The following is a 57,671-nucleotide window of genomic DNA, read 5'->3' on the forward strand; positions in this document are numbered from 1 at the left end:
GGCGGAACAGCACTATAAAAAATTTATGCAATGGCTAGCGCCGCTGCATATACACATTGCTTGGTTGACCGGCAGCCAAAGCAAAAAAGAGCGCGCACAAGCGCTGGATAGCATCGCCAGTGGCCAAGCGCAGCTGGTGATTGGCACACATGCCTTGTTTCAAGAGGCCGTCGTATTTAAACGTCTGGGCCTGGCCATTATTGATGAGCAGCACCGCTTTGGCGTGCAGCAGCGCTTGGCTTTGCGCCAAAAAGGCCAGCCTGAGCCACACCAGTTAATGATGTCAGCCACACCTATTCCACGCACACTATCGATGAGCTACTACGCAGACTTAGATGTATCGGTGATTGATGAGTTGCCACCGGGCCGTACACCCATTGTCACCAAGCTAGTCTCTGATCAACGGCGAGACGAAATTTTACAGCGCGTGCGTGATGCCTGCCAATCAGGACATCAGGCGTATTGGGTATGCCCGCTGATTGAAGAATCAGAAGCGCTACAATTGCAAACCGCTAACGATACCTATGCTTACATGCAGGCGCAATTTCCTGAACTGAACATAGGCTTGGTGCATGGCCGCATGAAATCCGCAGAAAAACAGGCGGTCATGGAAGCCTTTAGCCAACACCAAACCCAGCTATTGGTTGCAACGACGGTGATTGAGGTGGGCGTGGATGTACCCAACGCAAGCCTGATGGTGATAGAGCATGCAGAGCGTTTTGGACTCAGTCAATTGCATCAGTTGCGCGGTCGGGTAGGGCGCGGCGCTGCCAAAAGTACCTGTATCTTGCTGTATCAGGCTAAGTTATCAGAGGCTGCGCGTGAACGTTTAAAAGTCATGTATGAGTATACGGATGGCTTTTTGATTGCACAGGCCGATTTACAATTGCGTGGGCCGGGTGAGTTTTTAGGTACGCGCCAAAGTGGTGTGCCCATGTTAAAAATCGCCGATATTAACCGTGATGAAGATTTATTGATGGCGGCTAAAGCAACTGCAGAGCAATTATTAGTACAGGCGCCGCAAGCGGTAGACGCACATTTGGCGCGGTGGATGTACCAAGTTGATGAGCTGGTGAAAGTATGACGGGCTGTGTATTAAACCATCACCACAATACAATGTGATAAACGGCTATGCCATAATCTGCAGCTTGAATAAGCAGTCACTTTGAAAATAATCTTAACTTGAAAATATACCCGCATACCGTGAATCAAAGGCAACGTTGGTTACATAAACCGTTTGCTTGCCGTCGGGATCATGCCTGGCTGATCAATCACGATTCGCTGACTGCGCGCTTACAGCAACGCTATGTGCAGTTTTCCGTACAAACGCAGTCCATGCGTTTGGCGCGCGCCATGCAAGATGAAATTCAGTTGCTTGGGCTCAAGCCGCATCAATTGGCGACTGTGCGTGAGGTCAGATTAATCGGCAATCAGCAGGCAGTGGTGTTTGCACATAGCGTGATTCCGAGAAAAGCGTTGAGAGGGCAATGGCATCGACTTGCTCGCCTAGGTAATCAGCCTTTGGGCGCGCTATTGTTTGCCAATCCGCAAGTAAAACGCACGCCGTTACGTTATAAAAAGCTGACACAGCAACATCAGCTATACCAAAAAGCGGTGGCGCACCTTAATCATGCGCCCACTTACCTTTGGGCAAGGCGCTCTGTATTTTACTTAAATTGCGCTAGCATCCATCGTGCTAGTATCTTAGTCACAGAGGTTTTTTTACCGCAACTTTATGAATAAACAAACACTGATGTTGAAATTGGATGCTTATGAGCGCTTGATGCGCTTAGATAAGCCAATTGGTATTTTATTGTTATTGTGGCCCACGCTATGGGCATTACTCATAGCGGGGCGTGGCTATCCAACTCTTTCTATCGTACTTATTTTTGTGACAGGGACTGTGCTGATGCGCAGTGCCGGCTGTGTTTTAAATGACATGGCTGATCGCCGCTACGATGGATTGGTGGAGCGTACCAAATTGCGTCCATTAGCCACGCAAGAGGTGAGTGTAAAAGAAGCGGCTTGGCTGGCACTAGGGCTGTGTCTAATCGCCTTTATGCTCGTGTGTTTTCTAAATCGGCAAACCGTGTTGCTTTCTGTCGCCGCTTTATTTTTAGCCGCTACCTATCCACTCACCAAGCGTTTTTTGGCGATTCCACAAGCGTACCTTGGCGTTGCTTTTGGCTTTGGTATTCCCATGGCGTTTGCAGCCATAAATGATTATGTGCCGCCACTGGCCTGGCAACTGCTGCTTGCTAATGTATTTTGGGCGATTGCCTACGATACAGCGTATGCCATGGTGGATCGTGAAGATGATCTAAAGATTGGCATTCGTTCTTCCGCGATATTTTTTGGGCGCTACGATGTGCTGGCGATCATGGTTTGCTTTGCGGCCATGCAAGGCATATTGATTTATGTCGGCATGTTTATGCGGTTCGGGCTGTTCTACTACGCAGGTTTACTGCTGGCGTTATTACTGATGATGCATCAATACTGGCTCATTAAAAAACGCCTTAAGGCAGATTGCTTTAAGGCGTTTTTGTGGAATAGCTGGATAGGTGGGGCAATTACGTTGGGCTTGTGGTTAGACTTGGTCTTCTACAAAGCCTCACACCTACTATTTTAGTTGCGTGCAAGATCCAATAATTCAAATTCGAAGTGCTCTTCGTTTGCAATTTCCACATTGTCTTTGCTTGTTTCTAGCGCAAGTTGTTTGAATGCTTCTGAGGTTTCGATTTCAGGTAAGTTAATGGTCATGGTTTTTTCCTTTTTCTGTCTACGTGATGTTTTTTCTTCATGCAGTGAAATAACCTCTGCAAGTTTGACTTCTTCTTCTGCAATTTCGCGCAATAGCACAAGCTCTTCAAATACAGGTTTATCAAAGCCAGCACGTGGCTCTAAGCGTGTGTTGTAAATCAGTTCATCTAAGAACACCAAGGCTTTTTCTGTGCCCCAGAGTTTTTGCAACTCTTTAGAAATGCGCTCAAAAGACTCTAGGCTGTTACTGTCAGCAAGCGGTCTTGAAAAGTCTTCAAGCTGCACGTTAAAGTGTTTTTTGCATTCGGTAGCGGCTACTTCAAACTCTTTTTGCATGCCTTCTTTGGCCAGTAAATCTAATAAGAATAACCAGGTGGAAGCTGAGTCTTTCGGGGTTTCGATTAAATGGTTTTGCAGCAACTCAATGGCTAAATGGATGCGGCCGTGTGAAATCAATAACTCGGCATCTTCGGTAATGTGCGTTTCTTCCTGAATGATTTCAGGCATAGCTTGGCTTGGATAAGTGCTATTAAAAAGCGGCGCATTACCCATGTCAGATAGTTCTTCTTGCGGTTTGGTAGAAGCGACAGAAGTTTGTGGCTCAAATGATTCATCTAAGCCAAATGTAAGATTGCTTTCGGCGGCATGCTGCTCGGCTTGCAAGCTTACCCATAAGGCTTGTTCATTTTCTGCGCGCGCAACAGCATTTCTTCTTCTTAACCAGTCTACAAAAAAGTAGCCAGTGGCCAATAAGCCGCCGCCTAAACAAAAGGAAAGCATGCGCAATACATCATTTTGTTGTTTAAGTGTAGTGAGCTCAGCTTGTGTGTTGGTGTTGGCTTGTTTAAGGCTGGCGTTTTGTGCGTACAAGCTATTTAATTGCTTGTCTAAATGCGCCAAGCGGTTGTTCATCACGGTGACTTCATCGGCAAATTCTGCTTGTTCAGAATATGCCTGTGGGTTGGTTTCACGGCTGGTGTTGATACGTTTATCAAATGCCAATTTCATAGGCACATTGGCAAGTTCCCTAAAGTTGACATCGCCACTGGAAATAGACAATCTTGGTTTTGATTCCACAGGTGCAGCAACGCTGGATTTAGGGGTGTTGTAAACAACCTGTGCATTGTGTGCTGCGTTGTTGCTAGTGCTTACTACAGCAGCAGAGTCTGGGTTTGATGCTTTTACTTGTTTTGTGGCTGAGGCTTGACGTTTGCTTTTGCGTGCTGTTTTGACAGTAGCTGCGTTTGTGCTCAATGTACTTGCTGTTTCAGTTTCGGCCTCACTAAAGCTGCTTTGTTCGGCGTTGTGGCTTATGGTCATTTCGCCATTGGTGTCGGTGTCTACATTAGAGATAGTGCTGGCCGGATCAATCAATAATTGATATTGGCGTGTAAATATAGCATCGCAGTGGCCTACCACAGTCAATGAAGCAATCGGTTCCAATACCGCTTTGTTAGAGGTCAAAGACAGAATGCCAGTTTCATCGGAGGTACGATTGAGCTTGAAATTGACGTTGCTGATGGCATTGGTGTCGTCGCTCGCAATTGAAAAGCAGCGCTCATCCATTTTTTTGTCTAGCCCGCTCACCTTAATATTAGCTAGTAAGGGCTGGCCTAAATAAGACTTCACTTGAATATCGCTCAGGCCAATCGCTTTAGAATGCAACGAGTAACCGGTGCCCATCAAGGCAATGGCGATAATGATTGCTTTTCTAAGTTTTAAATTGTTATCCATATCCACCTCTTCATCACAATTGATGAAAACTTCGTCATCATTGTCTGTAGTATAATGTACTCAACTAAGTTGATAATTTTATTAAATATTAAAAATCAATAACTTACGTATTTCTCTGCGTCGTTGTTAACTGCTTTTGATTATATATAAGCAATCGGCATGCCAATATGTGTAATGTGTGTGGTAGACGGCAAAAAAATACTTTCTTAAAATAAGCAACTCGGCGTTGACAAGCGTTAAGGCAAAAGCATATAATCCGCCCTCTTGAATTTATAAGCTATGATTTGGTAGTTATAAAAAATGAAAACATTTTCAGCAAAAACACATGAAGTACAACGTGATTGGTTTGTCATCGACGGCACCGATTTAGTATTGGGTCGTTTGGCGAGTGCTATTGCACACCGTTTACGTGGTAAACATAAAACAATTTACACGCCGCACGTAGATACAGGTGACTACATTGTTGTCATCAATGCGGACAAAATCAAAGTGACAGGCGCAAAAGCGACTGATAAAGAATATCATCGTCACTCTGGTTACCCAGGTGGTATCAGCACCACTACTTTCTCTAAAATGCAAGACCGTTTCCCAGGCCGCGCATTAGAAAAAGCAGTAAAAGGCATGTTGCCAAAAGGCCCATTGGGTTATGCCATGATCAAAAAAATGAAAGTTTATGCTGGCGACAAGCATGAACATGCTGCGCAACAACCGCAAGCATTGACTATCTAAGGATTGCAAAATGATTGGTAAATATAACTACGGTACAGGTCGTCGCAAAAGTTCAGTGGCACGTGTATTCTTAAAATCTGGCAAAGGCAACATCATTGTGAATGATAAGCCTGTAGATGAATATTTCTCACGCGTGACTTCACGTATGATTTTGCGTCAACCATTAGAGTTGACGAACAACACAGCTAGCTTTGATATCATGGTGAATGTGGTTGGCGGCGGTGAGTCTGGTCAAGCCGGTGCAGTGCGTCATGGTATTACTCGCGCTTTGATCGATTACGATGCTGCATTGAAAAGCGCATTGTCACACGCAGGTTTCGTAACACGTGATGCACGTGAAGTAGAACGTAAAAAAGTGGGCTTACGCAAAGCGCGTCGTCGTAAACAATTCTCTAAACGTTAATTGCTTACTACGCTTCATTGAGCGTCTAAGTACAAAAAAAGGTCGCGCTAGCGGCCTTTTTCATTTAAGGTTTCATTTTTAGGGCAAGCACTTATTCATGACACAACAAGTTAAAGTCGGCATTGTAGGTGGCACAGGGTATACCGGTGTGGAGCTTTTGCGTTTGCTAGCAGTGCATCCGCATGTTGAGCTCACGGTGATTACCTCACGTGGCGATGCAGGAACATTGGTAGCGGATATGTTTCCAAATCTGCGGGGATATGTAGATTTGGCGTTTAGCGATCCGGCTACTGCCAATCTGGCTGCCTGTGATGTGGTGTTTTTTGCAACGCCACATGGTGTTGCTATGAGCCAAGCGCAAGCTTTGGTGGCTGCTGGTGTCAAAGTGATTGATTTGGCGGCAGACTTTAGATTGCAAGACACTGCCGTGTTTGAGCGGTGGTACAAAATGCCGCATAGCTGCCCAGAGATTTTACAGAATGCCGTCTATGGTTTACCAGAGCTGTTCCGCACACAGATTAAGCAAGCACAAGTCATCGGTAATCCAGGCTGTTATCCGACCACGGTATTGTTAGGCTTAGCGCCTTTGCTAGAAAAAGGACTGATTGATTTCTCAGCCCCCATCATTGCAGATGCTAAATCGGGCGTATCCGGTGCAGGCCGTAAGGCCGAAGTTGCAACGCTGTTCTCTGAGTCTAGTGACAATATGAAGGCGTATGGTGTTGCTGGACATCGCCATCACCCGGAAATCGAGGCGCAATTAACGCAGTTGGCACATCAGTCACTGCAATTTATTTTTGTGCCACATTTGATTCCAATGATACGGGGCATGTTGTCGACGTTGTATGTCAAGCTATCGGTCGCCGCACAAGACGTGGATTTGCAAAGATTGTATGAAACACGTTATGCGGATGAGTATTTTGTGGATGTGTTGCCAGCTGGGAAACTTCCGGAAACACGTTCGGTCAGAGGAGCAAACCATTTGCGCATTGCCTTGCAGCGTCAGAGTGCAGACTATCTCACATTGGTAGTAGTACAAGATAACTTGGTGAAAGGCGCAGCCGGCCAAGCTGTGCAAAATATGAACATTATGATGGGGCTGGATGAGAAAACAGGCTTACAGGTATTGCCCTTACTCCCCTAATACACTGGTATGAAACCGATACGACGTAAATTTCGCAGTAACTTTGGCTTAACCGCTAAGCAAGTAGCAGTGCGTTCACGTCGTCCCTGGTATTTTCAGTGGCTGTCTGCGTTTATATTCATGTGTTTAGGGGTCGGTTTGGCATTTTGGGCGCTGCACGATAGCGAAAGAGAAACGATTCGTGTACGTTTACAGCAAACAACACTTGAAAATAAAGACCTGCAGACCAAACTAATAGGGGCGCAGCGTGAGTTACAGGTGGAGCTTGCGACAAATAATAACCTTGCAAAAGAGCTAGCAACCGTTCAAGATGAGAACTTGAAGGTCAAAGAAGAGTTGGTGTTTTATAAAAACATGCTGAGTAGAAGAACTGGCAAATAACCAACGTCATGCAGTTTCAATACCGTAGCGTTTTGTAAGGATTGGCAATGTTTTTCAAAAAAAGTAATAAGATTGATAGCAGAATCGATACATTAATCGGCGCGGATACGCGTGTAGAAGGCAATATTTATTTTAGCGGTGGCCTGCGTATTGATGGCGCAGTGTACGGCAATGTAGCAGAGCCAGTGGATTCGCCCAGCACCTTGATTTTAAGTGAACATGGGCGTGTAGAAGGCGCGGTTGCTGCAGCAAAAATTGTATTAAATGGTAAGGTGGTCGGCCCGGTCAAAGCTGGACAATTTATAGAATTGCAGTCGAAGGCACGTATTACGGGTGATTTGCATTACAAATCACTGGAAATGCATACCGGCGCAGTGATTGAAGGTCGCTTGATTTACATTGGTGAAGAGTCCGTAGACTCCGCGGTGTAGCTGGCGGCGCAAGAAATAAAATTTAAGTATTAAATCGTCGAACGTTTGCATGGGGCGGTCGTCGAACACATTATTGTAAGCAACTCAGGCACGAAAAAGGAGCGCACATGAATACAGTTGCAGAATTATCTACAGAGAGTTTGGCCAACATTGAGATGCCAGCACCATTGGTGTTTACCGACAATGCGGCAAAAAAAGTAAAAGAACTGATTGAAGAAGAAGGTACGCCAGATTTGAAGCTGCGCGTATTTGTCAGTGGCGGTGGTTGCTCAGGCTTCCAGTACGGTTTCACTTTTGAAGAGGAAGTGAACGAAGATGATACGCAGGTGCAAAAAGACGCGGTCACCTTACTGATTGACCCAATGAGCTTACAGTATCTTATGGGTGCGGAAATTGATTACCAAGATAGTTTGCAAGGTTCACAGTTTGTGATTCGTAACCCGAATGCACAAACGACCTGCGGCTGTGGGTCCTCATTTTCAGTGTAAGGTATGCAGTTGCACACAACTAAAGCCAAGCATATTGCTTGGCTTTTTTATTGGCTGTGATGAGTGGTATAGAGCATATGAAAAAACTAGTGTTGGTGATTTTTTTGGTCTTGTTGGCATGTGCGGAAAAGCATCCGCCGCAACCTGCAATAGCGCAGGGGGCAACGGTATTGATTCTGGGTGATAGCTTGAGCTATGGCACAGGGGCAAAGCCAGAAGAGGCTTATCCTGAACTATTGGAAAAAGCCACTGGCTGGCATATTGTAAATGCGGGTATTCCTGGCGATACCACCAGTGGCGGCTTACAACGCTTGCCTAACCTGCTGGAGGAGCATCAGCCTAAACTGCTCTTGATTGAATTAGGGGGAAATGATTTATTGCGTCAGGTGCCGACTAAGCAAGTAGAGGAAAACTTGAAATCTATCATCGCACAGGCCAAAACACAGGGTGTGCAAATTGCGTTGGTGGCGATTCCCGAAATCAGTCCGTTGATGGCGGCGGTGGGCAATTTGTCAGACCATCCGCTCTATGCGCGTGTGGCGGAAGAAACCAAGGTGCCTTTAATCACGGATATCTTTTCAGATGTACTGTCCAGGCATGATCTCAAGGCAGATCAGATACATCCGAATGCACAAGGCTATGTGGAGGTGGCTAAGACGATGCAAGAAGCATTAAAGGCGCTTGGATTTGTCCAAGCGCCTTAATTAAGTGAATGGGAAGTTGATTGGCTAGCGTTTGTTAATGGGCACAAACTCACGTCTGTGGTCGCCGGTATATAGCTGTCTTGGCCGACCGATTTTGTGTTCCGGGTCTGCGTTCATCTCGCTCCATTGCGCAATCCAGCCTGCGGTACGCGCTAAGGCAAAAATGGCGGTGAACATGCTATTAGGAATGCCCATTGCACGCATGACGATGCCGCTGTAAAAATCTACGTTTGGATACAGTTTGCGTGAAACGAAGTAATCATCCTCCAGCGCAATACGTTCCAACTCCATCGCCAGTTTAAACATTGGGTCATCATGCAGACCTAATTCGTTTAGCACCTCATGGCAGGTTTTGCGCATGATGGCTGCGCGCGGATCCATATTGCGATAGACGCGATGGCCAAAGCCCATCAGACGGAAGCTGTCGGTTTTATCTTTTGCACGTTTGATAAACTCACCAATACGGCTAACATCACCCATCTCCTCTAGCATTTTAAGCGTGGCTTCGTTAGCGCCGCCGTGGGCTGGCCCCCACAGTGATGCAATGCCTGCGGAGATGCTGGCAAACGGGTTGGCACCGCTAGAGCCTACCAAGCGCACTGTGCTGGTGGAAGCGTTTTGCTCGTGGTCGGCATGTAAGATCAGGATTTTCTCAAATGCCTTAGCCAATACTGGGTTGGGCTCGTATTCTTCACACGGCGTTGCAAACATCATATGCATAAAGTTTTCTGCATAATTGAGTTTGTTTTTTGGGTACATAAACGGTTGACCCAAGTTGTACTTATAACTCCAAGCAGCAATCGTCGGTACCTTGGCCAATAAACGGTAGGCTGAAATTTCGCGATGCTGCGGGTTATATACATCCATTGCATCAAAATAGAACGCTGACATCGAACCGACCACGCCGATCATGACTGCCATAGGGTGTGCGTCGCGTCTGAACCCGCGGAACACATTGCTTAGCTGGTCGTGCAGCATGGTGTGCGTGCCAATCAGTTTGGTGAACTCTTCCCTTTGTGCCGCATTGGGTAACTCACCATGCATCAGCAGATACGAGACTTCTAGAAAATCACAGTGCTCAGCCAATTGCTCAATCGGGTAACCGCGGTAGTAGAGCAGGCCTTGCTCGCCATCAATAAACGTAATATTGGATTGGCAGGCTGCTGTAGACATAAAGCCAGGGTCGTAGGTAAATACGCCATGCTTGCCTAGCGAGCGAATATCAATGACGTCATTGCCCAAAGTGCCAGACAGCACGGGCAATTCAATCGGGCTGCTTTGGTTGTCAAATGTGATGGTTGCTTTGGTAGGTTTTGTTGCCATAAGTGACTCTTTATTAACGTTTATGATCAATTATACGCAATCGAAAGCTGAAATGTTGATAGAACCGGGCACAAATGCCATTGCATGGCAAAAACTGGCAAATTTATTGCACAATTAAAGTGCGCACTGTTGGTGCATAAGCTCAGGCTGGGTAAATTGCACCCAGTACTCTCGGGCCTTTGGCGCCGGTCACGCTAGGCAAGTTACCGGCTTGACCAGTCATGGTTTGTTGCGCTAACCATGCAAAGGCGGCGGCTTCAACCCAATCCACGCCAACATGGAGTGTATCTGTTGTATGCACTGGTGTGTGTTTGAACAAGCCACGTAATGTGTCGACCAGCAAAGTGTTGCGTGCACCACCACCGCACAGATAAATTTCCTCGGTTTGGCTGCAGTGGTCTTGAATCGCTTGGTAAATCGTATGTGCGGTGAACGCAAGCAGGGTGCGTGCAACGTCTTGAGGTGCGTACTGCTCATTGCCCAATTGCGTAGCTAGCCACGCATCGTTGAATAAATCGCGACCGGTGCTTTTTGGTGGCGGTGCTGAAAAGTAAGGGTCGTTCAATAAGGCAGACAGAAGGGCAGGAAGTACTGCACCAGATGCGGCCCAAGCACCATCCGCATCATAATTTTTCTGTAGGTGTTGTTTAATCCAAGTATCCATAAGCATATTGCCTGGGCCAGAATCAAAGCCCAATATTTGGGAGTCTTTGGCATTTGCTTTGGGCAGATACGTAATATTGGCAATGCCCCCAATATTCACCAGTGCCCGACTGTAATCAGCATGGCTAAAAATGGCTTGGTGGAACGCGGGCACCAATGGTGCACCTTGACCGCCCGCCGCAATGTCGCGGCTTCTAAAATCCGCAACCACTGTAATATGGGTGAGCTCCGCCAATAATGCGGCATTGCCGATTTGTAATGTAAATCCCATCTTGCCATCTATCACCGGGCGATGACGGATAGTTTGCCCATGACAACCGATGGCGGCAATTTGATTCGGCAGAAGTTGCTGCTCAGTGAGCAACGCATTCACTGCTTGGGCGTACAAGGTAGCCAAGTCATTGGCCACCATTTGGCTGTACTCTAGCTCGTTATGGTTTGGGGTATGTAATGTTAGTAATGCCGATTTGATCTGTTCTGGATAAGCCAAAAAATGCGTGGCTAAGACCTTGAATTGCTGTGGCCGTGTATCGACTAGACAGACATCTATGCCATCTAGGCTAGTGCCAGACATAATGCCAATATATAGATTAGATGCGTTCATAGGACTCAATTAATGCGTTAGCTGGGGCGACGGATAAGCTGCCAGTTGCGCGCGCTGTTTTAATAATGCCAGTTTGGCCATTAATTGTATGCTCTGTGCGTGAAAAGCGGTTTTAAAATTTCCATCCATCGGCGCGCTGGTCGGCAAGGTAATTTTCATTGGGTCGCGATGGCTGCCATTCACCAAAAACTCATAATGCAAATGTGGGCCAGTAGCCATACCTGTCATGCCTACGTAGCCAATAATATCACCTTGATTTACGGCATCCCCTTTGCGAATGGCGTCTGAAAAGCGCGATAAATGGCCATATACTGTACTCACGCCATTGGGGTGGCTCAGAACCACTACATTGCCATAACCGCCTTTTCTACCCATAAAAGCCACTACGCCATCACCTGCTGCTTTAACGCGGGTGCCGGTTGGCGCGGCCATGTCAACGCCTTGGTGCGCGCGGATGCGTTGTAATATTGGATGGTAACGCCCTGCGCTGAATGAGGAGCTGATGCGCGTATATTCTAACGGGGAGCGTAAAAATGTTTTGTGCAGGCTTTTGCCTTCCGGTGTGTAATAAGCGTATTTGCCGGAGGCGTCACCGTAATGAATGGCTTGATAGGTCTGGCCATTGTTGACAAACTCCACTGCCAACACGTTGCCGGTTTTCATCATTTCGCTGGCATTGTAAAACGCTTCGTAAATCACATGAAAGCGGTCACCCGGACGCAGGTCCTGATAAAAGTCGATTTCTGAAGAAAGAATATCTGCAATTTGAATGGCAATCTGATCGGGAATACCTGCGTCGTCCGTCGCGCCAAATAAAGTGTCTCGAATCACCGCAGATTTTAATACCTGTTGGCTTTCCAGCAACAGTTTTTTAGTGGCAATCACATAGCCGGTGTTGGTCAGGCCAGCGACCAAGATATTTTCCTCATCTAATTCATACTCTAGATAGAGCAATTTCCCCAGTATGTTCGACTTGATTTCCACAATGTGCCCGGGTAGCAGTTGTGTATTCAACGCATGTGCATCTGGGCTGAGTAACAGAAATTTAATGGCCTCATCATCGCGGATATTCATGCGTCTAAGCAATGTTTGCAGCGTGTCATCTTGCCGCACTTGCTCTAATTGCCAGAACGACTCATTGGTATCCAACGTTGGGCTGGGCAAAGGCAGGCTTACTTCTTCTGTAATGGTTTTGAGCGTAAGGAGTTGTGTTTCTGCTTGAGGGGCTGCATTGAAGGCCATACATAAAACAATGGCTAACACTGCGCTGATTGCAATCAGCCATTGAAACTTGGTTTTGTGGCGTGAAAATTTGCGTTTAGAAAACATAATGTTTGCGTTAAAATGTGGGCGATGCTTTGTGCAATATGCATTGAATCAACAGATAAACACGTCAAATGATTAGGCGTAGAAAAGCATACTAACAGAAAAAAATGATTATTAAAAAATCAAGGTATGCAAGCTCACATCAACCTGAATATATCGGAATCCGCAGTGAATACAGACATAAACCAAACCTTAGCGATCATCAAACGTGGTGCTGATGAGTTGCTGATTGAGCAAGAGCTGATCGAAAAGTTAAAGGCTGGTAAACCGCTCAGGGTAAAGGCTGGCTTTGATCCCACTGCACCGGATTTGCATTTGGGTCACACGGTATTATTGAACAAACTCAGACAGTTTCAAGATCTAGGGCATCAGGTGTTGTTCCTGATTGGCGATTTTACCGGCATGATTGGTGACCCGACTGGCAAAAGTGCAACGCGTCCACCGCTCACTAAAGAGCAGGTGGCGGAAAACGCACAATCTTATGCTGAGCAAGTATTCAAGATTTTAGATAAAGACAAAACAGAAATCGTATTTAACTCGGCTTGGCTAAATGATCTGGGCGCGGCGGGTATGTTGAAGTTGGCGGCCAGTCTCACCGTCGCACGCATGCTAGAGCGTGATGATTTCAGTAAGCGTTTTAAAAGCAATCAGCCGATTGCTATCCATGAGTTTATGTATCCTTTATTGCAAGGCTACGATTCAGTCGCGCTGAAAGCGGATGTAGAATTGGGTGGTACCGATCAGAAATTTAACTTGCTGATGGGGCGTGAGCTGCAGAAACAAGCAGGTCTTAGCCAGCAGTGTGTGTTGACCATGCCATTGTTAGAAGGCTTGGATGGCGTGAATAAGATGTCCAAGTCACTAGGTAACTATATTGGTGTGGCCGAGGCGCCTGAAATCATCTTTGCCAAACTCATGTCGGTTTCTGATGTCTTGATGTGGCGTTATATAGAATTGCTGTCGTTTGAATCGTTAGAGACAATTGCGCAATGGAAAGCGCAAGTGGCCGCTGGCGAAAATCCACGCAATATTAAAGTACGTTTTGCGCAGGAAATTGTCACGCGTTTTCATAGTCGAGCGGATGCTGAAAAAGCGTTGGAAGATTTTCAAACACGCGCAAAAGGAGGGGTTCCCGATGAAGTGCCGGAGGTGCGTGTTGATCTGGATGGTGCCAGCGTGGGGATTGCGCAATTGCTAAAAATGGCAGGGTTGGTAGAGAGTACCAGCGAGGCGATACGTGCGATTCAGCAGGGCGGTGTCAAATTAGATAGTGAGAAGGTCACAGATAAAAACTTGCAGATTCAAAAAAACACAACAGTCATTGCGCAGGTAGGTAAGCGTAAGTTTGCAAAAATCGAACTACGTTAATGTGTTAGCTTCATGTACAGTATGACTGGTCATCAGTCATACAATGTAATCAAACGATAGGCATACAGTTTTGCTTTAAGGAAAAGAGATGAGACGTAAAATCGTAGTGGCCAATCGCAAAATGAATGGCAGCTTACCGTCCAATCAAGCTTTTTTAGAAACACTGTTGACCGAAACCCGCGACTTTCAACGCGCAGATTATGTGGTGTGTATGCCACATCCTTATTTATTCCAAGCACAGTCAATGCTTCAAGATAGCCATATCCAGTGGGGTGGCCAAAATATGAGCCGCTACTTATCTGGTGCCTACACCGGCTCAGTTTCACCCACCATGCTGACCGAATTCGGATGTACTTACGTCATTATCGGACACTCGGAGCGCCGCCAACGTGGGCATGATACTGATTTATCTACAGGCGAACGTTTTGAAGCTGCGGTGCAGTGCGGCCTAACCCCTATCTTTTGTATGGGTGAGACTTTAGAAGAATACGAGGATGGCACTACGGACATTGTCACCATTCGCCAGCTCAATGCAGTCATTCATGAAATCGGTATCCAAGGGCTAGCTGGCGGTGTGTTGGCGTATGAACCGGTATGGGCCATCGGCACTGGGCGTGCAGCCACGCCGGAACACGCGCAAAATGTATTGGGTTTCCTGCGCGGGCATATCGAAATTCTCAATCCGGAAATCGCGCAAAACATACGCATACTATATGGCGGTAGTGTGAACAGTACCAATGCCGCAAAATTATTCGCCATGCCAGACATAGATGGCGCCTTGGTGGGCGGGGCTTCACTCAATACCGAAGAGTTTGTTGGCATTTGCCTAGCAGCCGATAGCGCATCCTCTGCTATCTAACTATCTGTAAAGCATGTTCTTCATCTTGTTTACAGACGCACTAATTAGACCTCTATTAATTTAGATATCTGTCAGCTCTATATTCAATTTGTAATTAAATTGTAAAAACTTCGATTAGTGCTTGACCAAAAATCTAGCCTCTGTAAAATGCGCGCCTTCGCTAGCAAAATACCGCAGTGAAGCGCAGCAGGTGGTTGGAAAATGTATCGTATTTATATTAATTTAAAAAAATTCAAAATTAGTATTGACGATAATTAAAAGCCCTGTAGAATGCGCGGCTCGTTAGCAAAACATCGCAGCGATAAGTAGTAAATTGTGTTGCAAGAAATACCGTTTATATTAATTTAAAATTGTTTGAAAATTAGTATTGACGCCGCTGAAAAGCTCTGTATAATGCGCACCTCGTTAACGCAAAGCGCTAACGAGAAGCTGAAAAGCAAACTGTTCTTTAACAAACTGAATGACTGATAAGTGTGGGTGTTTGTGGTGATGGGTTAAGAGACTTCGGTTTCTTAGAGACTCAGAATATAAACGCTTACACTTAAATTTAAGACAAGTATGTACAGGTTACTTTAAGTAGTAACACATACCTTGAAATGAATTTGAGAAATAAAGCAAAGCGAAATAACCACCTCGAAAGAGGTAAACAAGTAATAGTCAGAAATTAAACTGAAGAGTTTGATCCTGGCTCAGATTGAACGCTGGCGGAATGCTTTACACATGCAAGTCGAACGGCAGCACGGACTTCGGTCTGGTGGCGAGTGGCGAACGGGTGAGTAATATATCGGAACGTATCCAATAATGGGGGATAACTAGTCGAAAGATTAGCTAATACCGCATACGCCCTGAGGGGGAAAGCTGGGGATCTTCGGACCTAGCGTTAATGGAGCGGCCGATATCTGATTAGCTAGTAGGTGAGGTAAAGGCTCACCTAGGCTTCGATCAGTAGCTGGTCTGAGAGGACGACCAGCCACACTGGAACTGAGACACGGTCCAGACTCCTACGGGAGGCAGCAGTGGGGAATTTTGGACAATGGGCGCAAGCCTGATCCAGCCATTCCGCGTGAGTGAAGAAGGCCTTCGGGTTGTAAAGCTCTTTCGCAAGGGAAGAAAACTTAGTCTCTAACATAGGCTGAGGCTGACGGTACCTTGATAAGAAGCACCGGCTAACTACGTGCCAGCAGCCGCGGTAATACGTAGGGTGCGAGCGTTAATCGGAATTACTGGGCGTAAAGCGTGCGCAGGCGGCCTGATAAGTCAGATGTGAAATCCCCGAGCTCAACTTGGGAACTGCGTTTGAAACTATCAAGCTAGAATATGTCAGAGGGGGGTAGAATTCCACGTGTAGCAGTGAAATGCGTAGAGATGTGGAGGAATACCAATGGCGAAGGCAGCCCCCTGGGATAATATTGACGCTCATGCACGAAAGCGTGGGGAGCAAACAGGATTAGATACCCTGGTAGTCCACGCCCTAAACGATGTCTACTAGTTGTTGGTGGAGTAAAATCCATGAGTAACGCAGCTAACGCGTGAAGTAGACCGCCTGGGGAGTACGGTCGCAAGATTAAAACTCAAAGGAATTGACGGGGGCCCGCACAAGCGGTGGATTATGTGGATTAATTCGATGCAACGCGAAAAACCTTACCTGGCCTTGACATGCCACTAACGAAGCAGAGATGCATTAGGTGCTCGAAAGAGAAAGTGGACACAGGTGCTGCATGGCTGTCGTCAGCTCGTGTCGTGAGATGTTGGGTTAAGTCCCGCAACGAGCGCAACCCTTGCCAATAATTGCCATCATTTAGTTGGGCACTTTATTGGGACTGCCGGTGACAAACCGGAGGAAGGTGGGGATGACGTCAAGTCCTCATGGCCCTTATGGCCAGGGCTTCACACGTAATACAATGGTCGGTACAGAGAGTTGCCAACCCGCGAGGGGGAGCCAATCTCAGAAAGCCGATCGTAGTCCGGATTGCAGGCTGCAACTCGCCTGCATGAAGTCGGAATCGCTAGTAATCGCGGATCAGCATGTCGCGGTGAATACGTTCCCGGGCCTTGTACACACCGCCCGTCACACCATGGGAGTGGGTTTTACCAGAAGTAGGTAGTCTAACCGCAAGGGGGACGCTTACCACGGTAGTATTCATGACTGGGGTGAAGTCGTAACAAGGTAGCCGTATCGGAAGGTGCGGCTGGATCACCTCCTTTCTAGAGCAAAACCTTTTGCTGCAAGCATTCACTCTTATCAGTCATTCAACAGTAGTACAACAAAGATTGGCCACAGGTAATATTAGAAACTACCTTATTGGGTCTGTAGCTCAGCTGGTTAGAGCACCGTCTTGATAAGGCGGGGGTCGTTGGTTCGAGCCCAACCAGACCCACCAGATTCACCTCGTAATATATGGGGGATTAGCTCAGCTGGGAGAGCACCTGCTTTGCAAGCAGGGGGTCGTCGGTTCGATCCCGTCATCCTCCACCAAGCTTTGTTGAGTAGAAATTAGAAGCAAGTATTGCTTAAGGATTGATTTAAACAATACTTGCTTCTAGTTTTTAACTAGACTGTTCTTTAACAAAATGGAAGAAGTAAAGAGAATGCACATTGTGTGATGACAATGTTGTATTCAAATGGGCAATATTATTTTTTAACCGGAGTAATATTGACTGATTGCAAAATCGAACATTTTGCTTGGCATGAGTTTCTGGAATGAAAGTTCTTGAAATAAATGTAAGTGAAATAAAAACCATCTTAATTTGTACAACCTTGCAGATTAAGAAAAGTTGCTTTAGAAAAACTATAACGCATGTCTCATGCATGATGAAATCTGGATTTAAAAAGGGTTTAGGTTTTAACGTTATAGGATCAAGTGAATAAGTGCATATGGTGGATGCCTTGGCGATTACAGGCGATGAAGGACGTGATAGCCTGCGTAAAGGTTCGGGGAGCTGGCAAATAAGCTTTGATCCGGACATATCCGAATGGGGAAACCCACCCGCAAGGGTAACCGCTCCTGAATATATAGGGAGATGGTGGCGAACCGAGTGAACTGAAACATCTAAGTAGCTCGAGGAAAAGAAATCAACCGAGATTCCGTAAGTAGTGGCGAGCGAACATGGAACAGCCTGTTATTTTTAGCACATGCGATAGTAGAACGGAATGGAAAGTCCGGCCATAGAGGGTGATAGCCCCTTATACGAAATCCCGTGTGTGGAACTAGGGTAACGACAAGTAGGGCGGGGCACGAGAAACCTTGTCTGAACATGGGGGGACCATCCTCCAAGGCTAAATACTCGTAATCGACCGATAGTGAACCAGTACCGTGAGGGAAAGGCGAAAAGAACCCCGGGAGGGGAGTGAAATAGATCCTGAAACCGTATGCATACAAACAGTGGGAGCCTCGTAAGGGGTGACTGCGTACCTTTTGTATAATGGGTCAGCGACTTACATTCAGTAGCAAGCTTAACCGATAGGGGAGGCGTAGCGAAAGCGAGTCCGAATAGGGCGTCTAGTTGCTGGGTGTAGACCCGAAACCAAGTGATCTATCCATGGCCAGGATGAAGGTGCCGTAACAGGTACTGGAGGTCCGAACCCACAAATGTTGAAAAATTTGGGGATGAGCTGTGGATAGGGGTGAAAGGCTAAACAAACTTGGAAATAGCTGGTTCTCTCCGAAAACTATTTAGGTAGTGCCTCGTATATCATTCTCGGGGGTAGAGCACTGTTATGGCTAGGGGGTTCATAAGAACTTACCAAACCATTGCAAACTCCGAATACTGAGAAATGCAATTACGGGAGACAGACCATGGGTGCTAACGTCCGTGGTCAAGAGGGAAACAACCCAGACCGACAGCTAAGGTCCCAAATGACGTGCTAAGTGGAAAACGAAGTGGGAAGGCATAGACAGCCAGGATGTTGGCTTAGAAGCAGCCATCATTTAAAGAAAGCGTAATAGCTCACTGGTCGAGTCGTCCTGCGCGGAAGATGTAACGGGGCTAAGCACGTAACCGAAGCTTCGGATACTAGTTTACTAGTATGGTAGGAGAGCGTTCTGTAGGCCTGCGAAGGTGTTCTGTGAGGAATGCTGGAGGTATCAGAAGTGCGAATGCTGACATGAGTAGCGATAAAGGGAGTGAAAAGCTCCCTCGCCGAAAGCCCAAGGTTTCCTGCGCAACGTTCATCGGCGCAGGGTGAGTCGGCCCCTAAGGTGAGGCAGAGATGCGTAGCTGATGGGAAACAGGTTAATATTCCTGTACCTCTATACAATGCGATGTGGGGACGGAGAAGGTTAGGTCAGCCGGGTGTTGGATGTCCCGGTTCAAGCGTGTAGACAGATTCTTTAGGCAAATCCGGAGAGTCAATGTCAAGGCGTGATAACGAGTCTACTTGTAGACGAAGTGATTGATACCATGCTTCCAAGAAAAGCCACTAAGCTTCAGTTGTATAAGACCGTACCGCAAACCGACACAGGTGGGCAGGATGAGAATTCTAAGGCGCTTGAGAGAACCCGGGAGAAGGAACTCGGCAAATTAGCACCGTAACTTCGGGAGAAGGTGCGCCTCGGTAATGTGTAGAGATTTACTCTCGAAGCATGATGAGGTTGCAGTGAAAAGGTGGCTGCGACTGTTTAATAAAAACACAGCACTCTGCAAACACGAAAGTGGACGTATAGGGTGTGACGCCTGCCCGGTGCTGGAAGATTAAATGATGGGGTGCAAGCTCTTGATTGAAGTCCCAGTAAACGGCGGCCGTAACTATAACGGTCCTAAGGTAGCGAAATTCCTTGTCGGGTAAGTTCCGACCCGCACGAATGGCGTAACGATGGCCACACTGTCTCCTCTCGGGACTCAGCGAAGTTGAAATGTTTGTGAAGATGCAATCTACCCGCGGCTAGACGGAAAGACCCCATGAACCTTTACTGTAGCTTTACATTGGACTTTGACAAGATTTGTGTAGGATAGGTGGGAGACGTTGAAGCGGAGTCGCTAGATTTCGTGGAGTCAACCTTGAAATACCACCCTGATGTTGTTGAGGTTCTAACCTAGGTCCATAATCTGGACTGGGGACCGTGTATGGTGGGCAGTTTGACTGGGGCGGTCTCCTCCCAAAGAGTAACGGAGGAGTGCGAAGGTAACCTAGGTACGGTCGGAAATCGTACTGATAGTGCAATGGCATAAGGTTGCTTGACTGCGAGACGGACAGGTCGAGCAGGTGCGAAAGCAGGTCATAGTGATCCGGTGGTTCTGTATGGAAGGGCCATCGCTCAACGGATAAAAGGTACTCTGGGGATAACAGGCTGATTCCTCCCAAGAGTTCATATCGACGGGGGAGTTTGGCACCTCGATGTCGGCTCATCACATCCTGGGGCTGTAGCCGGTCCCAAGGGTATGGCTGTTCGCCATTTAAAGTGGTACGTGAGCTGGGTTTAAAACGTCGTGAGACAGTTTGGTCCCTATCTGCCGTGGGCGCTGCAAGTTTGAGGGGACCTGCTCCTAGTACGAGAGGACCGGAGTGGACACACCGCTGGTGGACCAGTTATCATGCCAATGGTATCGCTGGGTAGCTAAGTGTGGAAGAGATAAACGCTGAAAGCATCTAAGCGTGAAACTCGCCTCAAGATGAGACTTGCCGGGGGTTTAACCCCCCTAAAGGGTCGTTCGAGACCAGGACGTTGATAGGTCAGGTGTGGAAGCGCAGTAATGCGTTAAGCTAACTGATACTAATTGCCCGTGAGGCTTGATCCTATAACCTTAAGACTTGACCAAAAAGTTAAGATTAACGGTTTGTTTTAAAGCACGATATGTAATCACCCCATTTAAATTCTTTACTTCTTCCAATTTGTTAAAGACGCCTCATGAAAATGAGACGGCAACACAGCATTTCTGCTGATGAAAACTCGTAAGAGTCAAAACATCAGTGATACCAGTTATGCTTGGCGGCCATAGCGGTTTGGAACCACCCCTTCCCATCTCGAACAGGGCCGTGAAACGAACCAGCGCCAATGATAGTATGCTCTTCGCATGCGAAAGTAGGTCACCGCCAAGCTATTTATATTGAGTTACTTAAGCTATATTAGCTTTAAGTAACTCTCAATAAAGCCCTCTTGTGAGGGCTTTATTCGTTTTAGCTACCGTTAATACATGCGATGGAAAGCATTCCAATTGCTTGAATTAATTGGTATAATATGGCAATAATTTGAATGGGCTTTGTGCCCATTTTTTGTTTCTGCTCGTTGCGTAGTAGTACAAATGACAGCTGGAGTAATGATTGATGCAAGACTTGCAAACTTTGATTGAGAAAACAGTGAATCAACTTGGCTTTGATTTGGTTGATTTGGAAATGTCAAACAGAGGTAAATTGCTGCGGGTGTTCATTGATAAGTTGAACCCAAAAGACAATAAAGACAGTGTGAATATTGACGATTGTGTACTGGTCAGTAATCAGTTGGGCAATGTACTTACCGTTGAGCATGATATTGATTACGATAGGCTGGAAATTTCTTCTGCAGGACTAGACCGTGTGTTGAAGAAGTTAAACGATTTTGTACGATTTACAGGCGAGCGTGTGCAAATTAAGTTGCGCATGGGCGTCAAGGATATGGGGCCTAAAGCCACGGATACGACCTTGCCACGCAAAACATTTTTGGGCATTTTGCGCGGTACGGAAGATGAGTCTGTGCTGTTGGAGTTTGAGGGGCACGTTTACAAATTGGCTTTAAGTAATGTTGATAAAGCCAGATTAAGTCCGGTGTTTGATTAAGTAAGCTTTTGCTTTGAAGCATTTAAGTATAATTTGAGTTGGAGATTGCAATGAGTCGTGAAATTTTATTATTAGTAGACGCCTTAGCTCACGAGAAAAATGTGAGTAAAGAGGTGATTTTTACTGCTTTGGAACTCGCATTAGCCTCTGCAACGAAAAAAAATCACGAAGAGAACGCGGATATTTGTGTGACCATCGATCGTGAAACTGGCGATTATGAGACCTTTAGACGTTGGCAATATGTCGAGTACGACTTATTAGAGAATTCAGCCTATCAATTTGATGAGGAAGATGAGCGCGCAAAAGATCGCAATATTGGCGATTACGTGCAGGTACCGTTAGAGTCGATTTCATTTGGACGCATTGGCGCACAAGCCGCTAAGCAAGTGATTTTACAAAAAGTGCGTGAAGCAGAACGTGAGCAAATTCTGCAAGACTTCTTAGGCCGTGGCGAGAATCTAGTCACGGGCGTTATCAAACGTATGGAAAAAGGTAATGCCATTATCGAAGTAGGCCGTATTGAATGTTTGTTGCCACGTGAATCGATGATTCCAAAAGAGAATTTACGTGTGGGTGATCGTGTGAGAGCTTATTTGTCACGTGTTGATCGTGGTGGTCGTGGTCCACAACTGGTGTTGTCTCGCGTTGCGCCTGAGTTTTTAAAGCGTCTATTTGAATTGGAAGTGCCAGAGATTGAAGAAGGCTTGCTGGAAATTCGTTCAGCCGCGCGTGACCCTGGATTGCGTTCAAAAATTGCAGTAAAAACCAATGACCAACGTTTAGACCCTGTAGGTACTTGTGTTGGGATGCGTGGATCACGTGTGCAAGCGGTGACTTCTGAGTTGGCGGGTGAACGTGTAGACATCGTCCTGTGGAGTATGGATCCAGCACAGTTTGTCATCAACTCTTTGGCGCCAGCTGAAGTGTCCTCTATTGTGGTGGACGAAGATGTGCACAGTATGGATGTGGTGGTGGATGAAGAGCAATTAGCAGTTGCGATTGGCCGAAATGGTCAAAACGTGCGCTTGGCCTCTGAATTAACCGGCTGGACGTTGAATATTCTGACCGAAGAAGCTGCGGCTAAGAAAAATCAAGACGAATACGCCAGTGTCAGTACCTTGTTTATTGAAAAACTGGATGTGGATGAAGAGGTGGCCGATATTTTAGTGCAAGAAGGCTTTAGTACACTGGAAGAGATTGCCTATGTTCCATTGGCTGAGATGGCAGAAATTGATGCGTTTGATGAAGACACCATCAATGAATTGCGTTCACGTGCACGTGCAGCCTTATTGACAGAAGCAATTGCCAAAGAAGAAAAAGTGGAAGAAGCCGCAGAAGACTTATTGGCGATGGAAGGCATGGACGACAAAACGGCGCACTTGCTTGCCTCAAAAGGCGTAGCCACGATGGATGACTTAGCTGAACTCGCAGTGGATGAATTGGTTGAATTGACCGGTATGGAAGAAACCCGTGCAAAAGAACTCATCATGACAGCGCGTGCGCCTTGGTTTAAGTAATCAGGTTTAAATAATCGGCATTGCAATCAAGCATTTGATCGAATAGTAAGTGAAAAAGAATAGTTAAGAGACTGGAGCAGTAAATGGCACAATCAACCGTTGCACAATTCGCCGCAGAGTTAGGGCTGCCAACGACTCTATTATTGGAGCAGCTTAAAAGTGCGGGCGTGAATAAAACAACAGTAGAAGATCGCTTGGATGAGGCGGACAAAACTGCATTGTTGGAATATTTGCGCAAAGAACACGGTGCTGCGCAGACGCCAAAAAGTAAAATCACGCTTACACGTAAACAAAATACAGAAATTAAAAAAACAGATAGCTCTGGCCGTGCGCGCACCATTCAGGTGGAGGTACGTAAAAAACGCGTGTTAGAGCGCCGTGAAGACGAGGATGAATTGCCAGCGATGGAAGCTGAGATGCAGACTGAAGTGGTCGAAGTGCCAGCAGAAATCACGCCAGTGGTGGAAGTGGTTGCAGAGCCCGAGGTCATTGTACCTGTAGTGCAAGAGGCGCCTGTAGTAGAGCCTGTGGCTGCGGTGGTAGAGCCAGCACCAGTAAAAGTAGAGCCGGTTTCGACCACAATCAAAAAACAAGTGCTTTCTCCGGAGCAAATTGCAATCCGCGAGCAAGAGGCAAAACGTCACGCAACTTTACTCGCGTTGCAAGCCGAAGATACGCGTAAAAAACAAGAGTTGGTCCAGCGCCGCGCCGATGAAGAGGCGAAGCGATTGGCCGAAGCTGAAGCAGCGAAAGCAAAAGCAGCCAAATTAAGCGAAGGTACGCTGCATAAACCAGTTGCAAAAGAAGGCGCTAAACCTGAAGCAAAAGAAGCTAAAAAAGGTAAGGGCGGCAACAACAAAGATTGGAATGATGCAGAGAGCAAGAAGCGTGGCTTGAAAACGCGTGGTGATGTGAGTGCGAATCAGGGTTGGCGTACACCTAAGAGCAAGCATAAATCACACAAAGATGATGATCAGCATGCATTTAATGCGCCAACCGAGCCTATTATCCATGAAGTATTAGTGCCAGAAACCATTTCAGTGGCAGATTTAGCGCACAAAATGGCAGTGAAAGCGGCTGAGGTAATTAAAGCCCTTATGAAGATGGGCATGATGGTCACGATCAACCAAGTACTGGACCAAGAAACGGCCATTATCGTCGTCGAAGAAATGGGTCACAAAGCACAAGCAGCGGCCGCCAACGACCCCGAAACATTCTTAGAAGAGGATGATTCAACTGAAGCGGTATTGGAAGAGCGTCCGCCAGTGGTCACTGTGATGGGTCACGTCGACCATGGTAAAACATCATTGCTGGATTATATTCGCCGTAGCCGTGTCGCTTCTGGCGAGGCCGGCGGGATTACCCAGCATATTGGCGCGTACCATGTGGAAACGCCACGTGGCATGGTCACTTTCTTGGATACGCCAGGCCATGAAGCCTTTACGGCAATGCGTGCTCGTGGTGCCAAAGCCACGGATATTGTGATTTTGGTGGTGTCTGCTGATGATGGCGTGATGCCGCAAACGATTGAAGCGATTCACCATGCCAAAGCCGGTAATGTGCCGATTGTGGTTGCGATTAATAAGGTGGATAAACCGGAAGCACAGCCAGAGCGCGTGAAGATGGAATTGGTCAATCACGAAGTTGTGCCAGAAGAGTTTGGTGGCGAAGTGATGTTCCGTGAAGTGTCTGCCAAAACAGGTAAGGGTATTGATGAATTGCTAGAAGCTGTGTTGCTACAGGCTGAGGTGTTGGAACTAAAAGCATCCAAAAATACACCGGCCAAAGGTTTGGTGATTGAAGGTCGCTTAGATAAAGGGCGTGGTTCTGTCACTACCGTATTGGTGCAATCAGGTATTTTACGCCGCGGCGATATGTTATTGGCTGGTAGTTCTTACGGCCGTGTACGTGCGATGTTAGACGAGACAGGTAACGAGATTAAAGAAGCAGGCCCATCGATTCCAGTCGAAATCTTGGGTTTGTCTGATGTGCCTAGCGCCGGCGAAGAGGTTATTGTATTGAACGATGAGCGTAAAGCACGCGAGATTGCGCTATTCCGTCAAGGTAAATTCCGCGATGTGAAATTGGCCAAACAGCAGGCGGCCAAGCTTGAAAATATGTTTGAGCAAATGACCGAAGGTGAAGTACAAACGCTGAATATTATTATCAAATCGGATGTACAAGGTTCTTTCGAGGCCTTGTCTACTAGCTTGCAAAAACTCTCTACAAGCGAAGTGCGTGTGAATATCATTCACTCGGGCGTCGGTGCAATTAGCGAGTCCGATGTGAATTTGGCAGCTGCATCTAGTGCTGTATTGATTGGCTTTAACGTCCGTGCCGATGCTGGCGCACGTAAGTTGGTCGAAAATCTTGGTGTGGACGTACGTTATTACAACATTATTTACGAAGCAGTCGATGAAGTGAAAGCTGCTTTAGGTGGTATGTTGGCGCCAGAGCAAAAAGAACAAATGATTGGTACGGTAGAGATTCGTGAGGTATTCCGCATTTCTAAAGTGGGTTCTATTGCTGGTTGTTATGTGCAAGATGGTCTGGTGAAACGTAATTCTAAAGTACGTGTATTGCGCAATAACGTGATTATTCATACTGGCGAACTGGACTCTCTCAAACGCTTTAAAGATGACGTTAAAGAAGTGAAAAATAACTTCGAGTGCGGTTTATCACTGAAAAATTTCAATGACATTGAAGTCGGCGATATCTTGGAAATTTACGAAGTCGTTGAAGTGGCGCGTACACTTTAGGATACGAATCAACAATGGCAAAAGAATTTTCAAGAGCAACCCGCGTTGCAGAACAAATGCAGCGCGAGTTGGCCGATTTGCTTCAATTTGAAGTAAAAGATCCGCGCGTTGGCATGGTGACAATCACGCAAGTGGAGGTCACTGGTGATATGGCCCATGCCAAGATTTTTTACAGTGCCGCAAAAGCGAGTGATAGTACTCAAAAAGGCCTTGAAAAATCAGCAGGGTTTCTACGTACGCAATTAGCCAAACGCATGCTGTTGCGCACAGTGCCACAATTACATTTTGTGTACGATGCCTCTATCGACAACGGCATGAAAATGGCACAACTCATTAATGAAGCAATTGCTTCGGACAATAAATCCCACTCTTAGCGCGTGCAAGTATCACCCTCTACACCTAAAAAAGCGCAAGTCAAACGCATCAAGCGCCTTGTGGATGGTGTGCTCTTATTGGATAAGCCGCTCGGCTTTTCTTCCAACCAAGCCTTACAAAAAGTGAAATGGCTGTTTCAAGCAGCAAAAGCCGGTCATACCGGCACGTTAGACCCATTGGCAACGGGCGTTTTGCCTATTTGCTTAGGTGAGGCGACTAAGTTTGCACAATACCTGACAGATGCCGATAAAACTTATGTTGCAAATGTGCAATTTGGTGCAACCACGACCACTGGCGATGCGGAAGGCGAAGTGCTATCCACACAGCCCGTCACCTTTAATCGTGCACAACTAGAGAATGCATTAAAGCAGTTTGAGGGCGAGGTTAGTCAAGTGCCTCCCATGTATTCCGCGTTAAAGCACGAAGGCAAAGCACTCTATGCCTATGCGCGCGAAGGCCTTGAAATCGAACGTCAGGCGCGCACCGTCTATATTCGTCAGATAACATTAAATAGCTATACAGAAGGCGGTAGCATTGCAGAGCTCAGCGTTACTTGTAGCAAGGGTACTTATATTCGTACCTTGGCAGAGGATATAGGAAACGTATTGGGCTGTGGTGCACATTTAATCGGCTTACGTCGCACCGCAACAGCAAGTTATGATATCCACCAAACGATTAGTCTAGAGACGCTGGAAAGTATGACGCAAGTGCAACGCGATCAGCTGCTATTGCCAGTGGATTCTGCCATTGAAAGCATTCCTAAAGTTGTGCTGAATGCAGAGGCTGCATACTACCTATTGCAAGGTCAACCGATTTGGCAATCTGGCAAAATTCCAGATGGTGATTTACGTTTGTATGATGCGCAACATCATTTTTTGGGTTTGGGTTTTTTGCAGAGTGACGGCAAGATTGCGCCCAAGCGGCTGTTACAAACCAAGCAAGTACTTGCCAGTCAATAACACCAATAAAAACAGACATTTAATTCAATAATTGCTTGTGAAGCTAGGCAAATACATATAAAATGCGCGGTTCATCGTAAATGAATGCTTTCGCGGGGCGATGATTGAAAAAACCTGCTTCTGCATTGACGCTAACTAAAGGAAAAAAGATGGCAATTACAGCACAAGATACAGCAAAAATCGTTAAAGAATATCAACGCGCACCAAACGATACAGCAAGCCCAGAAGTACAAGTGGCTTTGTTAACAAGCCGCATTACATATTTAACAGAACATTTTAAATCTAACAAAAAAGACAATCACTCACGTCGTGGTTTGTTGGCATTGGTAAGCCAACGTCGTCGCCTGTTAGACTACTTAAAAAGCAGAGATGTAAGCCGCTATCAAACATTGATTGAGCGCTTAAGCCTCCGTAAGTAATTGTTATAGAAGTGCCTATTATTTTAAATTTTGGTTCACTTTTATAATTGATAAAAGCCGATTGCATTGTGATATGCATCGGCTTTTTTTATGGCAAACGTTCCTATCGTGTATGCCATGGGTAAAAATATCACAAAGAGTAATAACATAAAACGTAATAAAAAGTAGTGCTTGCTATTGGGTAGTGAATAGTAAGTTATTGAGATGAAAAGGAAAAATAATGTTTAATATTGTGAAAAAAAGTATTCAATACGGTGCGCATACGCTCACCCTTGAAACAGGTGAAATCTCACGTCAAGCCGATGCGGCTGTGTTGGTGAGCTATGGTGATACCGTAGTATTGGTAGCAGTAACAAGTAAGCGTGAAGTAAAAGAAGGTCAAGATTTTTTCCCATTGACTGTAGATTACATGGAAAAAACCTATGCCGCAGGCAAAATCCCAGGTGGCTTTTTCAAACGTGAAGGCCGTCCTTCAGAAAAAGAAACACTGACGAGCCGTTTAATCGATCGTCCATTGCGTCCGTTGTTTCCAGAAGCGTTCTATAACGAAGTGCAAGTCGTGGCAACTGTGTTGTCATCTGACCCAGAAATTGATGCAGATATTCCAGCCATTATCGGTGCCTCAGCTGCCATGTCTATTTCTGGCATTCCATTCTTTGGTCCTTTAGGTGCTGCACGCGTTGGTTATATTAATGATGCCTATGTGCTTAACCCAACCGCTGCGCAGTTGAAAGAAACTAAATTAGATTTAGTGGTCGCTGCAACTGAAACGGCTGTGATGATGGTGGAATCTGAAGCGCAAGAGTTATCAGAAGAAGTGATGTTGGGTGCAGTGGTCTATGGTCACGAGCAAATGCAAGCTGTAATCAAAGTGATTAACGAGCTGACTGCAGAAGCGGGTAAAGATGCTTGGGACTGGGTTGCACCAGAGCCAGATACTGCCTTGATTGAAAAAGTTGCACAATTGGCTGCTGCTGATGTGAACGCTGCGTTCCAAATCAAAGCAAAAGGTGAGCGCTCTGCTAAATTAGACGAAATTAAAAACCGTGTAATGGCTGAGTTAATTACTGAAAACACATCGACGACTGAAGCCAATAAAATTAAAGGCGAGTTCTTTAATCTAGAAGCCAAAACAGTACGTAGCCAAATTTTAAATGGCGAGCCACGTATTGATGGCCGTGATACACGTACTGTGCGTCCAATCAGTATTCGTACTGGCGTATTGCCACGTACACACGGTTCAGCATTGTTTACCCGTGGTGAAACGCAAGCATTGGTGGTGGCGACATTGGGTACAGGCCGCGATGAGCAAGTAATTGACGCGTTGCAAGGTGAGTACACAGACCGCTTTATGTTGCACTACAACATGCCTCCGTATGCTACTGGTGAGACAGGTCGCGTTGGTACACCAAAACGTCGTGAAATCGGCCATGGCCGCTTAGCTAAACGTGCATTGATTGCTGCGTTGCCAGCCAAAGAAGATTTTGATTACACCATGCGTGTGGTGTCTGAGATTACAGAATCTAACGGTTCTAGCTCTATGGCGTCAGTATGTGGCGGCTGTTTGGCATTAATGGACGCTGGTGTGCCGATGAAAGCGCACGTGGCAGGTATTGCGATGGGCTTAATTAAAGAAGGCAATCGCGTTGCTGTGTTGACTGATATTTTGGGTGATGAAGATCACTTAGGCGATATGGACTTTAAAGTGGCGGGTACCGAAAATGGTGTCACGGCATTGCAAATGGACATCAAAATCACCGGCATTACTGCACAAATTATGCAAGTGGCTTTAGCGCAAGCGAAAGAAGGTCGTGCGCATATTCTAGGTTTAATGAAACAAGCTGTGTCTGGTGCAAACACTGAGATGTCTGCATTTGCGCCACGTATTATTACCATGAAAATCAATCCGGACAAAATCCGTGACGTGATTGGTAAAGGCGGTTCAGTCATTCAAGCGCTGACTAAAGAAACCGGCACCAGCATTGATATTGAAGAAGATGGCACAATCAAGATTGCTTGTACAAGTGCTGAGCAAGGCGAAGAAGCACAACGCCGTATTGCACAAATCACTGCTGAGGTAGAAGTGGGTCAAATCTATGAAGGTCCTGTGGTCAAAATCTTAGATTTTGGTGCAGTGGTGTCGCTATTGCCAGGTAAAGATGGCTTGGTGCATATCTCACAAATCGCGCATGAACGTGTAAAAGCGGTAGGTGATTTTGTGAAAGAGGGCGATGTCGTTAAAGTGAAAGTAGTGGAAATCGATGACAAAGGTAAAGTGCGTTTAAGCATGAAAGCCTTGATTGATGCGCCAGCAAAAGAAGAAGCACCTGCTCAAGAGTAATCTTGAATATAAAAAAGCCCGCGCAAGCGGGCTTTTTTTATTAGGGTTACTTTGACTTCTGACTTATATCGTTACACGACTTAGCCCTTGTAGACAACAAGTTGTAAATAGTGTGCTTTTAGTGCCAACATAACCTGAAGCTTAGTCTTTGCCGAAAAAAGTAGCGATTTGCTTAGGTTATTTTTAGCTACAACATAACATGCTGCGCATGTTGGTCTTCACTGAAAGCAAGTTGCCAATTACTTGGCTACTTGCTTTTCACGCATTTCGTCTAGGGTTTTGCAATCAATGCACAATGTTGCAGTTGGACGTGCTTCTAAGCGTTTTAAGCCAATCTCTACACCGCAACCTTCGCAGTAACCATATTCATCCGCATCAATATTGCGCAGGGTCTCATCAATTTTTTTGATTAGTTTGCGCTCACGATCACGGTTACGTAACTCTAATGCCATGTCCGATTCTTGGCTTGCGCGATCATTCGGATCTGCAAACATGGTGACTTCATCTTGCATCGTATGCACAGTTTTGTCGATATCATGGCTGAGTTCAGATTTCCAACCGTTTAAGATTTTACGGAAGTGATCTTGTTGCTTTTTGTTCATGTACTCCTCACCAGGAGCTACTTGATAAGGGGTAAAGGTTTTGTTGAGTGTTTCTGCCATGTTGTTTCCAGCGACTATATTGTCGTTAAATCACAGTTAATAAGAAAAGAGAATTGCCAACCAAATCTATAACAAAAACAAAAAATTTAATCGCGCGAGTTTACACCGAATGACACAGATATGCAAAAATCATTTGCATGGTCATTTACGCACGAATATCCTGCTCGCTTTGCTCTCGTAATTCTAATCCTAACAGCGTGTTTTCCATCAGGGTTGCAACCGTCATTGGGCCCACACCACCTGGTACCGGCGTAATATAGCCGGCACGTGTTTTGGCGGCATTAAAGTCCACATCACCACAAATCGTGCCATCCGCAAGCCGGTTAATGCCAATATCAATCACAATCGCTCCCGGCTTAATCCAGTCCCCTTGAATTAAGCCCGCTTTACCCGCGGCAGCAACCACAATATCTGCTTGCATCACATGTTTGGCAAGGTCTTTAGTATGGCGATGACAACTGGTGATGGTGCAGCCAGCAAGTAGTAGCTCTAATGCCATTGGGCGGCCAACGTGATTGGATACACCCACAATCACAGCGTCTAATCCCATCAGCTCAATATTGCTCGCTTGCAGCATTTTAATCACGCCAAACGGCGTGCATGAGCGTAACGTAGGCTGGCGCACAGCCAAGCGACCAATGTTGTAAGGGTGGAAGCCATCCACATCTTTAAATGTGCTGATGCGCTCAATCAATAAATCTTCATTAATATGCTCTGGTAAAGGCGATTGCACCAAAATGCCGTCTACATTAGGGTCCGTGTTAAGAGCATCCACCAGTGCCAAAAGCTCGGCTTGACTAGTTGTGCTAGGTAACTGATGGGCAATTGATTGTATGCCCACCTTTTCGCAAGCAAGGCGCTTATTACGCACGTAAATGGCGGATGCGGGGTCTCCGCCGACCAGAATCACTGCTAGGCATGGCGCGCGCTTACCGGCATCTATGCGTTGCTGCACTCTGATTTTGAGGTTGTCGAGTAATGCTTCGGCAATTGCCTTGCCGTTAATAATCTGCGCTGTCATGCTTATTTTTTGAATAATTATTAAAAATAAAACGCAATTTTAACATATTAGAATTGACCGACAGGCAGTATTGCGCTATATTTCTGCCTCTTCGGCGTGTAGCGTAGTCTGGTAGCGCGCCTGCTTTGGGAGCAGGATGTCGGGAGTTCGAATCTCTCCACGCCGACCAAATATCTTTGGTTTACCCGTTAGTGTCAACATGTAACTAAATCTGCCCGTAGCTCAACCGGATAGAGCACCAGCCTTCTAAGCTGGGGGTTACAGGTTCGATTCCTGTCGGGCAGGCCAATTTGTGCTCAATGGTGGCTGTAGCTCAGCTGGTAGAGCCCTGGATTGTGATTCCAGTTGTCGTGGGTTCGAGCCCCATCAGCCACCCCATTTTCTTATTGCTGTTTAAAATTATACACTTAGCTGTGTATCTATTCTGTAAACAGTAGCACCAAGGGTAGCACTTCCAAGTCATTACTTGGAGAAAGTGATGCCCACACCCTCAAGAACCTACCAAAAAGCTTCAGGCATCTATTACATACGCCTGCTAGTGCCTAAGAAACTGATTCCTTACACTCGCCATCAAAAAATCATTTATAGTCTTAAAACCAAGGATAGAAGCGTTGCTTACATTCTGGCATTAAAGATCAATCTTGCATTTGAGGAATGGCTAAAAAGTATGGCGATAGGTGATAACAACAGATTTCCTGCACTCAAAGTTGAGCATGAAGGTACTTCCTATGACTTTAATCTTGATAGTCCAGCAGAAAAGGCTGCCTATGATGATTTAGTCGACCGTATAGGCATGAAAGTATCCAAGCCTATAGTAGTCCCTCCAAAATTGTATTCGTTGGATGACGGCTTTAAAAGCTGGAAGGATGCGACCTATAAAGTTTATTCTGAAGCTACACGAAATGGCTACTACCCACGAGTAAGTAAATTCATCGATTATGCTCGCTCAAAGAAAGTCACTGAAGTAGAGGCAGTTAACCTGGATTTTGCAAAATCTTATCGAGGCTATATCAGCACTAAAGAAGCTAGTCCACTTACGGTTGATAATCACACCAAATCTATTAAGCTGTTTTTTGATCACTTAATTGAAATCGAAGAATATAAATTTAAGAATCCGTTTGCAAAACTTAATTTGATAAAAAGTAAAGCACAGAAGCTGTCAGTCACAGATAGTTATGTGCCATTTAGGCCATACGAAATTAGTAGACTGTTCGAGGTTGAGGCTTATTTCAAACGTTTCAAAAAACCTGATTTATTCTACTCTCCCCTAATCGCACTAACGATGGGCTTAAGGTTGGAGGAAGTTGCACAGCTTCGTGTGACCGATATCTATGATAGTGGTGGTACCTGGGTGATTGATATTAATGAGTATGGGGATGACAAAGAGCTAAAAACTGAGTCATCAAAACGCATTTTACCAATTCCTAGATTTATCCTTAAAACTAACTTTTTGGATTATCACGCCTATGTTATGAAAACTTATGGTGAGGACTCCCATTTATATCCGTATCTCATCAAAACAAAAAATGGATACGGTAAAAATGTAGGCTATAACTTCACAGCGCATAAACAAGAATTGATTCAGGTGGATCAAAAGCTGAAAACGTTTCACAGCTTAAGAAAAACCCTCAGCGCTAAAATGGATGCTGCCAAATACCCCTCACTTTTACGCAAGTCTATTCTTGGGCATCATATTACCTTCGATGTAACTGACGAGATTTATGGAAGTGAAGAAGAGGGGGCTAAAAGTAAGGAGCATCTTTCATTAAGTTATATGCTGACACACCTTAATCAAATTGAGCACGATGTGGATTTTGGTGAGTTTCATTTTGACTTTGAGTCAGACAACTTTATGTATGAGTTGGTCAGAAGTATGAAAAGAAAAGAAGCCAAAAAGGCATATAACGCAGATCAGAAGGCTGCCAGCCAGCAGCAGTAGTCTATGGTTTTAAGCGAAGATAGAGTTTTTGTATGGTTTCCAAGATCATATTTCTGTCTTCGCTATTCAGCTTTGCCAGCATGTTTTTAATTTGCTCGGCTTGTTCATCAGGTCTATCGCTAGACTCGATCAAAAGTTCTTGAATACCACAGCCGAATATCTCGGCTAAATCAGCCAGCCTAATCACGGTAGGTATCGTTACCCCGCGCTCCATTCTAGAAACGGCCTCATAGCCTATTCCAAGCTTTTCAGCGACCTGATCCTGAGTAAACCCAGCAGCAAGCCTGCGTTTGGCTATGCACTGGCCGATCTGCTCTGCTAAATATTTATTAGATTTTGTCATCATAATTAACTCAACCTATATAGTTGACTATCAACCTGTTGACATGAAGTGCTTAATACGTTGAAATACAACCTTTAAGGTTGAATAAGGGGTGTATGTGAGAAAAATATTTGTATTAAGTATGTTGTTTCTATTGTCGGCCTGTGGTTCAAAGTTAAGTGGTGAGTATGCAGATAAGACAGGCGCAGTAAGTTATACGTTTGAATCTGGCGATAAAGTTTTGATGAGTGCAATCGGTATTGAAACTGAAGGCAAGTACGAAGTAGATGGCAATAAGGTCAAGGTAGAAAACAATGGGCAGAATATTATCTTCACAATTCTAGAAGATGGTTCACTAAAAACGCCGTTTGGTAATCTTAAGAAAAAACAATAAAGGGGCAAGCTGTGAAGATATTCTTTGGTGTGATACTTATTTTAATTGGCTATGCTTATTATATAGAGATGCATAACTCAATTTTTCTTTTAATTGGAGGTGGGTTAGGTGGCTGGTTAATATGGCTACCTATTTACGCCAGCATGCAAAATGCTAGCAAGAAATCAGAGTGGTCTGGGTTAGCTGAGGGTTGTGACTATCAACATTATCATAAACTTACTGGTATTGGTGTCAACACAACAACACGCCAAGTTCACTTACTTGATGGAGACAAGTTTAAAAAGTATGACTTCAGAGATATTCGTGACTGGTCATATAGTTTGAAAACTGGTGGTACTTCTATGAGCAATAGAACGTTAGCAGAGGGCGCACAAAATCATCGACAGAATAAAGAAAATGAAGCTGGCTCAGGATTTTTTCTGAAAGTGAAAGACATTGACAATCCTGAGTGGCGAGTAGCTTTCCCTTGGCGTGAGAGTAACAATAAAAAAACTGAGATAGAGCTTAAAAGATGGATGGAAATATTTCAGCAGAATATCAACGAAAAATAGTCAATAAGCCAATAGCTGGCTGGTGGATATTATCAGTCCAGCTATTGAATGTTTGTAGCCCTATTAATCTTTAAGAGAGTAATGTTTGGGTTCTGGAAATAAGAATAGCAAGTCACGCTTATTAATTTTAAATAATGGACCTTTCTCAGCTGCACTATTTCCTTTACGTTTAATTAAGTGATCCATAGTAATTACTCCTGCCTGTATTAACGGCAAAAGTTGACTGACTAAAGGTCGCCTTGTATGCGTTACTGAATGCAGATCAAAATGTTCAACACCATCAATTTTTCTGCTAGTAGCTTGTATCCAGAAAGTCTCATTATGTTTTTCAAGTAATCTTGAGCGCAAAATGTTACCGGGCCATACCGCAACAGTATTGTTGTCTCTGTCTTTTTCGATTAGCAAGTCTGCAGCCTCATCATATTGAAAACTTAATCCCTGACTATTAGTTTTCTGGGTTGATAGTGTGCAGTAGAGCTTAAACTCTTCACCACGAGCATAGCCATATTTCTCTAAAATTTCGGCACTACTTTTTAATGGGCTAATATTCCAGTCAGCAACTTGCGCGAACAAATTGCTTCTAGTTTTCTTACCACGCCCACCTTTTAATTCTATGCCTTTGTAATCTGGTTTTTTACTACTGTTTGCAGGAATTCCCAATGCAAGCTCAATAGCCATTCCAATAGCCGTATCTCCAACAACAGTGCATTTAATAGGAGCTTTGGCTATTTCTTTCAGTTTTAGAAGTAACTCATCCGCAATGCTATTTTTGCTAACTAGGTATTGCGATAAGAAGATTGAAATGTTGGACGTTGAGCTTAAAGACTCAATATCACATTGTGAAAAGTTGAAGAGATAAAGTGCATCTTTAAATATTACTATTGCAATTTGGTCTGCGGGGTTGGCAAAATCACCAAGACCTCTAAACCACATGCGTGGATCACCCTTTTTAGTTTTAGGGCGATAAAGGCTAACTCTAGATGGTGTTGTTGAGTCGGGAAATACAAAAAATGCCTCTTTAATAATTTTGTGATCATCGCCCTGACCTTGCTTATCAAAGTTATGGAAGGCCTCAATTTCAAAGTGGCTTCTTACAGGTCGTGTTGCATCTAGAATTGATTTCTTAAGCCCTGTGACTGTGGGTTCAAAAATTGAGTAGTCAATACCGAGAGATGCAAAATAAGCTTTGTTTTTAGCTAACTTTATCTTGGTTTCTGGGTCTAGATCTGCATCTCGCTCATTAACTGCTAAATCATCAGCAAGTAAAGCAGCTTCATCATCATTAATGAAATTATTGGAAATTGCTGGAACTGGTTGTTTTAAAGCGCGAGCATTTTCATCTGCTTTGAGTATGGCTTTCCAATTTGCAAAACCATACTGTTTCGCGATTTCTTCTAGAGCTGAAGTATGTGAAATTGCTTTTGTTTTGGAAAGTGCTGAGGCTTCTTGTTTGAGGCGACCAACGGACTTAGGTAATGTATTCATTCTTATCCTTAACATTTATCGTGCTGAATTTACTGCCCACTAATAAATTCAAGCACGGATGCTTAGAATAAGAACTGCTACAGAGTTGACCTTAGGGCCTTTACCGCGATGGGCTTGAAGGCTTTCTCTAAGCCCAATGTAAAGTTAACATAATTATTTACAAAAGCAAAGTTCTTGATAATTGGGTTCAGAAATAGCGAATGGCCCTGGACTTTTTGTAGCACATGGACTAAAATTGGAACTTATAAATTTAGATTAAAAAATCAGAGAAAACTAGTGAAATATATTGAGCTATTTGCAGGGTGTGGTGGCTTGTCGCTTGGCTTAAAATCCGTTGGCTATGAGCTTGTGATAGCTAATGAGCTGTCACCGATGGCTGCCGAATCTTATGCATATAATTTTTTTGATGAGAATCTTCAAGAGCAAGCTAGTTTAAAATCACCTAAGCTTAAAAAGACATACTGGTTAAGCAGTCAATTCCCTAAAAGTAGTTTAAGTAGTCGCTTACGTGAAAATCCTTATAATTTTCCAGCTCTTGGTTCTGGATATTCAGACATTAATCCAGATAGTACAAATTTAAAGGGTAGCTTAATAGTTGGTAGCATAGTCGACCTGAATGTATGGTTGGAGCAAAACTCTAAGGTTACTGCAAATCTCAAAGCGGGATTTGATGGTGGTGGAGTGGATCTAGTGTCGGGTGGGCCACCTTGCCAAAGCTTTAGTATGGCTGGGTTACGAAAGCAGGATTGTGCAAAAAACTCACTACCGTGGGAGTTTGCTAAATTTGCGAAAACAATTAACCCTAAGATAGTTTTGCTAGAAAACGTGACAGGTATTCTTAGACCGTTCAAAGATGAGAATGGTAAAGAATACTATGCATGGTTTGAATTGGCTAAAGCTTTTGCAGCAATCGGATACGTTCCACTTTGCCTACATGTAAATGCAAAATTTGCAGGGGTACCACAAAACAGGCCACGCTTTATTTTAATGGGCGTTCGTAAGGACTTTTTTGATCAGTTATCACAGACATTTAATGCGTCAGAAAAGAGCTTATTTAGCCAGCCTCTTAACTTTTACAATCTTACAAAACACGACCACGATGTTGATTTAAGTTCTCTTAAATATTTTGATGTTTCTAAACAGGATGATTTCAAATTGTATAAGGATTCTTTTCTAGCTCCTTTGGTAGCGCATAGCGAAAGTTTAGTGAGTGTATTTGATGCAATTGATGATCTGCGATTAAATGGAAGTTTGAGTTCTAAATTTGCACAATCTACTTTTAATGTCTTCCAAAAGACACTTAATAAGTGTGCAATGAAGAACCATGATTTAAGAAGCAATAATGAATTAGTTAAAAGAAGATTTCGTATTTATCAAGTCCTACAAAAAGTTACTAGAAGTACACAAAAACAAGTTAGTTCAGTTATGAAAGGTGACTCAGATAGCATTTCAACTGATAGCTGGAAAGAGCTTGCTAACTTTGATTACCTTATTGAATCTGGCAAGCTAATAAAATTTAAGCTGAAGAAAGATTTTGTAGAGTATTTGAAGGGCCATAAAACTAAGAAGCAAACTCAAAAGGCATTAATAGCTAACCAGCCTGCTCCTGCAGCTTTGTCTATTCCGGATGATGCTTGTCATTATGAAGAGTTGAGAACTTTAACGGTCAGAGAAATGGCCAGAATTCAGTCATTCCCAGATAACTTTGAATTTAGATCTAAAGTGACCACTGGTGGCAAAATGAGGTCATTTGAAGTTCCTCAATATACACAAGTAGGTAACGCAGTCCCGCCTTTGTTAGGTCGAGCACTAGGTCTGGCGATATCTAATTTATTGTCACGCCACTTAACTAGTCACTTAGACCAACCCACAAAAGTATCAAAAATTGAGTTTGAGGCTGCTTAATTTAGATTGTTATTTTGGTTTTGGAAAACTCACGCTTAGTCCAAATTTTATCTGAATAGCCCTCATCTCAGCATATAGCTTTTCAAGCTGGATTTTAAGTTGGATAACACGTTGCTGTAGTTTTGCTGCTTCAATCGGGTTTTTCGTATTACTCATTTCTCCAATAGCTTTATGCATGTTAGTTTCAACTTCTGCAATGGTCATTTTTAATGCATCCAGATCAAGAGTTTCTGGAGATTTCGTAACCCCCAATGCTTTACTTCTGATGCTTGCCACGTTGCTCATGGTCGTTTTCATATCGGGCATAGCTATTACAAGATTTTTTGGTGTAGGTTTAATCCTTGTAGCCATTAAAGCTTCACGAATGATTCTTTTAATGATTGGTAGGTAGTCTTTTTTTGCCATTTTCATTCTCCTTGTTGTAGTTGTTAGTGTTGGATTTATTTGCTTTGCAAACCTTCTCATGGGTCTTGGTGTTAAGTAAGCTTTGATATTGAATTGCTCGCGTGCTTGGATGTAATCATTAAGTTTGATTTGCTCTGCTTTAAACTCTGAGGGGCTTAAGTAATAGGGTTGTTTAGATGCTATGGATTGTTTAATCAATTCTTGATAGCTGGCATCTTCACTGTATAGCGCACCACGCAATCTTTTAGCTTTTAATGCTCCAGGTAGCTTTACAGACAGATAGTCTTTGCCTTGCCGGGTAACTGTTACTCCTAAGTTTTCATCTAAATGTTTGCAAAGGTCATCTCTGTTCTTGATGTCGCCTTTTTGAATCGCTTTGATAATGCTTTGTTGTATCCAACGTTTATTCGACTTGTCTTTTCTGCCCTCTGGGGTTTTACGCTCAAAATCAGTAAATGCAATTTTAAGTGGGTCTGGAATTACTTGTGCATAGCCTAATTTCTGATTGGTGACTTTGACGAAAGACTCAAAGAATTGAATGTTTTGTTTGCCGGGTGGGTGGATGTTAAATCTACGATTACTTTTTAACTCTTGATTAGCAAAAACAAAATGCACCTCAATGTTGCCCTTGTCCTGATGAAGAACAAACAAGCTATTGAAATTGTCACCATTAAGCTTGGGACAAAATGTCTTTTTAAAATCATCAATAATTTCGTAAAGCTGGGATCTGGTTGGCTTTTCTGAATCTCTAAAGCTTATGCAGCCTGATATGTATTTATATTTGCGCTGGATTGAATTGATGACATCAATCGTAGTTTGAGGATTGCCTTCTAAAACTTCAGGTTTTACCGCTCGTTGATTACCAGTATGGTCTGTATTACCGAGCAAATACTTGACTGGCGACTCGCCATTTGACACGCCTGATTTGAAGATGCGTACAATCATACGGTGTCCTCATTATCTGATTTGAGCGCTTCTTTAAGGGTGTCTTGAGCCATGTCTTGTATTTGCAATAAAATCATCAGCATTTCTTCATCTAGTGAATTGCCTTGGTTTAGGTGCCTTGCAATCTGATTGACGTTATTCCCTATGCGATTGATTTCATAAAGCCATTGATTTTTCTCTTTTTGCTTCGTAGATGGGGAGGTAATTTGCTTACGGGTCAAACCAGACTCACGTAAATATTGAGCTACATTTAAATAGCCAGCTTCTAAAGCATGCTTTTCTAGCTTTTCATACTCTTGCTGACAGACCCTAATCTCCACCCTTTTGTCACGTAAGAAGTGATTGCCATCAGGTCCTGCTTGCCCATTTTTTAACTTAACTCTACTTTCCATCTTCGGCTCCTTATTATTTTTATACCGATAGACGTGTCAAACACTGGGATTGGGCAGCGCCCAAATTAACAATTGCCGATATTTAATACGGGCAATTGGTTAACCTTGCTTGATCTTAGCCTTAGTCTAGTTGTAATAGGTTTTGAACGAAAAGCAAGTCTGGGGGCGCATTTAAATGAAAATAAAGGCTTATGACGGGTGAATAGAAACCATGCACAGAGAATCTTTGATGAGGGTATCGCTTGAGCAGTAGGCTAGAAACAAAAAATTTAAATAAATATCTTCATGGAAGCTGAAGTTGAAAAAAACTCGTATAAGTCGAGGCCCAAAGCAGGCATTCAATATTGGGTGGTAATATCTATAAAATGTGAGTAAAAGCGTCTATTAATACGAGTGAAGTTCAGGAGGTGGCACAACATGAAACAAGATAAATATAAAACATTTGCTGAGCTTGCATTCAATGAACCACCAGAGGCCTATAAAATTGAGTTGCAACATAGAAATACACGAACAGCATTTATTGCACCACATGGGGGGAAGATCGAGCCTGGTACTTCTGAAATTTGCAAACAATTAGCTGGCGAGTATTATTCATACTATTTATTCGAGGGGTGTAAGAGTGCAAATAATCGGGATTTACATGTTACTAGTTCAAATTTTGATGAACCTCAAGCCTTAGAATTTGCAAAGTCTGCAGAGTTAATAGTTACGGTTCATGGGCTCGCTGGTGATGAAATGCTTGTTGAGGTTGGAGGTTTGGCCGTCTTGTATGCAAAAGATCTTATTGATTCACTAAATTTAAACGGGTTTAATGCATTACGGCCAACGAATACTTTGACAGGCACTGATAGAGATAATATCTGTAATAAAGGACAATCAGGGAAGGGTCTGCAACTTGAGATATCTCGTGGACTTCGAGATCAATTGTGCTCAGACCCAAAAATTATGCAGATGTTTTCTTCCATAGTTTTAGCTGTACTGCCTCAATAATGTTTTAGGCGTAATTTTTAGAAATTATAGGGAGTTAAAAAATGAATAATATAGGCTCCGAATGGGCAAAGTGGGATCTCCATTTTCATACCCCTTCGTCTCATGATTACGGCGACAAAACAGTTACTAATCAAGATATTGTCGATGTAATGAGCAGTAGAGGTATTGCTGCTTTTGCTGTTACGGATCATCACGTCATCGATATCGATAGAGTCAAAGACCTGCAGAGATTGGGTAAGGAAAAAAATATCACAGTTTTGCCTGGTATCGAATTCTTATCAGATGCTAGGGGAGGTGAGGCCGTTCACTTTATTGGGATTTTTGCCGAAGATTCAAATATTGCATACATATGGGGTCAATTAGAGAATCAAACAAATATTAAAGATATTAAGGGGAAATCCAGAAAGCCTGATGAGGTTTATTGTGATCTCGCTGACACTATCCAATTAGTAAAAAGTTTGGGCGGAATAATTTCTATACATGCAGGCCAGAAAAGTGGTTCCATCGAAAATATCACTAATTCCTTGCCGCATTCAATGGCTCAGAAAACAGACATCGCTTACAAAGTTGATATTTACGAGTTAGGCAAAGAGTCAGATCAGGAAGGGTACAGAAAACATGTATTTCCTTTTATCAAAAAAATTATCCCAATGATTATTTGCTCTGATAATCACAACATAAAAAAATATATTTTAAAGCAAAATTTGTGGATTAAAGGTAATTCGAATTTCGCTGGACTAAAGTATGCACTCAATGAACCGGAAGACCGATTTTTCATAGGGTTTGAGCCCGAAGTTTTAAAAAGAGTGAGGGATAATAAAACCAAATATATTGATAAATTAACTATCAAATTAACTGGTGCGCACGATCCATCTAATATTTGGTTCGAAGACATAAATATCCCCTTGAATAAGGAGCTCGTAACTATAATAGGAAACAAAGGGAGCGGTAAGAGCGCTGTGTCCGACATCATTTCGCTCTGCTCCGATGGCGATCATTCTGAAGATTATCTTTTTCTACATAGAGATAAATTTAAGAAAAAAGGATTGGCCGGTCGGTACTCTGCTTCGCTTACGTTTGGTAGTGGGCAAACAACTCCAGATCGAGTGCTAGATTATGTCATTCAACAATCAGATCAACGCAAAGTAAGGTATTTGCCTCAAAGTTATTTTGAGAAATTATGTAATGAGATTGGCAAGGTCGAAGCATTCAGAGAGGAAATTGAGAAGGTTGTGTTTCAGTATGTTCCTATTGAAAATAGGCTGAGACGTGGCACTTTCAAAGAGCTAGTTGATTTCAAAAAAGATTCTGTTGATAAAGAGATCTCTAACTTACGTGATAAAGTCTATGAGGTTAATACGGCTATCATTGACCTTGAAGATAAGGCAAATCCAGAACACAAAAAACTATTATCAAGCAAGCTCAGAATCAAAAATGAGGAGTTAACGGTTCATGAGAACTCTAAACCAGTAGCAGTGGCAGATCCGGATATGAATACATCAAATCCGGCTCAAACCGAAAGACGTGCTGAACTGCAGGGCTGGCAAGATAAAAAGATAGCTTTGGAACACCAATTAGAGGCTGTAAAAAAGGAAATATCTGAGAAATCAATAGCGGTATCCGAACTACAAAGCATAAAACGCGATTTGACCAATCGAGTAAATGATTTAATAAATTTCGTTGAGAGCAACATCGAAATCACTTCGGCTTTAGGTATAGATCTAGACAAGGTTATTAAAGTCGATTTCAATTCAGAGACCTTAGATATCAAAATCGTTTCTATTGAACAAGAAATCAGTAAAAAACGTGCAGAACTTGAAGTCGATTTGATTGGAGATCTGATTGGGTATGAAGAGTTAAATCTTCAATCTAAATATGATTTTTCTGTCAACAAAATCTTGGAGATACAAAGTAAATTCAGTGGAGATCAGAAGGTTTATCAAGATTATTTGACTGCACTTTCCGCGTGGCAAGAAACAAGAGCATTGATTATTGGAGACGCAGATACTCCAGAAAGTCTTAGTGCACTAAAAGCTGAAATAAATTACATAAACCAGAATCTAGAGACTGACCTCAATAGATTGCGGTCGGAAAGACTTGAACATTCAAAAGAGATTTTTGAGAAAAAGCTGGAAATCAAATCCTTTTACGATGAGATAAAGTCTGCTATTGATAAGCAATTATCAACTTCTGAAGTAACTGGTTTGAAGATTGTGAGTTCTTTCTATGCTTCCTCTGTTTTTGAAGAGTATTTACTGAGAGAAATTAAGCAAAATAGATCAGGCTCATTTTATGGGCTAGAGGATGGTAAAGCACTGCTACACAATGAATTGGTGACCCCAACTGATTGGAATGATTTGTTGAGTTTTGAAGTCTTCCTGACCAAATTCATAGATTTTTTAGAAGGTGATAAACGGCTTGGTCAACAAAACGCAAAAACATATATCGGCGATATAGTTAGGGATAGAAGAAATTTATACAATTATCTGTTCTCTTTAGATTATCTTGAGCAGCATTATGATCTACAGCAGAACGGAAAGAGCCTTGAACAACTCTCACCTGGTGAAAAGGGAGCGCTGTTACTGGTGTTTTATCTGGTACTCGATAAAGAAGATATACCGTTAATTATCGATCAACCTGAAGACAATTTAGATAATCACAGCGTAGCTAAAATATTAGTGCCATATATAAAACAAGCTAAGAAGAAAAGACAGATTATTCTTGTAACTCACAATCCTAATCTAGCTGTTGTTTCAGATTCTGAACAAGTTATCAGAGTAAAAATTGATAAACTCAATGGCAATAAATTTGAATTTATTTCTGGTGGCATTGAACAGTCTCCCATCAATGAAGCCATCGTGGAAGTATTGGAAGGCACATTGCCAGCGTTTACAACTCGTAGAGACAAGTACCTTTTTCCGCCTACATCATAGAATATTCAACAATGGTTCAGCAGAATTGTTACTTAACAGAATGGTAATGTTATCTAGGGCGCCGATCCTCTGAATGTTTGAAATTTGGATTTTAAACATTCAGAAACTCTAGTGCCTTCGGCATTGGCTATGAAATGATCAAATCCATTATTTTGCTCAAATTCAAAAGTTTCACTTCCATCTTTGTGTGAAATGAGATTTGGGCGTGCTGGAATGTAGTCGTTGAATTTGTTAACAACCTCATTAAATCTCTGCACTTTTGGCGAATCTAGGTTTATCAAGTGCTGCAAAAAGTTTCTATAAAAACTTGGATATTCGTTTGTCTTCTTAGGTTTTTCAATTTTATTAGTCGCTCGGTTTTTGTTTATTTCTGTGAGTTTGGGAGCTAGTGGTGATACCAAGTCCTCAGCAGCCTTATCTAATAAACCAATCATCATATAATCGGCTAAATGAACGCTATCCTTCATAAAGTTAGCAAGTCTCCATACTGCAATGACGGCTGTCAGCAATCTTAAATCCACAAGAATTTCTCCACGGCGGTAAGCTTCAGCAACAACGTTAGGCCGATCTTTTTGAAGCCATTCAGCTTGTGGTTCAGTAGTATTGAATAATCTTGCAATGATGAGGCTAATCTTGACTTTAAAAGACAATCCTAGCTCGTGTTGTAGCTCTGTAGAAAAGTCATACCAAAACAATATCTCCCAGAGGCCTTCAATAGGACCTGCCAGTGCATCCCATAGCCTAATAAATTCTAGCTCTCCTTCATCATCCTCAACAGTTGGGCCAATGAGATAGAAGTCACTGGCTTTTAGAGATTCAAAACCATATTTGGTTTTTAATTCTTGATCAACTAACTTTCTTGTTGTTGAGTTAACGCCTGTGCTGCCATTTGCATAATCAGAACTGTAATTTGTATTGAGTGCTTCAAATTTTTCATTCAGTTCATAAAAACTCTTGGCATCCATTAGTTGTTTTAATTGATGCACCCATAGTTGCGTTCTCATGGTGTCAATCAGTGTACGTGGTTGCCTACCTCTGCCTGCCATTATCAAACTCCAGTCTCGTATTAATAAAACACTAACAGCTTTTTGATTGGATTTTAAAGGTTTTATTGAGCTAAAAGTATTTCATTAAAATCCCCTCAAGAAAAATTGATGTTGATTATTTTTATCAGTAAACGTGGTTATTAAGATTTTCAAAGAGCATAGCTTTTTAATCCTAATTAAGACCTATTAATCTCAACAGCATAATTTTCTAAGATAGATACATCTTGAATCAGTTAACGCCATTCAAGCTTTTACTAAATAAGGAGAATTAAAAATGACAGAAAAATATAACGTGAATAGTAGTTTGATGGGCTTAGAAAGTGATGTGTTGGCAAACGAATTAAAAATTCATCCAATAGCAAACCTATTTCCAGAGATGTCGGACTCTCAGTTTGATGAACTCAAACAAGATATCGCGCAAAATGGATTGCAAATGCCAATCCTTATGTATGGTGGCAAGGTCGTAGATGGGCGACATCGCTTGCGTGCATGTTCAGCATTAGGCATCATCCCCAAGTTTGCAGAGCTAGAGGCAGCGAATGATAAGTCTGTAGAGCAATCTGTAATTAGTATCAATTTGCACCGACGTCACCTGACAGAAAGTCAAAAGGCAATTATTGCAGCAAGATTGACCAATTCATCCGTTGGCTCAAATCAGCATACAGCTGGAGCAGTATCCCAAAGAAAAGTGGCAGAAGAATTGGGCATTTCAGTTGACTCAGTTCAGCGTGGGAAAAAAGTGTTAAACAATGGCACTCCAGAACTTATCGCTGCAGTCTCTGAGGGAAAGCTTGATATCAGCAATGCAGCAAAACTTGCCCAACTTGCGAAACAAGATCAATCACAACTTAACTTTGATGACATCAAAACAATTCAAGAAGCCAGCAAAGCCATCAATAAAGCTAAGTTTGAAAATCGCCGTATAGAGCGTATTCAAGAGATCGAAGCTAAACGAGCTAATAACAAACCTTTGGAATCTTCACTAGGTACTTTCAGCGTAATTTACGCGGACCCACCTTGGGATTATATGGGCGAGCTGGCTGTGGGATATCCATGCATGTCGGTGAAAGAAATCTGCGAGATGCCAATTAGTCAAATATCTACTGATGACGCAGTTTTGTTTATGTGGTGCTCATCCTCACTATTACCTGAGGCTGTGGAAGTCTTGAGTGCATGGGGTTTCAAATTTAAAACGAGTGCTGTATGGGATAAGGATTTTACTGGTCAAGGCACGTATTTTCGCCAAGGCCATGAGGTTTTAGTGATTGCTACCAAAGGTTCTGTGCCAGAGGTGCCATACGATGCACGCCCATCTTCAGTATTGAAGTTCAAACGCCGTGAGCACAGTCGCAAACCTGATGAAATGTATCAAATCATTGATGGTATGTATCCAGAGCTTAGTAAGGTTGAGTTGTTTTGTAGAGGTGAGCCTGCTCAAGGGTGGGTAGGTTGGGGTAATGAATGTGTTCAGCAAGCTGTGCAATCAAACAATCAGGAGGCAAGTAATGACGAGTAATTCTAATGATGATTGTATTGAGTTCGATAAATTAGTTACGCGATTCTTGCTGATGATTGAGCATGAGGAGTATCGAGAGGCTAAGCAGGTTTATGATCAGCTAAGAATTGAATATAAAGAGGCAGAAGATTTTCTTGATGAATATATTTCCACTATCTATGAAGGTTGCTCTGATTTTGAATTTGATAACATTGCTCAAAATTTAGCTAGGCGAATCGAAGCTTTGGATTTATACGAATTACTCCTTAAAGTTATACCGAGAAAAGCAAGTGTGAAAAAGATCAAAATTTAATCACTTAGCTAGTCTTTTAGCTCAAACATTTAACTGATGGTTTATATCAGTTCTTTGCGTTAGTGTAGGATTTATGTGACTAGCTTATTATTGAGATGAGAATTATCAGTTGAGTTGTTACTCATTTCCATTTAGCCTGTAAGGTCGTAATTGACTCTAATTGGTTGATATAAACATTAAAACAACTGGTCCAGAATTTTGTGCCATTTGTGGGGTCGATCTCATCTTTTTTCCAGAACACCGCACGTTTATCAAAACTCTCTAAATCAATACCGCCCAAAATAAATCCCCTTGAGTACCTATCAATATCATTAGCAGCACCTTGGTACTTTGAATCTCTTTGAAGAGAGACAAAGATATAGTAATTTGGGCGCTGATGTGCGTGGTTGTATTCAGGAACTGAACACTCATAATTATCACGAGGTTCTACAGTCCTATCTTTCGTCTTGATATCAATCGTAAGCTTTTCACTGCTGATTCGATAGTCATGAGTTGTTAGGTTGGTCTGATCTTCAAAAGTAAGATTTTGAGATATGAACCAATCAACAGCAATTGCCTCACCTAAACAACCAACCTGATTAGCTGCTAGTCCGCGATGAGACCCCGGTAAAATTGGCAATGATCTAGCCTTCTTGTCGGCAGCATTCCAAATTTTTGGATCATGTTCTTTGATTATAAAGTCAGTAAATTTAGACATTTTATTTTCTTATTATAAGTTTATGTACAAATCATATCATTTATCTATACTTGACTCCTGTCTCAAGCTTAATCCTAAGTTATCAATGTGTAATAGTTCCCTTTCAATAATATCTAACGCCAAGCATCGCTAATTACCTGATGTACGCCGTTGTGGACATTCCAAAAAATACAGCAAAAACATTAATGTTTGATAGGGTGTAAATTAATTTTAGGTAGATATTTTCTGATGGTTTTAATATTTAGACCTGATCTGATTTGCACGGACATTGGGCTGATGGTGTGCCCAGAGGCGAGCATTTCATTGACCGTATCTTGTATTACTTGAATTGTTTTCTTTGTCCTTATGGCATTGGTATATTCTGCACCTTTGCTCATACGCTCATGGGCTGTTTCATTTGTAAAGCTAAGTACCTTTTCTCTGCCACCTAGACGATGACGATTTTTCCAAATCCATTTTGATGTGGTATTTGCTGTATCACGTACTTCCTTGTAGGGTAATGGGGATGTGAAGCTATTATTGATTTCTAAGGCCTTATTTTGGGCTTCCTGGCGCCAAGTTTGCTCATTTATAAAACTATGGACCGCACGGTAGCCCCACAATCTTAGTGTGTGGAATAGTTGATCATTACGCCCACGGCAATTCATATCTTTTATGAGAGGTTTGTATGGCGAATGCTTGGGTAGATCAATATATTCTAAAAAATCACCTAGGTCATAACTAGCTTTATTTGTAATGACTTGCCACCTGTCATGCAATGGATTTTTAGTTAATGTGTGTGTGAATGCTTGATCTGCATTTAGGCAACTTGTCATGGCATCTTGTATTGCATCAAAATATTCCTGCGGTTTGCTGCGACTATTTTCATGATAAGCAACAGGTGTTTTTAAATGATAAAGATAGTGGCAATGGCTGTTTTGTTTGTTGATAGTAATGATCGTGGGGGCTGGAAGATTTACATCTTCAAATTTAAATGCTGAACCCTGTTCATCGAGATCAAAACTTAGATAATGGCGATACATAGGATTGAGACCACAATACGCGAATTGATTTACTTTTTCACGTTTGCGAAACTGGCTACCTTCTTCAAAGTCGTTAGTTGTTATGACGGCTTCATTGAGGTGAGAGTAAAAATCATCTAGTTGTTGGTTCATCCGTTGTGTCGTTAGTCTTGCGACACAAGTTAATAGAAAAATTAGCTAAGTCAAGTCATTGAGTTGATTTAATTTATAATGATTTTTAGTAGTGAAGATAGAGCTAAGTATTCACGAAATTTGTGGACTTAAACTATTATTTAACTTGCATGAATAAACTAAGGTGACGACAAGTGGCAGAAGAAAATTCAAACTCATCCAGCAATAAAAAAATAGATATCTCTTTTTTGATGAAACAAGCATTAATTCCCATCAATACTTCGCAGGGTGTTTTATATGTGCGCCATTTATCTGATGGAGACTTAAAAAAATTTAGTGGTGTTTTTAATGAGAAGAAAGATAAGAATGAAACAAATCTAAAAGCCTTGGGGGAGTTTGCAGTCAAGATATTAGTAAGTACAGATGATGGTTTTGAAGACACTTCCGAATTAACAGAGGATGATTTTTCTCAACTCAATGAATATGATATCAGGAGTTTAGTAGAAGGGATTATCAAGGCTAGTAACCTTCCAGCACTGTCTGGTGGTGAAATCCTACAAGACTTAGGTTCGCTTATATTCGATTGGTTACTAGATCAGATTAAACGGGTGCGAGAGACGAACGAAAAGATGAAAAATACGCTAAATAGTGCTTTTGGTTCAATCTCACATGGAGCCATGAAATCTCTTCAAGATAGCATGTCAAGTTTAAATGCAGTGAGAGATAGCCTAAAGCTGTCCCCAGCAGTTGAGGCTTTTAAAAAAATTCAAGAAGATCAAGAGCGTATGTTTGGAGGGATATCTAGTAAGGATTTGCTAGCACAAGTAAATATTTTGGATATTCCCAAGCCTAGGATGCCTGAGTTGTATATGCCTAAGTTTGAAGAAACGCCAATTGGACGTGCTGCAATTGCAAGTGAAGATTCAGCAATTCAATTACGAGAGGTTGCTGGTTTAGTTGGGGACATGGCTGATAGGCTGGCTGCTTTACACACAGTTTTTCTTACGGAAATTATTCCACAGTGGGTCGACAGCCTTGAAAAAAACTCAGGCGCAATTAACACTTCACTATCACAAACCGAAAAGAGCTTATTTTGGGCGAAGTGGGCGTTGATTGCTTCTGTATTTGTGACAATTGCAATGACTGGATGGCAAATTTGGATCGCTAGTGATTACAAGCTAGACAATGATAAACAGCAGAGTGTTTCACTGTCGATAATGGAAGCGCAGTTAAAAGCCTCACAAGACTTGAATAAGCAACTAATGACAAATTCAATTCAATTAAAAGAAGATTTGTCTAATCTGCAAAAATCTGTTGAAACGCTGAAAGCAGCAAAAGCTACATCTTCAAAACAGACAAACAAATAATGCTATTAGTCTCAATAAGGGTAGCACTAACGGTAGCACTCTTTTATGGGGATATACGCTATACTAGATTTGTAACTTGTTGATTAACCTCGACTTGGAATTGCATGGGGTAGAACCCCATCAGCCACCCCATCTATCTCTCTTAAGATTCAATTAGTTAGTAATTCTTATAGTCAATCTATATAGTGAACTAAGCTATTTGTCCTTCTCTTGTCCTTTTGGAAGGCCTGTGAATACACTTCACTTGCATTCAGTCTCAACACATATAATTTAAGTTGTAAGAAAGAAGTTAGTTTTTTTCTGGATTATCATTTCTAAGCCCAGTGTATCTAGTACATCAAGTACTTTTTGAAGCTGCACTGTTGGTTTGCCATTTTCAAGCTCAACGATGAAGCGATTTCCTGTATTGGCTAACCCAGAAATATCTATTTGAGTCATTTTTTGTGAGCGCCTATAAACTCTCACTGCTTGACCTAGGTCTTTAGTCGTATCGATTTTGACTGGCTGATTCATGATGTCTTTATTCATTGCCACAATAGCACCTTCAATTATTACCTAGCGGTAATATATCACGCGATTTATTAGTTTTGGCTATAAATAATTACTGTTAGGTAATTTTTAACTAGTAGTCTAGCTCGGACTAGTTTTTTTAATCTGCACTAAAATGTTACTATAGACCGTGCTGTATACTTACGCAGTTTCGTTGGTACCAATAATAATAATATTGCTAAAACTCCCTTGAGTAAGATTGTTCAATTGTTATTATTTAAGTTGGAATACCGTGAAAGAAAAAAGATCAAGAGCGCGTTTATCTGATGATAAACGTATCAAAGAAGTTACCCTAATTGCTGAGCTTATTATTGTTAAGCGTGGTTTTAAGGAGCTAACGCTGCAAGAGATAATTGCGCAGAGCAGCATATCTAGAGGTACGTTTTTTAAGCTGATTCCCAATAAAGAGACACTGATTACGCATTTGGGTATTAAGGGTATTAACTATTGGTTGGAGCTTATCAACAAGGCCGGTGATTTTGAGGGCTTGGCGAGAGAGAAGATGCTGGTGCTGCATGCATCGCAAGTGATTGCTAATAAGCTCAATCGTATTATTTACCAGAGCATATTTATGGCGAATGCTGCGCTTAATAGATTAGCCGTTACGCCAGAGTTAAACTTGATATTGGATGACCGCATTAATGAGCTGATTCAGTTTTACAATAACTGTATACAACTTGGTCTGAAAGAGGGCAGCTTTTCTGCAAAAAGTTACGCCATGAGCACTGAGGAGTTGGCTTATTTTATGTGGGCTAATCGATATGGCGCCACAGTGAGCAGTATTAATTATATGCCTTACAACAATATCAGCGATTTGACGGAGAAGTATAAAAAGTTTGTGGATGTTCATTTGGATTGTATGGGATGGAGGCCGTTGTCTAGTGAGCTAAACTACAGCCGTGTGCTGCTGGATATTTATACTAAGTACTATAAAAAAGAAATTGCACAGATTAAGAAAAGTGATTGGCGCGATGATCAACCTTCAATTACTGAACAAGAATTTTAGGGTAAATCTTATAGTTTTATCACTATTAGTTACCTCGTTTCTCCCACGCTTTTTTCTGTAATTGATACGCGGTGCAAGCTGCGCCGTTGCGTTGTGTCCATTAGAATTAGCGCCATTTCTCCACGTTGTTTCTCACATCAAAAGTGATGCATTCCCGTTATGATTGATCTTAAATAGGGTTTAAGGCTTTGTTAGTTTAAGTCTTGAATAATCATTATGTGATATCGGTTCGGTGTGTGCCAATACTTTGCCAAATGCCTTAGTCAATCCGTTTTTGGAGTCTCTCATTGCGCTTACTAAAGAGCGCGATGCGTTTACGCTTGAGCAGATGCTGAAGCAAGCCATTGTGAATTTGATTGATATGTTTGTGCAGCAAAAAACGCAGTCTATTCATGTTTATCGATTAAAAGATATTTCCAAGCTATTTCTCTCTGCAATTTCGTTAGAGCACATTGCTGGTGGTGATGATATTCCAGAGGTGTTGTGTCAAAAGCTGCTGGATTGCTACAACGGCGGTGAGCGAGACGTACTCACTTTGGATGATGGCCGCATCTTTCATTTTTTTCCGTTAAAGCAAGCGGTGGCTTATCGCAACTCGGTCATTGTGATTGAGGCGCAATATAGCAATGCTGACCTTACGCAAGCCATTATTAATTTGCTGGATATTTATCAAAACTATAACGGTTTACTCAATGATAATGAGCGTGACACGCTGACAGGATTGCTGAACCGTAAAACATTTGATCAGAAAATTAATAAAGTATTGTCTACCGTGCACTCTAAAGCCATGCGCCAGGATGACCATGGGCATCTGCATTATTTTATTGCGATTTTTGATATTGATCACTTTAAGCGAGTCAATGATGAGTTTGGCCATTTGATTGGTGATGAGGTGTTGTTGTTAATGTCTCAGTTGATGGGAAAATCGTTTAGAGAGTCAGACCCGCTATTTCGCTTTGGTGGTGAAGAGTTTGTGGGTATTTTTGGCTGTGCACAAGAAGAGGATATTCAACTGGTGCTCCATCGTTTTGCAGAAAAATTACACGCTTATCAATTTCCGCAAGTAGGTAAAGTCACGGTGAGCGTGGGCTATGCCAAATTAACCATAGACAGTACACCGACACAGTTGGTGGACCGCGCTGACCTTGCTTTATATTACGCAAAAAACCATGGGCGCAATCAAATCTGTAGCTACGAGCTTTTGAAAGCGGCAGGCTTGTTGACCGAAGACATCAAAGAAGGCGAAATCGAGTTGTTCTAAAAAAGCTGCGCGCAATACATCCACGACATTTAGCACATAAAACCGATATATTTCAGCTATTTATTTTCTTTTACAGATTCCCTGTAGCTCTCTGCGCCAACCTGAGTTTTTTCCGTTAAACATTGATGGCTAAGCCATGTCAGGCTATAGTATCTTTAATCAATTAACATTAAGAATAAAATCGATTAAGGGTGCAAGTATGGCTGAAACACGTCCAATATTAATGATCATCGACGATGATCCTTTGATCACCGATACACTCCATTTTGTATTGAGCAAGCATTTTGAAGTGTGCGTGGCCGACTCACGTGCGCAAGCCAAAAGTTTGTTGCGACAATTGGATGAGCCTCCGGCACTGGCCTTGGTTGACTTAGGGTTGCCGCCATCCCAGCATAAACCGGATGAGGGTTTTAAAATGATTGGCGAGCTGCTTGCGCATTCACCGACCATGAAAATTCATGTGCTTTCCGGGCAAAGTGATGATGTGAATGTGAAGCATGCGCTAGCTTTAGGCGCGCTAGATTTTATTCCCAAGCCATGTGATGTAGAGCGTCTAAAAGACCTGCTGATTAGCTCATTAAAAGTACAAAGTGTTGAGTTAACCGAGCAATCTGAAGATAAAAATGGCGGTATGCTGGGGCAAAGCTTGCCTATGCAGACACTCATTATGCAAATTCGTCAATTTGCCGATTCGCCTTTCCCTGTGCTGATTGAGGGCGAGTCTGGTGCTGGTAAAGAACGTGTGGCCAGCAATTTCCATCGCTTTAGTAAACGTAGTAAGCAAGAGTATCTGTCAGTCAACTGTGCTGCTATTTCACCTATGTTGGCAGAATCTATTTTGTTTGGGCATGCCAAGGGCGCATTTACTGGCGCAGCGGGGTCGCACACCGGCTATTTTGAAGATGTGGGCGATGGCACTTTATTTCTAGACGAAATTGGTGAGCTGCCATTGGAAATGCAAGCCAAATTACTGCGTGTGTTAGAGAATGGCGAATACGCGCGCGTGGGTGAGACGCAGATTCGCAAGAGTAAGGCGCGTATCGTTGCCGCTACCAATCGAGATTTGCGTGCGGAAGTGCGAGCTGGTCATTTCCGTTCTGATCTATACCATCGTTTAAGCGTGTTTGCTGTCAAAGTGCCGCCATTGCGCGAGCTAGGCGAAGATAGCATTGTGCTGCTAGAACACTTTAATCAGTTCTACGCGCGTGAGACCGAGCAACAACCCTTTAAGCTGGATGACCGTGCAAAAACGCGCTGGCTCAGCTATCACTTTCCTGGCAACGTCCGCGAGTTGCGTAATATCATCATTCGCCTGATTGCAAAATATGCAGGCCAAACCGTGACTGAGCAACAATTGTCTGCCGAGTTAGATCTATCGCGTCAAAATGAGCTGAGCGAAGGTCCAGTGGTTTCCAATAATGGCGATTTGTCTGGCTATGCCATGCAACATCTACAAACAGAGGCCAATGTGAGTTTGGACCAAGTGCTGAAATCGTGGGAGAAAGCGTATATTGATGCCGCAATGAAAATCACACATGGCAATTTGAGCCAAGCGGCCAAGTTGCTAGGCGTCAATCGCACCACCTTGTATAGCCGTATTCAACTACAAGAGCAGGGCAGCGCATAATGATGTGGGTGCTTTAACATGTATTACGCACACTTTGGGCTAAAAGAGCCCCCGTTTAAAATCACCCCCAATACCGAGTACTTTTACAACGGCAGCAATCGTGGTGCCGTATTGGATGCTTTGCTATATGCCATTACCAGTGGCGAAGGCATTGTAAAAGTGGTGGGCGAGGTGGGTAGCGGCAAAACCATGTTGTGCCGCATGCTGCAGAACATGCTGCCGGAACAGGTGGAATGTATCTATTTGGCTAACCCAAGCGTGGCGCCAGAAGATATCTTGCACGCCATTGCGTTTGAGTTGGGCGTCAAGCTCCCCAAAAATGCCGATAAATTAAAGGTGATGCAGGCACTACAATCCTATTTGCTGTCGCGGCACGAGGCCGGTAAGCAAGTGGTGATTTTTGTAGAAGAAGCACAAGGCATGCCGCTGGCCACGCTGGAAGAAATCAGGCTGCTTTCTAACTTGGAAACCAAGCATCACAAATTGCTGCAAATGGTATTGTTTGGTCAGCCAGAATTAGATGTGAATTTAAATCAAACGCACATTCGCCAGCTTAGAGAGCGCATTACCCACAGTTTTAACCTCACGCCGTTACGGCCAAAAGAAGTAGGTGAGTACCTGATTTTTCGCTTACGCGCGGCGGGCTATTTTGGCCCGCATTTGTTCAGTGATAAATCCATTGCAAAAATCTCTGCTGCGGCAGAGGGTTTGATTCGGCGCGTGAATATTCTGGCGGATAAAGCGTTATTGGCCGCTTTTGCCGATAACGTATACCTGGTGACGCCTAAGCATGTAAAAGCCGCCATTGCTGATAGTGAATTTGGTGCAGAAAAAGCCAAAAAAGCCAACCGCAGATTTTTGCTGCTGGGCTTGCTGGGTGTGTTGTTCTTGGGCTTGGCGTTGGGCTATTTAGCACACAGGCTGTATCAGGCACAATTTTCACGGTCATCCAGCCATGCCGCGGCACTGGCGGTTACTCCGCCAGTTGCACAGCCGAAAGTGCCAGTCGCTCCAACTGCTGAGTCTGTGCCGCCAGCTGCAATTATTGCAACTGCACCGCAAGCTGTGAATACACAGGCCGCTACAGATACGCAGGCGATTACGGCCGAAGTGGCTGCTGTGCCTGCATCTGATGTCACCACTGATCTTTTACAAGCACGGTTGCAAGCCACGCAGCAGTGGATGCGCATGCAGCCCAAAGATACGGTCACCATTCAAATACTGGGGGCATCAGATGAGTCGCAATTAAAAAATCAATTGACGCTATTGGCCCAAACCATTGAGCGGGATAAGATTTATGTGTACCAAACCAAAGTCAATCAGCAAACGTTTTATACGGTGTTGTATGGTGGCTTTGTGGACAGGTTTTCAGCGAACGAGGCGCTGAAGCAATTGCCTATGAGTTTGCAAAAAAACCGGCCACAGTTACGCACGATTGGTGGGATATTGGAAGAAACCAACAAAAGTACTTAGTAAATTAATTGCAAAGCAATTTAGTAAAGATAACAAAGTAGCTGGCAAAAGGGATGCATAAGGAAAATTAACAGAACTTTCAATAAGTTAGTATTGCAATTTAACCCCCATTGTGCGATAAACTCCAAGAGAAATTATTAGTTAAATTAAGTGATGGGGTTAGTCAAACGTGTTTAATAATAATCACCCGTTTAAATATTTTATTTGCTTGCTGGTGACCATGCTATCGGCATGTGCGCATCAGACCAAGGTTACGCCGTCTACCGGGCATATTGAATCTTCCAACGCGCCAAAATCCACGCCAGAAGTTGCACAGGCGCCTATTCCCAAGCCGGTAAGAAGCCAAACACAGTTGCCACCGCCTAAAGCCATTCTCAAATCACAAACCTACAGCGTGGTGGTGAATGAGGTGCCGGTGAAAGAGATTTTGTTTGCGCTGGCGCGCGAAAGCAAAATCAATATTGATATTCATCCTGCAATACAAGGCCGCGCAACACTCAATGCGGTCGACCAAACGTTGCCTTCCATATTGGAGCGCTTAGCCAAGCAAGTCGATTTGACGTATCGCATGGATGGCAATGTGCTTTACATTGCACCGGATCAGCCAGTGCTTAGAACCTACAAGGTGGATTACGTGAACATGAACCGCGATACCAAGGGATTTATTGGCGCGGCAGCAGAGATTTCTAGCACGGGCCAAAGTGCGAGCACCGGTGCAAATGGCAGCACGACCACCACCAATACCAGCGGTAACGGTAGCAAAAACAGCTCAAGTACAGCAGTAGACAGTACTTCAAAAAATCATTTGTGGGAGTCGCTGATTCAAAACCTGAAAGAGCTGTTGGCAGAAACAGACAAAGAGGTCATTGTGACGCGCTATGGTAGCGTTGGCGATAAAGAGACAGACACTTCCAAATTGAAGACAGAAGATATCAAATCACAAACAGATAGCAGTAAAGCGGAATCCGATCAGCGCAAAGAACAGCGTTCTGAATATAAAACCTTGTTTGCCGCCAATGTGATTGCCAATGCGGAAACGGGTGTGATTAGTGTGCGTGCCACCAATAAGCAGCATGAAAAAGTGCAGGAATTCATTGATAGGGTAATGGGTAGCGCAAGACGTCAAGTGCTGATTGAGGCCACGATTGTGGAGGTGCGCTTGAGTGATAGCTTTCAGGCCGGCATAGATTGGAGTCGTCTGAATAACGGTGCAAATAATAGCGGGTTTATCTTTGGTCAAACACTAGGATCCAAAGGTGTGATCTTTAACCCGAACGTCAACTTTAACCCGAATACGGGTACAGGAGTGAATGCACAGTTCTCAGCTGGAGGTACGAATCAACTGAATGTACGTAATACGGCAGGGTTTGTCGCTGGGTATCTAAACCCGACCAGTGCAATCGGCAATATTGCGGCATCGATTACCTTACTTAAACAGTTTGGCGATACTAAAGTACTGTCTAGCCCAAAACTCATGGTGCTCAATAATCAGACAGCTGTACTCAAGGTGGTAGATAACTTGGTGTACTTTACGGTGCAAGCGCAACAGTCTACTGTAGGCGGTAGTGTTGGTGGTACATTAAATAGTATCACCACGACACCCAACACCGTACCTGTGGGGGTGGTCATGAGTGTCACTCCGCAAATTAATGATACGGACAATGTGAATATCAATGTGCGCCCCACTATATCTAGAGTATTGAGCTTTGTGCAAGACCCTAA

The 57,671-nt window shown here is 43.3% G+C and carries 47 protein-coding genes, 5 tRNA genes and 3 rRNA genes (2 of these 55 running past the window's edge); 41 read left to right on the forward strand and 14 right to left on the reverse strand.

Annotation, left to right across the window (positions count from 1 at the left end):
• The 3 genes from recG to ubiA form a co-directional block, all read left to right on the forward strand.
• Window positions 1-1,084 carry the 3' portion of an ATP-dependent DNA helicase RecG gene (recG, locus tag A3Q3_RS0109630; RefSeq protein WP_020183384.1) on the forward strand. It extends 974 nt beyond the left edge of the window, so 1,084 of the gene's 2,058 nt are visible here — the last part of the coding sequence; the start codon falls outside the window, past its left edge; the stop codon is at window positions 1,082-1,084.
• A 98-nt stretch (window positions 1,085-1,182) separates the two neighbouring features.
• Complete coding sequence (locus tag A3Q3_RS0109635) at window positions 1,183-1,743, forward strand: chorismate lyase (RefSeq protein ID WP_020183385.1); 561 nt, start codon at window positions 1,183-1,185, stop codon at window positions 1,741-1,743.
• Window positions 1,736-2,629 carry a 4-hydroxybenzoate octaprenyltransferase gene (gene ubiA, locus A3Q3_RS0109640; RefSeq protein WP_020183386.1) on the forward strand — a complete coding sequence of 298 codons (894 nt, stop codon included), beginning with the start codon at window positions 1,736-1,738 and terminating at the stop codon, window positions 2,627-2,629. The genes A3Q3_RS0109635 and ubiA overlap by 8 nt, the downstream gene beginning before the upstream one ends.
• On the opposite strand, the gene A3Q3_RS0109645 is transcribed toward ubiA, so the two are convergent.
• The gene (locus tag A3Q3_RS0109645; RefSeq protein WP_020183387.1) at window positions 2,626-4,494 is read right to left on the reverse strand and encodes a FimV family protein; all 1,869 of its coding nucleotides are present in this window, start codon (window positions 4,492-4,494) and stop codon (window positions 2,626-2,628) included. The genes ubiA and A3Q3_RS0109645 overlap by 4 nt on opposite strands.
• A gap of 300 nt (window positions 4,495-4,794) precedes the next feature.
• On the opposite strand from A3Q3_RS0109645, the gene rplM reads away from it, so the two are divergent.
• The 7 genes from rplM to A3Q3_RS0109680 all read left to right on the forward strand — a co-directional run bounded on the left by rplM (window position 4,795) and on the right by A3Q3_RS0109680 (window position 8,774).
• Window positions 4,795-5,223, forward strand: a complete 429-nt coding sequence (gene rplM, locus A3Q3_RS0109650; RefSeq protein ID WP_020183388.1) for a 50S ribosomal protein L13 — start codon at window positions 4,795-4,797, stop codon at window positions 5,221-5,223.
• 10 nt (window positions 5,224-5,233) lie between these two features.
• Window positions 5,234-5,626 (forward strand): 30S ribosomal protein S9, encoded by a 393-nt coding sequence (gene rpsI / locus A3Q3_RS0109655; RefSeq protein WP_020183389.1) that lies wholly within the window; start codon window positions 5,234-5,236, stop codon window positions 5,624-5,626.
• A gap of 97 nt (window positions 5,627-5,723) precedes the next feature.
• Entirely contained in the window at window positions 5,724-6,770 is a 1,047-nt protein-coding gene (argC, locus tag A3Q3_RS0109660; protein ID WP_020183390.1) for an N-acetyl-gamma-glutamyl-phosphate reductase, read from the forward strand.
• A gap of 9 nt (window positions 6,771-6,779) precedes the next feature.
• Window positions 6,780-7,151 (forward strand): hypothetical protein, encoded by a 372-nt coding sequence (locus tag A3Q3_RS0109665; protein ID WP_020183391.1) that lies wholly within the window; start codon window positions 6,780-6,782, stop codon window positions 7,149-7,151.
• Window positions 7,152-7,198: 47 nt separating this feature from the next.
• Window positions 7,199-7,582 carry a polymer-forming cytoskeletal protein gene (locus A3Q3_RS0109670; protein WP_020183392.1) on the forward strand — a complete coding sequence of 128 codons (384 nt, stop codon included), beginning with the start codon at window positions 7,199-7,201 and terminating at the stop codon, window positions 7,580-7,582.
• Between the two features lie 107 nt (window positions 7,583-7,689).
• Window positions 7,690-8,070 (forward strand): iron-sulfur cluster insertion protein ErpA, encoded by a 381-nt coding sequence (gene erpA, locus A3Q3_RS0109675; RefSeq protein WP_020183393.1) that lies wholly within the window; start codon window positions 7,690-7,692, stop codon window positions 8,068-8,070.
• A 38-nt stretch (window positions 8,071-8,108) separates the two neighbouring features.
• Complete coding sequence (locus A3Q3_RS0109680) at window positions 8,109-8,774, forward strand: arylesterase (protein WP_020183394.1); 666 nt, start codon at window positions 8,109-8,111, stop codon at window positions 8,772-8,774.
• Between the two features lie 24 nt (window positions 8,775-8,798).
• Here A3Q3_RS0109680 and gltA read toward each other — a convergent pair whose 3' ends face one another.
• The 3 genes from gltA to A3Q3_RS0109700 form a co-directional block, all read right to left on the reverse strand.
• Entirely contained in the window at window positions 8,799-10,097 is a 1,299-nt protein-coding gene (gltA, locus tag A3Q3_RS0109685; RefSeq protein WP_020183395.1) for a citrate synthase, read from the reverse strand.
• Between the two features lie 142 nt (window positions 10,098-10,239).
• On the reverse strand, window positions 10,240-11,364 hold the full coding sequence (locus A3Q3_RS0109695; RefSeq protein ID WP_020183397.1) for an anhydro-N-acetylmuramic acid kinase: 1,125 nt from the start codon (window positions 11,362-11,364) through the stop codon (window positions 10,240-10,242).
• A 9-nt stretch (window positions 11,365-11,373) separates the two neighbouring features.
• Window positions 11,374-12,693 (reverse strand): M23 family metallopeptidase, encoded by a 1,320-nt coding sequence (locus tag A3Q3_RS0109700; RefSeq protein ID WP_020183398.1) that lies wholly within the window; start codon window positions 12,691-12,693, stop codon window positions 11,374-11,376.
• A gap of 126 nt (window positions 12,694-12,819) precedes the next feature.
• Between A3Q3_RS0109700 and tyrS the strand changes: the two genes are divergently transcribed.
• The 14 genes from tyrS (at window position 12,820) to pnp (ending at window position 30,038) form a co-directional block, all read left to right on the forward strand.
• The gene (gene tyrS / locus A3Q3_RS0109705) at window positions 12,820-14,058 is read left to right on the forward strand and encodes a tyrosine--tRNA ligase (RefSeq protein ID WP_020183399.1); all 1,239 of its coding nucleotides are present in this window, start codon (window positions 12,820-12,822) and stop codon (window positions 14,056-14,058) included.
• A gap of 88 nt (window positions 14,059-14,146) precedes the next feature.
• Window positions 14,147-14,917, forward strand: coding sequence for a triose-phosphate isomerase (tpiA, locus tag A3Q3_RS0109710; protein ID WP_020183400.1), 771 nt, complete (start codon window positions 14,147-14,149; stop codon window positions 14,915-14,917).
• A 666-nt stretch (window positions 14,918-15,583) separates the two neighbouring features.
• Window positions 15,584-17,122, forward strand: a 16S ribosomal RNA gene (locus tag A3Q3_RS13855).
• A 99-nt stretch (window positions 17,123-17,221) separates the two neighbouring features.
• A tRNA-Ile gene (locus tag A3Q3_RS0109720) sits at window positions 17,222-17,298 on the forward strand.
• Window positions 17,299-17,317: 19 nt separating this feature from the next.
• Window positions 17,318-17,393: transfer RNA gene (locus A3Q3_RS0109725), tRNA-Ala, on the forward strand.
• 379 nt (window positions 17,394-17,772) lie between these two features.
• Window positions 17,773-20,653, forward strand: a 23S ribosomal RNA gene (locus A3Q3_RS0109730).
• A gap of 187 nt (window positions 20,654-20,840) precedes the next feature.
• A 5S ribosomal RNA gene (rrf, locus tag A3Q3_RS0109735) occupies window positions 20,841-20,954 on the forward strand.
• Together the 16S, 23S and 5S rRNA genes with 2 tRNA genes alongside form the textbook arrangement of a ribosomal RNA operon.
• Window positions 20,955-21,179: 225 nt before the next feature.
• Entirely contained in the window at window positions 21,180-21,668 is a 489-nt protein-coding gene (rimP, locus tag A3Q3_RS0109745) for a ribosome maturation factor RimP (protein ID WP_020183402.1), read from the forward strand.
• 50 nt (window positions 21,669-21,718) lie between these two features.
• Window positions 21,719-23,185: a transcription termination factor NusA gene (gene nusA, locus A3Q3_RS0109750; RefSeq protein ID WP_020183403.1), complete on the forward strand. Its 1,467-nt coding sequence runs from the start codon at window positions 21,719-21,721 to the stop codon at window positions 23,183-23,185.
• 83 nt (window positions 23,186-23,268) lie between these two features.
• Window positions 23,269-25,944, forward strand: a complete 2,676-nt coding sequence (gene infB / locus A3Q3_RS0109755; RefSeq protein WP_020183404.1) for a translation initiation factor IF-2 — start codon at window positions 23,269-23,271, stop codon at window positions 25,942-25,944.
• A 14-nt stretch (window positions 25,945-25,958) separates the two neighbouring features.
• Window positions 25,959-26,318, forward strand: coding sequence for a 30S ribosome-binding factor RbfA (gene rbfA / locus A3Q3_RS0109760; protein ID WP_020183405.1), 360 nt, complete (start codon window positions 25,959-25,961; stop codon window positions 26,316-26,318).
• A 3-nt stretch (window positions 26,319-26,321) separates the two neighbouring features.
• Entirely contained in the window at window positions 26,322-27,278 is a 957-nt protein-coding gene (truB, locus tag A3Q3_RS0109765; RefSeq protein WP_020183406.1) for a tRNA pseudouridine(55) synthase TruB, read from the forward strand.
• A 149-nt stretch (window positions 27,279-27,427) separates the two neighbouring features.
• Window positions 27,428-27,697, forward strand: coding sequence for a 30S ribosomal protein S15 (gene rpsO / locus A3Q3_RS0109770; RefSeq protein ID WP_020183407.1), 270 nt, complete (start codon window positions 27,428-27,430; stop codon window positions 27,695-27,697).
• 220 nt (window positions 27,698-27,917) lie between these two features.
• Window positions 27,918-30,038 carry a polyribonucleotide nucleotidyltransferase gene (pnp, locus tag A3Q3_RS0109775; protein WP_020183408.1) on the forward strand — a complete coding sequence of 707 codons (2,121 nt, stop codon included), beginning with the start codon at window positions 27,918-27,920 and terminating at the stop codon, window positions 30,036-30,038.
• A gap of 239 nt (window positions 30,039-30,277) precedes the next feature.
• Here pnp and dksA read toward each other — a convergent pair whose 3' ends face one another.
• Both dksA and folD read right to left on the reverse strand, forming a co-directional pair.
• On the reverse strand, window positions 30,278-30,700 hold the full coding sequence (dksA, locus tag A3Q3_RS0109780; RefSeq protein ID WP_020183409.1) for an RNA polymerase-binding protein DksA: 423 nt from the start codon (window positions 30,698-30,700) through the stop codon (window positions 30,278-30,280).
• Between the two features lie 145 nt (window positions 30,701-30,845).
• Window positions 30,846-31,721, reverse strand: coding sequence for a bifunctional methylenetetrahydrofolate dehydrogenase/methenyltetrahydrofolate cyclohydrolase FolD (folD, locus tag A3Q3_RS0109785; protein WP_020183410.1), 876 nt, complete (start codon window positions 31,719-31,721; stop codon window positions 30,846-30,848).
• A 92-nt stretch (window positions 31,722-31,813) separates the two neighbouring features.
• Between folD and A3Q3_RS0109790 the strand changes: the two genes are divergently transcribed.
• The 4 genes from A3Q3_RS0109790 to A3Q3_RS0109805 all read left to right on the forward strand — a co-directional run bounded on the left by A3Q3_RS0109790 (window position 31,814) and on the right by A3Q3_RS0109805 (window position 33,660).
• Window positions 31,814-31,890: transfer RNA gene (locus A3Q3_RS0109790), tRNA-Pro, on the forward strand.
• A gap of 42 nt (window positions 31,891-31,932) precedes the next feature.
• Window positions 31,933-32,009: transfer RNA gene (locus A3Q3_RS0109795), tRNA-Arg, on the forward strand.
• Window positions 32,010-32,023: 14 nt separating this feature from the next.
• Window positions 32,024-32,099, forward strand: a tRNA-His gene (locus A3Q3_RS0109800).
• A 100-nt stretch (window positions 32,100-32,199) separates the two neighbouring features.
• Window positions 32,200-33,660 carry a site-specific integrase gene (locus A3Q3_RS0109805; protein ID WP_020183411.1) on the forward strand — a complete coding sequence of 487 codons (1,461 nt, stop codon included), beginning with the start codon at window positions 32,200-32,202 and terminating at the stop codon, window positions 33,658-33,660.
• 1 nt (window position 33,661) lies between these two features.
• Here A3Q3_RS0109805 and A3Q3_RS0109810 read toward each other — a convergent pair whose 3' ends face one another.
• The gene (locus tag A3Q3_RS0109810; RefSeq protein WP_020183412.1) at window positions 33,662-34,006 is read right to left on the reverse strand and encodes a helix-turn-helix domain-containing protein; all 345 of its coding nucleotides are present in this window, start codon (window positions 34,004-34,006) and stop codon (window positions 33,662-33,664) included.
• 94 nt (window positions 34,007-34,100) lie between these two features.
• Between A3Q3_RS0109810 and A3Q3_RS0109815 the strand changes: the two genes are divergently transcribed.
• Window positions 34,101-34,376 carry a hypothetical protein gene (locus A3Q3_RS0109815; RefSeq protein ID WP_026361866.1) on the forward strand — a complete coding sequence of 92 codons (276 nt, stop codon included), beginning with the start codon at window positions 34,101-34,103 and terminating at the stop codon, window positions 34,374-34,376.
• A gap of 11 nt (window positions 34,377-34,387) precedes the next feature.
• Window positions 34,388-34,927 (forward strand): DUF4755 domain-containing protein, encoded by a 540-nt coding sequence (locus tag A3Q3_RS0109820; RefSeq protein ID WP_020183414.1) that lies wholly within the window; start codon window positions 34,388-34,390, stop codon window positions 34,925-34,927.
• Window positions 34,928-34,990: 63 nt separating this feature from the next.
• Here the strand turns inward: A3Q3_RS0109820 and A3Q3_RS0109825 are convergent, their stop codons facing one another.
• The gene (locus A3Q3_RS0109825) at window positions 34,991-36,412 is read right to left on the reverse strand and encodes an MvaI/BcnI family restriction endonuclease (RefSeq protein ID WP_020183415.1); all 1,422 of its coding nucleotides are present in this window, start codon (window positions 36,410-36,412) and stop codon (window positions 34,991-34,993) included.
• A 276-nt stretch (window positions 36,413-36,688) separates the two neighbouring features.
• On the opposite strand from A3Q3_RS0109825, the gene A3Q3_RS13860 reads away from it, so the two are divergent.
• Window positions 36,689-38,317, forward strand: coding sequence for a DNA cytosine methyltransferase (locus tag A3Q3_RS13860; protein WP_051086458.1), 1,629 nt, complete (start codon window positions 36,689-36,691; stop codon window positions 38,315-38,317).
• A gap of 9 nt (window positions 38,318-38,326) precedes the next feature.
• Here the strand turns inward: A3Q3_RS13860 and A3Q3_RS0109835 are convergent, their stop codons facing one another.
• The gene (locus tag A3Q3_RS0109835) at window positions 38,327-39,667 is read right to left on the reverse strand and encodes a relaxase/mobilization nuclease domain-containing protein (RefSeq protein ID WP_020183417.1); all 1,341 of its coding nucleotides are present in this window, start codon (window positions 39,665-39,667) and stop codon (window positions 38,327-38,329) included.
• Window positions 39,664-40,059, reverse strand: a complete 396-nt coding sequence (gene mobC / locus A3Q3_RS0109840; protein ID WP_020183418.1) for a plasmid mobilization relaxosome protein MobC — start codon at window positions 40,057-40,059, stop codon at window positions 39,664-39,666. Before mobC ends, A3Q3_RS0109835 begins: the two co-directional genes overlap by 4 nt.
• A gap of 417 nt (window positions 40,060-40,476) precedes the next feature.
• On the opposite strand from mobC, the gene A3Q3_RS13865 reads away from it, so the two are divergent.
• Both A3Q3_RS13865 and A3Q3_RS0109850 read left to right on the forward strand, forming a co-directional pair.
• A complete protein-coding gene (locus A3Q3_RS13865; RefSeq protein WP_020183419.1) occupies window positions 40,477-41,049 on the forward strand; it encodes a poly-gamma-glutamate hydrolase family protein in 573 nt (190 codons plus the stop codon).
• 41 nt (window positions 41,050-41,090) lie between these two features.
• The gene (locus A3Q3_RS0109850; RefSeq protein ID WP_020183420.1) at window positions 41,091-43,982 is read left to right on the forward strand and encodes a TrlF family AAA-like ATPase; all 2,892 of its coding nucleotides are present in this window, start codon (window positions 41,091-41,093) and stop codon (window positions 43,980-43,982) included.
• A gap of 53 nt (window positions 43,983-44,035) precedes the next feature.
• Here the strand turns inward: A3Q3_RS0109850 and A3Q3_RS0109855 are convergent, their stop codons facing one another.
• The gene (locus A3Q3_RS0109855) at window positions 44,036-44,986 is read right to left on the reverse strand and encodes a hypothetical protein (protein ID WP_232418401.1); all 951 of its coding nucleotides are present in this window, start codon (window positions 44,984-44,986) and stop codon (window positions 44,036-44,038) included.
• A 316-nt stretch (window positions 44,987-45,302) separates the two neighbouring features.
• Here A3Q3_RS0109855 and A3Q3_RS0109860 point away from each other — a divergent pair, with 316 nt between their 5' ends.
• On the forward strand, window positions 45,303-46,544 hold the full coding sequence (locus A3Q3_RS0109860) for an MT-A70 family methyltransferase (protein ID WP_020183422.1): 1,242 nt from the start codon (window positions 45,303-45,305) through the stop codon (window positions 46,542-46,544).
• On the forward strand, window positions 46,534-46,836 hold the full coding sequence (locus tag A3Q3_RS0109865) for a hypothetical protein (RefSeq protein WP_020183423.1): 303 nt from the start codon (window positions 46,534-46,536) through the stop codon (window positions 46,834-46,836). Before A3Q3_RS0109860 ends, A3Q3_RS0109865 begins: the two co-directional genes overlap by 11 nt.
• 121 nt (window positions 46,837-46,957) lie before the next feature.
• Here the strand turns inward: A3Q3_RS0109865 and A3Q3_RS0109870 are convergent, their stop codons facing one another.
• Together A3Q3_RS0109870 and A3Q3_RS0109875 are read right to left on the reverse strand one after the other, a co-directional pair.
• Entirely contained in the window at window positions 46,958-47,533 is a 576-nt protein-coding gene (locus A3Q3_RS0109870; RefSeq protein ID WP_020183424.1) for a hypothetical protein, read from the reverse strand.
• A gap of 182 nt (window positions 47,534-47,715) precedes the next feature.
• Window positions 47,716-48,687 (reverse strand): replication initiation protein, encoded by a 972-nt coding sequence (locus A3Q3_RS0109875; RefSeq protein ID WP_020183425.1) that lies wholly within the window; start codon window positions 48,685-48,687, stop codon window positions 47,716-47,718.
• A gap of 173 nt (window positions 48,688-48,860) precedes the next feature.
• On the opposite strand from A3Q3_RS0109875, the gene A3Q3_RS0109880 reads away from it, so the two are divergent.
• Complete coding sequence (locus A3Q3_RS0109880) at window positions 48,861-50,033, forward strand: hypothetical protein (RefSeq protein ID WP_020183426.1); 1,173 nt, start codon at window positions 48,861-48,863, stop codon at window positions 50,031-50,033.
• Window positions 50,034-50,303: 270 nt separating this feature from the next.
• On the opposite strand, the gene A3Q3_RS0109885 is transcribed toward A3Q3_RS0109880, so the two are convergent.
• Entirely contained in the window at window positions 50,304-50,561 is a 258-nt protein-coding gene (locus A3Q3_RS0109885; RefSeq protein WP_020183427.1) for a helix-turn-helix transcriptional regulator, read from the reverse strand.
• A gap of 253 nt (window positions 50,562-50,814) precedes the next feature.
• Here A3Q3_RS0109885 and A3Q3_RS0109890 point away from each other — a divergent pair, with 253 nt between their 5' ends.
• The 5 genes from A3Q3_RS0109890 to mshL form a co-directional block, all read left to right on the forward strand.
• Window positions 50,815-51,588 carry a TetR/AcrR family transcriptional regulator gene (locus A3Q3_RS0109890; protein ID WP_020183428.1) on the forward strand — a complete coding sequence of 258 codons (774 nt, stop codon included), beginning with the start codon at window positions 50,815-50,817 and terminating at the stop codon, window positions 51,586-51,588.
• A gap of 247 nt (window positions 51,589-51,835) precedes the next feature.
• Window positions 51,836-52,849 (forward strand): GGDEF domain-containing protein, encoded by a 1,014-nt coding sequence (locus A3Q3_RS0109895; protein ID WP_051086460.1) that lies wholly within the window; start codon window positions 51,836-51,838, stop codon window positions 52,847-52,849.
• Between the two features lie 199 nt (window positions 52,850-53,048).
• Window positions 53,049-54,476 carry a sigma-54 dependent transcriptional regulator gene (locus tag A3Q3_RS0109900; RefSeq protein WP_020183430.1) on the forward strand — a complete coding sequence of 476 codons (1,428 nt, stop codon included), beginning with the start codon at window positions 53,049-53,051 and terminating at the stop codon, window positions 54,474-54,476.
• A gap of 18 nt (window positions 54,477-54,494) precedes the next feature.
• A complete protein-coding gene (locus A3Q3_RS0109905) occupies window positions 54,495-55,949 on the forward strand; it encodes an AAA family ATPase (RefSeq protein ID WP_020183431.1) in 1,455 nt (484 codons plus the stop codon).
• A 169-nt stretch (window positions 55,950-56,118) separates the two neighbouring features.
• Window positions 56,119-57,671, forward strand: partial view of a pilus (MSHA type) biogenesis protein MshL gene (mshL, locus tag A3Q3_RS0109910; RefSeq protein WP_020183432.1) — the 5' portion only. 337 nt of this gene lie beyond the right edge of the window; the window shows 1,553 of its 1,890 coding nt (coding positions 1-1,553); it begins with the start codon at window positions 56,119-56,121; the stop codon falls past the right edge of the window.

The sequence above is a fragment of the Methylotenera sp. 1P/1 genome (assembly GCF_000384355.1).
Classification (GTDB): domain Bacteria; phylum Pseudomonadota; class Gammaproteobacteria; order Burkholderiales; family Methylophilaceae; genus Methylophilus.

What these genes read in the sequence shown, in the direction of transcription:
- pnp (WP_020183408.1), top strand. Translation starts at nt 27,918, where the DNA reads ATGTTTAATATTGTGAAAAAAAGTATTCAATACGGTGCGCATACGCTC.
- A3Q3_RS0109695 (WP_020183397.1), bottom strand. Translation starts at nt 11,364, where the DNA reads ATGAACGCATCTAATCTATATATTGGCATTATGTCTGGCACTAGCCTA.
- tyrS (WP_020183399.1), top strand. Translation starts at nt 12,820, where the DNA reads ATGCAAGCTCACATCAACCTGAATATATCGGAATCCGCAGTGAATACA.
- A3Q3_RS0109885 (WP_020183427.1), bottom strand. Translation starts at nt 50,561, where the DNA reads ATGAATAAAGACATCATGAATCAGCCAGTCAAAATCGATACGACTAAA.
- A3Q3_RS0109875 (WP_020183425.1), bottom strand. Translation starts at nt 48,687, where the DNA reads ATGAACCAACAACTAGATGATTTTTACTCTCACCTCAATGAAGCCGTC.
- nusA (WP_020183403.1), top strand. Translation starts at nt 21,719, where the DNA reads ATGAGTCGTGAAATTTTATTATTAGTAGACGCCTTAGCTCACGAGAAA.
- rimP (WP_020183402.1), top strand. Translation starts at nt 21,180, where the DNA reads ATGCAAGACTTGCAAACTTTGATTGAGAAAACAGTGAATCAACTTGGC.
- rbfA (WP_020183405.1), top strand. Translation starts at nt 25,959, where the DNA reads ATGGCAAAAGAATTTTCAAGAGCAACCCGCGTTGCAGAACAAATGCAG.
- erpA (WP_020183393.1), top strand. Translation starts at nt 7,690, where the DNA reads ATGAATACAGTTGCAGAATTATCTACAGAGAGTTTGGCCAACATTGAG.
- argC (WP_020183390.1), top strand. Translation starts at nt 5,724, where the DNA reads ATGACACAACAAGTTAAAGTCGGCATTGTAGGTGGCACAGGGTATACC.
- A3Q3_RS0109805 (WP_020183411.1), top strand. Translation starts at nt 32,200, where the DNA reads ATGCCCACACCCTCAAGAACCTACCAAAAAGCTTCAGGCATCTATTAC.
- tpiA (WP_020183400.1), top strand. Translation starts at nt 14,147, where the DNA reads ATGAGACGTAAAATCGTAGTGGCCAATCGCAAAATGAATGGCAGCTTA.
- A3Q3_RS13865 (WP_020183419.1), top strand. Translation starts at nt 40,477, where the DNA reads ATGAAACAAGATAAATATAAAACATTTGCTGAGCTTGCATTCAATGAA.
- A3Q3_RS0109825 (WP_020183415.1), bottom strand. Translation starts at nt 36,412, where the DNA reads ATGAATACATTACCTAAGTCCGTTGGTCGCCTCAAACAAGAAGCCTCA.
- rpsO (WP_020183407.1), top strand. Translation starts at nt 27,428, where the DNA reads ATGGCAATTACAGCACAAGATACAGCAAAAATCGTTAAAGAATATCAA.
- A3Q3_RS0109865 (WP_020183423.1), top strand. Translation starts at nt 46,534, where the DNA reads ATGACGAGTAATTCTAATGATGATTGTATTGAGTTCGATAAATTAGTT.
- rplM (WP_020183388.1), top strand. Translation starts at nt 4,795, where the DNA reads ATGAAAACATTTTCAGCAAAAACACATGAAGTACAACGTGATTGGTTT.
- A3Q3_RS0109670 (WP_020183392.1), top strand. Translation starts at nt 7,199, where the DNA reads ATGTTTTTCAAAAAAAGTAATAAGATTGATAGCAGAATCGATACATTA.
- A3Q3_RS0109700 (WP_020183398.1), bottom strand. Translation starts at nt 12,693, where the DNA reads ATGTTTTCTAAACGCAAATTTTCACGCCACAAAACCAAGTTTCAATGG.
- rpsI (WP_020183389.1), top strand. Translation starts at nt 5,234, where the DNA reads ATGATTGGTAAATATAACTACGGTACAGGTCGTCGCAAAAGTTCAGTG.
- A3Q3_RS0109835 (WP_020183417.1), bottom strand. Translation starts at nt 39,667, where the DNA reads ATGATTGTACGCATCTTCAAATCAGGCGTGTCAAATGGCGAGTCGCCA.
- A3Q3_RS0109900 (WP_020183430.1), top strand. Translation starts at nt 53,049, where the DNA reads ATGGCTGAAACACGTCCAATATTAATGATCATCGACGATGATCCTTTG.
- dksA (WP_020183409.1), bottom strand. Translation starts at nt 30,700, where the DNA reads ATGGCAGAAACACTCAACAAAACCTTTACCCCTTATCAAGTAGCTCCT.
- mobC (WP_020183418.1), bottom strand. Translation starts at nt 40,059, where the DNA reads ATGGAAAGTAGAGTTAAGTTAAAAAATGGGCAAGCAGGACCTGATGGC.
- A3Q3_RS0109870 (WP_020183424.1), bottom strand. Translation starts at nt 47,533, where the DNA reads ATGTCTAAATTTACTGACTTTATAATCAAAGAACATGATCCAAAAATT.
- gltA (WP_020183395.1), bottom strand. Translation starts at nt 10,097, where the DNA reads ATGGCAACAAAACCTACCAAAGCAACCATCACATTTGACAACCAAAGC.
- A3Q3_RS0109665 (WP_020183391.1), top strand. Translation starts at nt 6,780, where the DNA reads ATGAAACCGATACGACGTAAATTTCGCAGTAACTTTGGCTTAACCGCT.
- A3Q3_RS0109905 (WP_020183431.1), top strand. Translation starts at nt 54,495, where the DNA reads ATGTATTACGCACACTTTGGGCTAAAAGAGCCCCCGTTTAAAATCACC.
- A3Q3_RS0109810 (WP_020183412.1), bottom strand. Translation starts at nt 34,006, where the DNA reads ATGATGACAAAATCTAATAAATATTTAGCAGAGCAGATCGGCCAGTGC.
- A3Q3_RS0109855 (WP_232418401.1), bottom strand. Translation starts at nt 44,986, where the DNA reads ATGAGAACGCAACTATGGGTGCATCAATTAAAACAACTAATGGATGCC.
- A3Q3_RS0109860 (WP_020183422.1), top strand. Translation starts at nt 45,303, where the DNA reads ATGACAGAAAAATATAACGTGAATAGTAGTTTGATGGGCTTAGAAAGT.
- A3Q3_RS0109850 (WP_020183420.1), top strand. Translation starts at nt 41,091, where the DNA reads ATGAATAATATAGGCTCCGAATGGGCAAAGTGGGATCTCCATTTTCAT.
- folD (WP_020183410.1), bottom strand. Translation starts at nt 31,721, where the DNA reads ATGACAGCGCAGATTATTAACGGCAAGGCAATTGCCGAAGCATTACTC.
- ubiA (WP_020183386.1), top strand. Translation starts at nt 1,736, where the DNA reads ATGAATAAACAAACACTGATGTTGAAATTGGATGCTTATGAGCGCTTG.
- infB (WP_020183404.1), top strand. Translation starts at nt 23,269, where the DNA reads ATGGCACAATCAACCGTTGCACAATTCGCCGCAGAGTTAGGGCTGCCA.
- A3Q3_RS0109645 (WP_020183387.1), bottom strand. Translation starts at nt 4,494, where the DNA reads ATGGATAACAATTTAAAACTTAGAAAAGCAATCATTATCGCCATTGCC.